55 protein-coding genes and 1 pseudogene (2 of these 56 cut by a window edge) are annotated in these 55,506 nt (G+C 69.7%); 25 read left to right on the top strand and 31 right to left on the bottom strand.

What is annotated here, in order from left to right; genetic code table 11:
• Nucleotides 1-674, top strand: partial view of an HAD family hydrolase gene (locus tag ASG71_RS05135; protein WP_056737623.1) — the 3' portion only. It extends 145 nt beyond the left edge of the window; only the last 674 of its 819 coding nucleotides appear in the window; the start codon falls outside the window, past its left edge; its stop codon occupies nucleotides 672-674.
• A 197-nt stretch (nucleotides 675-871) separates the two neighbouring features.
• On the opposite strand, the gene ASG71_RS16270 is transcribed toward ASG71_RS05135, so the two are convergent.
• The 3 genes from ASG71_RS16270 to ASG71_RS05125 form a co-directional block, all read right to left on the bottom strand.
• Nucleotides 872-970: a 30S ribosomal protein bS22 gene (locus ASG71_RS16270; protein WP_003792170.1), complete on the bottom strand. Its 99-nt coding sequence runs from the start codon at nucleotides 968-970 to the stop codon at nucleotides 872-874.
• A gap of 206 nt (nucleotides 971-1,176) precedes the next feature.
• Complete coding sequence (locus ASG71_RS05130; protein ID WP_056737622.1) at nucleotides 1,177-1,389, bottom strand: helix-turn-helix domain-containing protein; 213 nt, start codon at nucleotides 1,387-1,389, stop codon at nucleotides 1,177-1,179.
• 202 nt (nucleotides 1,390-1,591) lie between these two features.
• Nucleotides 1,592-2,695 carry a 3-deoxy-7-phosphoheptulonate synthase gene (locus ASG71_RS05125; RefSeq protein ID WP_056737621.1) on the bottom strand — a complete coding sequence of 368 codons (1,104 nt, stop codon included), beginning with the start codon at nucleotides 2,693-2,695 and terminating at the stop codon, nucleotides 1,592-1,594.
• A gap of 378 nt (nucleotides 2,696-3,073) precedes the next feature.
• Between ASG71_RS05125 and ASG71_RS05120 the strand changes: the two genes are divergently transcribed.
• Nucleotides 3,074-4,426, top strand: a complete 1,353-nt coding sequence (locus ASG71_RS05120) for an alpha-hydroxy-acid oxidizing protein (RefSeq protein ID WP_082574886.1) — start codon at nucleotides 3,074-3,076, stop codon at nucleotides 4,424-4,426.
• 100 nt (nucleotides 4,427-4,526) lie between these two features.
• Here the strand turns inward: ASG71_RS05120 and gdhA are convergent, their stop codons facing one another.
• The 3 genes from gdhA to ASG71_RS05105 form a co-directional block, all read right to left on the bottom strand.
• A complete protein-coding gene (gene gdhA / locus ASG71_RS05115; protein ID WP_056737620.1) occupies nucleotides 4,527-5,864 on the bottom strand; it encodes an NADP-specific glutamate dehydrogenase in 1,338 nt (445 codons plus the stop codon).
• Between the two features lie 146 nt (nucleotides 5,865-6,010).
• Nucleotides 6,011-6,556: an ArsR/SmtB family transcription factor gene (locus ASG71_RS05110; RefSeq protein WP_056737619.1), complete on the bottom strand. Its 546-nt coding sequence runs from the start codon at nucleotides 6,554-6,556 to the stop codon at nucleotides 6,011-6,013.
• A gap of 87 nt (nucleotides 6,557-6,643) precedes the next feature.
• Nucleotides 6,644-7,867 (bottom strand): acetoin utilization protein AcuC, encoded by a 1,224-nt coding sequence (locus ASG71_RS05105; RefSeq protein WP_056737618.1) that lies wholly within the window; start codon nucleotides 7,865-7,867, stop codon nucleotides 6,644-6,646.
• A gap of 102 nt (nucleotides 7,868-7,969) precedes the next feature.
• Between ASG71_RS05105 and ASG71_RS05100 the strand changes: the two genes are divergently transcribed.
• Entirely contained in the window at nucleotides 7,970-9,403 is a 1,434-nt protein-coding gene (locus tag ASG71_RS05100; RefSeq protein WP_056737617.1) for a TrkH family potassium uptake protein, read from the top strand.
• Complete coding sequence (locus tag ASG71_RS05095) at nucleotides 9,396-10,082, top strand: potassium channel family protein (RefSeq protein ID WP_056737616.1); 687 nt, start codon at nucleotides 9,396-9,398, stop codon at nucleotides 10,080-10,082. The genes ASG71_RS05100 and ASG71_RS05095 overlap by 8 nt, the downstream gene beginning before the upstream one ends.
• A gap of 25 nt (nucleotides 10,083-10,107) precedes the next feature.
• Here ASG71_RS05095 and ASG71_RS05090 read toward each other — a convergent pair whose 3' ends face one another.
• From ASG71_RS05090 to topA, 5 genes are all read right to left on the bottom strand, one after another.
• A complete protein-coding gene (locus tag ASG71_RS05090; RefSeq protein ID WP_056737615.1) occupies nucleotides 10,108-10,692 on the bottom strand; it encodes an HhH-GPD-type base excision DNA repair protein in 585 nt (194 codons plus the stop codon).
• Between the two features lie 30 nt (nucleotides 10,693-10,722).
• The gene (gene proC, locus ASG71_RS05085) at nucleotides 10,723-11,556 is read right to left on the bottom strand and encodes a pyrroline-5-carboxylate reductase (RefSeq protein WP_056737614.1); all 834 of its coding nucleotides are present in this window, start codon (nucleotides 11,554-11,556) and stop codon (nucleotides 10,723-10,725) included.
• A gap of 250 nt (nucleotides 11,557-11,806) precedes the next feature.
• Nucleotides 11,807-12,826, bottom strand: coding sequence for a Ppx/GppA phosphatase family protein (locus ASG71_RS05080; RefSeq protein WP_056737613.1), 1,020 nt, complete (start codon nucleotides 12,824-12,826; stop codon nucleotides 11,807-11,809).
• 63 nt (nucleotides 12,827-12,889) lie between these two features.
• A complete protein-coding gene (locus ASG71_RS05075; RefSeq protein WP_056737612.1) occupies nucleotides 12,890-13,339 on the bottom strand; it encodes an SseB family protein in 450 nt (149 codons plus the stop codon).
• Between the two features lie 61 nt (nucleotides 13,340-13,400).
• Complete coding sequence (gene topA, locus ASG71_RS05070) at nucleotides 13,401-16,139, bottom strand: type I DNA topoisomerase (RefSeq protein ID WP_056737611.1); 2,739 nt, start codon at nucleotides 16,137-16,139, stop codon at nucleotides 13,401-13,403.
• 225 nt (nucleotides 16,140-16,364) lie between these two features.
• On the opposite strand from topA, the gene ASG71_RS05065 reads away from it, so the two are divergent.
• From ASG71_RS05065 to ASG71_RS05045, 5 genes are all read left to right on the top strand, one after another.
• Nucleotides 16,365-16,589 carry a hypothetical protein gene (locus tag ASG71_RS05065; RefSeq protein ID WP_056737610.1) on the top strand — a complete coding sequence of 75 codons (225 nt, stop codon included), beginning with the start codon at nucleotides 16,365-16,367 and terminating at the stop codon, nucleotides 16,587-16,589.
• Nucleotides 16,590-16,832: 243 nt separating this feature from the next.
• On the top strand, nucleotides 16,833-17,201 hold the full coding sequence (locus tag ASG71_RS05060; protein WP_157366228.1) for a hypothetical protein: 369 nt from the start codon (nucleotides 16,833-16,835) through the stop codon (nucleotides 17,199-17,201).
• A complete protein-coding gene (locus tag ASG71_RS05055; protein ID WP_056737608.1) occupies nucleotides 17,179-17,748 on the top strand; it encodes a cysteine hydrolase family protein in 570 nt (189 codons plus the stop codon). The genes ASG71_RS05060 and ASG71_RS05055 overlap by 23 nt, the downstream gene beginning before the upstream one ends.
• Nucleotides 17,749-17,886: 138 nt before the next feature.
• Complete coding sequence (locus ASG71_RS05050; protein ID WP_082574884.1) at nucleotides 17,887-20,454, top strand: molybdopterin-dependent oxidoreductase; 2,568 nt, start codon at nucleotides 17,887-17,889, stop codon at nucleotides 20,452-20,454.
• Entirely contained in the window at nucleotides 20,451-20,912 is a 462-nt protein-coding gene (locus tag ASG71_RS05045) for a hypothetical protein (protein ID WP_056737607.1), read from the top strand. Before ASG71_RS05050 ends, ASG71_RS05045 begins: the two co-directional genes overlap by 4 nt.
• 42 nt (nucleotides 20,913-20,954) lie before the next feature.
• Here ASG71_RS05045 and ASG71_RS05040 read toward each other — a convergent pair whose 3' ends face one another.
• From ASG71_RS05040 to ASG71_RS05030, 3 genes are all read right to left on the bottom strand, one after another.
• Nucleotides 20,955-21,221 carry a hypothetical protein gene (locus tag ASG71_RS05040; protein WP_056737606.1) on the bottom strand — a complete coding sequence of 89 codons (267 nt, stop codon included), beginning with the start codon at nucleotides 21,219-21,221 and terminating at the stop codon, nucleotides 20,955-20,957.
• A 187-nt stretch (nucleotides 21,222-21,408) separates the two neighbouring features.
• Nucleotides 21,409-21,804: a low affinity iron permease family protein gene (locus ASG71_RS05035; protein ID WP_056737605.1), complete on the bottom strand. Its 396-nt coding sequence runs from the start codon at nucleotides 21,802-21,804 to the stop codon at nucleotides 21,409-21,411.
• A 108-nt stretch (nucleotides 21,805-21,912) separates the two neighbouring features.
• Nucleotides 21,913-23,271 (bottom strand): ABC transporter substrate-binding protein, encoded by a 1,359-nt coding sequence (locus ASG71_RS05030; RefSeq protein WP_056737604.1) that lies wholly within the window; start codon nucleotides 23,269-23,271, stop codon nucleotides 21,913-21,915.
• 281 nt (nucleotides 23,272-23,552) lie between these two features.
• On the opposite strand from ASG71_RS05030, the gene ASG71_RS05025 reads away from it, so the two are divergent.
• The 3 genes from ASG71_RS05025 to ASG71_RS05015 all read left to right on the top strand — a co-directional run bounded on the left by ASG71_RS05025 (nucleotide 23,553) and on the right by ASG71_RS05015 (nucleotide 26,425).
• A complete protein-coding gene (locus ASG71_RS05025; protein ID WP_235563970.1) occupies nucleotides 23,553-24,428 on the top strand; it encodes a carbohydrate ABC transporter permease in 876 nt (291 codons plus the stop codon).
• Nucleotides 24,428-25,366 (top strand): carbohydrate ABC transporter permease, encoded by a 939-nt coding sequence (locus ASG71_RS05020; RefSeq protein WP_056737602.1) that lies wholly within the window; start codon nucleotides 24,428-24,430, stop codon nucleotides 25,364-25,366. Before ASG71_RS05025 ends, ASG71_RS05020 begins: the two co-directional genes overlap by 1 nt.
• Before the next feature lie 120 nt (nucleotides 25,367-25,486).
• Nucleotides 25,487-26,425 carry an SRPBCC family protein gene (locus ASG71_RS05015; protein ID WP_056737601.1) on the top strand — a complete coding sequence of 313 codons (939 nt, stop codon included), beginning with the start codon at nucleotides 25,487-25,489 and terminating at the stop codon, nucleotides 26,423-26,425.
• Nucleotides 26,426-26,529: 104 nt separating this feature from the next.
• Here the strand turns inward: ASG71_RS05015 and ASG71_RS05010 are convergent, their stop codons facing one another.
• Complete coding sequence (locus tag ASG71_RS05010) at nucleotides 26,530-27,189, bottom strand: ArsR/SmtB family transcription factor (protein WP_056737600.1); 660 nt, start codon at nucleotides 27,187-27,189, stop codon at nucleotides 26,530-26,532.
• A 79-nt stretch (nucleotides 27,190-27,268) separates the two neighbouring features.
• Here ASG71_RS05010 and ASG71_RS16880 point away from each other — a divergent pair.
• Nucleotides 27,269-28,567 (top strand): annotated as a pseudogene (locus ASG71_RS16880) (MFS transporter); the annotation flags it as partial.
• Between the two features lie 30 nt (nucleotides 28,568-28,597).
• On the opposite strand, the gene ASG71_RS05005 reads toward ASG71_RS16880, so the two are convergent.
• Nucleotides 28,598-30,235: a methyltransferase gene (locus ASG71_RS05005; protein ID WP_056737599.1), complete on the bottom strand. Its 1,638-nt coding sequence runs from the start codon at nucleotides 30,233-30,235 to the stop codon at nucleotides 28,598-28,600.
• A gap of 84 nt (nucleotides 30,236-30,319) precedes the next feature.
• A complete protein-coding gene (locus tag ASG71_RS05000) occupies nucleotides 30,320-31,072 on the bottom strand; it encodes a MerR family transcriptional regulator (RefSeq protein ID WP_056737598.1) in 753 nt (250 codons plus the stop codon).
• A gap of 143 nt (nucleotides 31,073-31,215) precedes the next feature.
• Between ASG71_RS05000 and ASG71_RS04995 the strand changes: the two genes are divergently transcribed.
• The 3 genes from ASG71_RS04995 (at nucleotide 31,216) to ASG71_RS04985 (ending at nucleotide 32,885) form a co-directional block, all read left to right on the top strand.
• A complete protein-coding gene (locus tag ASG71_RS04995; RefSeq protein WP_056737597.1) occupies nucleotides 31,216-31,671 on the top strand; it encodes a hypothetical protein in 456 nt (151 codons plus the stop codon).
• Nucleotides 31,672-31,718: 47 nt separating this feature from the next.
• Nucleotides 31,719-32,267: a hypothetical protein gene (locus ASG71_RS04990; protein ID WP_056737596.1), complete on the top strand. Its 549-nt coding sequence runs from the start codon at nucleotides 31,719-31,721 to the stop codon at nucleotides 32,265-32,267.
• 84 nt (nucleotides 32,268-32,351) lie between these two features.
• Nucleotides 32,352-32,885, top strand: a complete 534-nt coding sequence (locus ASG71_RS04985; RefSeq protein ID WP_056737595.1) for a DUF6023 family protein — start codon at nucleotides 32,352-32,354, stop codon at nucleotides 32,883-32,885.
• 77 nt (nucleotides 32,886-32,962) lie between these two features.
• On the opposite strand, the gene ASG71_RS04980 is transcribed toward ASG71_RS04985, so the two are convergent.
• Nucleotides 32,963-33,856, bottom strand: a complete 894-nt coding sequence (locus ASG71_RS04980; protein WP_056737594.1) for a rhodanese-related sulfurtransferase — start codon at nucleotides 33,854-33,856, stop codon at nucleotides 32,963-32,965.
• Between the two features lie 139 nt (nucleotides 33,857-33,995).
• On the opposite strand from ASG71_RS04980, the gene ASG71_RS04975 reads away from it, so the two are divergent.
• Both ASG71_RS04975 and ASG71_RS04970 read left to right on the top strand, forming a co-directional pair.
• Nucleotides 33,996-34,688 carry a GNAT family N-acetyltransferase gene (locus ASG71_RS04975; RefSeq protein ID WP_056737593.1) on the top strand — a complete coding sequence of 231 codons (693 nt, stop codon included), beginning with the start codon at nucleotides 33,996-33,998 and terminating at the stop codon, nucleotides 34,686-34,688.
• Nucleotides 34,689-34,783: 95 nt separating this feature from the next.
• The gene (locus ASG71_RS04970) at nucleotides 34,784-37,195 is read left to right on the top strand and encodes a DEAD/DEAH box helicase (RefSeq protein WP_235563935.1); all 2,412 of its coding nucleotides are present in this window, start codon (nucleotides 34,784-34,786) and stop codon (nucleotides 37,193-37,195) included.
• 3 nt (nucleotides 37,196-37,198) lie between these two features.
• Here the strand turns inward: ASG71_RS04970 and ASG71_RS04965 are convergent, their stop codons facing one another.
• From ASG71_RS04965 to ssd, 7 genes are all read right to left on the bottom strand, one after another.
• The gene (locus tag ASG71_RS04965; protein ID WP_056737592.1) at nucleotides 37,199-37,582 is read right to left on the bottom strand and encodes an Rv3654c family TadE-like protein; all 384 of its coding nucleotides are present in this window, start codon (nucleotides 37,580-37,582) and stop codon (nucleotides 37,199-37,201) included.
• Complete coding sequence (locus tag ASG71_RS04960; RefSeq protein WP_235563934.1) at nucleotides 37,582-37,959, bottom strand: TadE family type IV pilus minor pilin; 378 nt, start codon at nucleotides 37,957-37,959, stop codon at nucleotides 37,582-37,584. The genes ASG71_RS04965 and ASG71_RS04960 overlap by 1 nt, the downstream gene beginning before the upstream one ends.
• Nucleotides 37,960-38,114: 155 nt before the next feature.
• Nucleotides 38,115-38,402: a DUF4244 domain-containing protein gene (locus tag ASG71_RS04955; protein ID WP_056737590.1), complete on the bottom strand. Its 288-nt coding sequence runs from the start codon at nucleotides 38,400-38,402 to the stop codon at nucleotides 38,115-38,117.
• A gap of 204 nt (nucleotides 38,403-38,606) precedes the next feature.
• A complete protein-coding gene (locus ASG71_RS04950) occupies nucleotides 38,607-39,266 on the bottom strand; it encodes a type II secretion system F family protein (RefSeq protein ID WP_056737589.1) in 660 nt (219 codons plus the stop codon).
• Nucleotides 39,263-39,913 (bottom strand): hypothetical protein, encoded by a 651-nt coding sequence (locus ASG71_RS04945; RefSeq protein WP_321164496.1) that lies wholly within the window; start codon nucleotides 39,911-39,913, stop codon nucleotides 39,263-39,265. The genes ASG71_RS04950 and ASG71_RS04945 overlap by 4 nt, the downstream gene beginning before the upstream one ends.
• Nucleotides 39,914-40,124: 211 nt before the next feature.
• Nucleotides 40,125-41,408, bottom strand: coding sequence for a TadA family conjugal transfer-associated ATPase (locus ASG71_RS04940; protein ID WP_200947940.1), 1,284 nt, complete (start codon nucleotides 41,406-41,408; stop codon nucleotides 40,125-40,127).
• Complete coding sequence (gene ssd, locus ASG71_RS04935; RefSeq protein ID WP_082574880.1) at nucleotides 41,405-42,604, bottom strand: septum site-determining protein Ssd; 1,200 nt, start codon at nucleotides 42,602-42,604, stop codon at nucleotides 41,405-41,407. Before ssd ends, ASG71_RS04940 begins: the two co-directional genes overlap by 4 nt.
• 108 nt (nucleotides 42,605-42,712) lie before the next feature.
• Here ssd and ASG71_RS04930 point away from each other — a divergent pair, with 108 nt between their 5' ends.
• Both ASG71_RS04930 and ASG71_RS04925 read left to right on the top strand, forming a co-directional pair.
• Complete coding sequence (locus ASG71_RS04930; RefSeq protein WP_056737586.1) at nucleotides 42,713-44,422, top strand: bifunctional 3'-5' exonuclease/DNA polymerase; 1,710 nt, start codon at nucleotides 42,713-42,715, stop codon at nucleotides 44,420-44,422.
• 166 nt (nucleotides 44,423-44,588) lie between these two features.
• Nucleotides 44,589-44,789, top strand: a complete 201-nt coding sequence (locus ASG71_RS04925; RefSeq protein WP_082574878.1) for a YegP family protein — start codon at nucleotides 44,589-44,591, stop codon at nucleotides 44,787-44,789.
• Here the strand turns inward: ASG71_RS04925 and ASG71_RS04920 are convergent.
• Genes ASG71_RS04920 through ASG71_RS04910 form a run of 3 tightly spaced genes read right to left on the bottom strand, consistent with a single transcriptional unit; the run spans nucleotide 44,786 to nucleotide 47,692 of the window.
• A complete protein-coding gene (locus ASG71_RS04920; protein WP_157366226.1) occupies nucleotides 44,786-45,466 on the bottom strand; it encodes an NUDIX hydrolase in 681 nt (226 codons plus the stop codon). The two genes, ASG71_RS04925 and ASG71_RS04920, sit on opposite strands and share 4 nt — an antisense overlap.
• A complete protein-coding gene (nth, locus tag ASG71_RS04915) occupies nucleotides 45,463-46,329 on the bottom strand; it encodes an endonuclease III (RefSeq protein WP_414826647.1) in 867 nt (288 codons plus the stop codon). Before nth ends, ASG71_RS04920 begins: the two co-directional genes overlap by 4 nt.
• 7 nt (nucleotides 46,330-46,336) lie before the next feature.
• Entirely contained in the window at nucleotides 46,337-47,692 is a 1,356-nt protein-coding gene (locus tag ASG71_RS04910) for a hypothetical protein (RefSeq protein ID WP_056737585.1), read from the bottom strand.
• Between the two features lie 467 nt (nucleotides 47,693-48,159).
• On the opposite strand from ASG71_RS04910, the gene acs reads away from it, so the two are divergent.
• The 4 genes from acs to ASG71_RS04890 all read left to right on the top strand — a co-directional run bounded on the left by acs (nucleotide 48,160) and on the right by ASG71_RS04890 (nucleotide 52,244).
• Entirely contained in the window at nucleotides 48,160-50,184 is a 2,025-nt protein-coding gene (gene acs, locus ASG71_RS04905) for an acetate--CoA ligase (protein WP_056737584.1), read from the top strand.
• Between the two features lie 66 nt (nucleotides 50,185-50,250).
• The gene (locus tag ASG71_RS04900; protein ID WP_056738524.1) at nucleotides 50,251-50,664 is read left to right on the top strand and encodes an SRPBCC family protein; all 414 of its coding nucleotides are present in this window, start codon (nucleotides 50,251-50,253) and stop codon (nucleotides 50,662-50,664) included.
• Between the two features lie 57 nt (nucleotides 50,665-50,721).
• On the top strand, nucleotides 50,722-51,195 hold the full coding sequence (gene aroQ / locus ASG71_RS04895) for a type II 3-dehydroquinate dehydratase (RefSeq protein WP_056738522.1): 474 nt from the start codon (nucleotides 50,722-50,724) through the stop codon (nucleotides 51,193-51,195).
• A 2-nt stretch (nucleotides 51,196-51,197) separates the two neighbouring features.
• Nucleotides 51,198-52,244: a DUF2332 domain-containing protein gene (locus tag ASG71_RS04890; protein WP_056737583.1), complete on the top strand. Its 1,047-nt coding sequence runs from the start codon at nucleotides 51,198-51,200 to the stop codon at nucleotides 52,242-52,244.
• A gap of 23 nt (nucleotides 52,245-52,267) precedes the next feature.
• Here ASG71_RS04890 and ASG71_RS04885 read toward each other — a convergent pair whose 3' ends face one another.
• Nucleotides 52,268-53,449, bottom strand: a complete 1,182-nt coding sequence (locus ASG71_RS04885; RefSeq protein ID WP_056737582.1) for a MarP family serine protease — start codon at nucleotides 53,447-53,449, stop codon at nucleotides 52,268-52,270.
• Between the two features lie 194 nt (nucleotides 53,450-53,643).
• On the opposite strand from ASG71_RS04885, the gene ASG71_RS04880 reads away from it, so the two are divergent.
• On the top strand, nucleotides 53,644-54,321 hold the full coding sequence (locus tag ASG71_RS04880; protein ID WP_011693220.1) for a Crp/Fnr family transcriptional regulator: 678 nt from the start codon (nucleotides 53,644-53,646) through the stop codon (nucleotides 54,319-54,321).
• A gap of 157 nt (nucleotides 54,322-54,478) precedes the next feature.
• Here the strand turns inward: ASG71_RS04880 and ASG71_RS04875 are convergent, their stop codons facing one another.
• Both ASG71_RS04875 and ASG71_RS04870 read right to left on the bottom strand, forming a co-directional pair.
• Entirely contained in the window at nucleotides 54,479-55,390 is a 912-nt protein-coding gene (locus tag ASG71_RS04875) for an NUDIX hydrolase (protein WP_056737581.1), read from the bottom strand.
• Nucleotides 55,391-55,407: 17 nt separating this feature from the next.
• Nucleotides 55,408-55,506 carry the 3' end of a RidA family protein gene (locus ASG71_RS04870; RefSeq protein ID WP_235563933.1) on the bottom strand. 471 nt of this gene lie beyond the right edge of the window, so 99 of the gene's 570 nt are visible here — the last part of the coding sequence; its start codon lies off the right edge, out of view; the stop codon is at nucleotides 55,408-55,410.

Raw genomic sequence — 55,506 nt, 5'->3', positions numbered from 1 at the left:
CCTTCACGATTCCCCAGGCGGCCGGTTTCGCCTGGAAGCAACTGATGTTCGTTTTCCGCGGGGAGAACATCGACGACGTCCACGCGGTCCGTGACACCGCCCTGAGCCTGGCCTCGGGTTTCACCGTCGAGGACATCGAAGCCCTGGGCGAGGAAGTCTACGACGAGATGATCGAGTCCCGGATCTGGCCCGGCGCCAAGGCCCTGGCCGAGCAGCATCTGCGGGTGGGCCGCCGGGTCTGGCTGGTCACCGCTACGCCCATCGAAGTGGCGACAGTCATCTCCTCCCGACTGGGCCTCACCGGCGCCCTCGGCACGGTCGGGGAAATCCATGACGGCTCCTACACCGGCCGGCTGGTGGGCGAGATCCTGCACGGCCCGGCCAAGGCGGTCGCCGTCGCGAAGGTGGCCGAGGACGAAGGCCTGGACCTGAACCGCTGCTGGGCCTACAGCGACTCGCACAACGACATCCCGCTGTTGAGCATGGTGGGGCACCCGGTGGCTATCAACCCGGATGCCCGGCTGCGCCGCCACGCCCGCGAGCACAACTGGCCGGTCTACGATTTCCGCTCCGGCCGCCGGGCGGCGACCCTGGGGCTCAAGGCCGCGACCGTGGGCGGCGCGGTCTACGGACTCTGGCGCGGTTTCGCGCGCTTCCGCGGCCCCTCGCTCTAGGTTTCCCGCCGCGTTCCGGATTTCCGCAGCGGTTTCGGGCTTGTGCCCCCGTTCCGGATTTCCGCGGCGGTTTCGGACGGCCGCAACCCGGGCCCGGGGCGCGCCGGTCCGAAACCCCCGCGCCCGTCCGGAACCCCCGCCCAAAAGAAAATGCCCGCCGCCGGAAGGCAACGGGCATTGACGTTTTCGAAGTATCTCTACTTCTTGTTGCGACGCTGGTGGCGCGTCTTGCGAAGCAGCTTGCGGTGCTTCTTCTTGGCCATACGCTTGCGACGCTTCTTAATAACTGAACCCACGAAAGTTCCTTACCGGCTAGATGCAGTACCTGCCCGTTGGGAAGGGTCCGCGGGCTAAAGCAGCAGACTGAACAACTGACAGGTTCTTACAATGACGTAAAACGTTCCTTAACAGGGTACCGCCTATCCGGGGCACACCACGACCGCGGGCCCGGATCTCGACCCGAACCCCGGACCAGCAGGAGTCCGGTGGACCCTGCGGAATCTCAGGCTGTGCCGGTCCGTCGGTCCACCACGGCACCCTTGAGGTACTGTTCGACGGCGCTTTCCGGCACCCGGTAGGAACGGCCAAAGCGCACCGCCGGCATTTCGCCGGAGTGCACGAGGCGGTACACGGTCATTTTGGATACCCGCATGACCTCCGCGACCTCGGCCACGGTGAGAAAGCGGGCATTGGAGAAGTTGGCCTCCGAAGACATTTCCCTTATTCCTTTTGCTCAAGCGAACGGCTGCCCCGTCTGAACGACATGGCGGTGTGCCGATGCTGAGCCATCAAACAACCATGTGCTAGATACTCTAGGGGTTCGTGGTGCCAATGTGAAAGGTTTCCGCCGGAATTCGCGAAGGATTTCCGCAGGTTTTCTCCATCAGGCATCTTCCCCGGAGTCTCACGCCGCGGCTTCAGTCCCGCAGCCTGCGGGCCCGCGCGGACGCCGCCAGCTGGCCCAGCACCGAGGCCGTAACCTCCCAGTCCATGCAGGCGTCGGTCACGCTCTGGCCGTACGCCAACCCCGTGGGGCCGGCGGCGACGTCCAGAGCCTGGGCACCGCCGACGAGGAAGCTCTCCAGCATGACGCCGGCGACCGCGGAGGCGGATGACCCGCCGTCTTCAAGCTGGGCGCCGATCTCAAGGGCCACCTCGGCCTGCCGGTGGTGGTTCTTGCCGCTGTTGGCGTGGCTCGCGTCGACGATCAGCCGCGGATTCAGCTGCCGGCCGGCCAGGCGCGCCGAAGCCGCCTCGACGTCGGCGGCGGAGAAGTTGGGGCCGCCGCTGCCGCCGCGCAGGATGATGTGGGTGTCGGGGTTGCCGGCCGTACTGACCAGGGCGGCGCGGCCGTCGGCGTCGATCCCCAGGAAGGCCTGCGCGGCCGCCGCGGCGCTGCAGGCGTCGAGCGCCACCTGGAGGCCGCCGTCGGTCCCGTTCTTGAACCCGATCGGCATCGAGAGCCCGGAGGCCAGCTGCCGGTGGATCTGGCTTTCCGTGGTCCGCGCCCCGATGGCGCCCCAGGCGACGAGATCCGCGAGGTACTGGGGGCTGATCGGTTCGAGGAATTCGGTGGCGGTGGGCAGTCCGAGGGCGGTCACCTGGCGCAGGAACTGCCGGGCGGCGCGCAGCCCCGCCGCGATGTCGTGGCTGCCGTCGAGCCGCGGATCGTTGATCAGGCCCTTCCAACCAACCGTGGTGCGCGGCTTTTCGAAGTAGGTCCGCATCACGATCAGCAGGTCCTCGCGGTGCTTCTCGGCCTGGCTGACCAGCCGGCGGGCGTATTCCAGGCCGGCCTTGGGGTCGTGGATGGAACAGGGGCCGACGATTACCAGGAGCCGGTCGTCGACGCCGTCCATGATCGCGCGGACCTCGTCCCGTCCGCGGCCGACGACCTCGGAACCGCGCGCGTCGAGCGGCAGCTCTGCGATGATTTCCTGCGGGGTGGGCAGCGCGGTGAACTCGCTGATCCGCAGGTTGGACGTGGCGTGCTGGTTGTCGGGGGCTGCTTCGATGCTCATGTTCGGGTCCTGTTCCGGGGTGCGGAGCGGGCCCTGATCAGAACCCGCCGGAGAAATGGCGAAGGGCAGAGAATGATCTCTGCCCTGTTGGCTCTGAAGGAAAGTTGGATGCGTGTCAGTTAGACGCGGGCCCCTCCAGAGCCAACGAAAAATACGCATACCAACGGTTAGTCATGATGTTGACGATAGACCCCCGAAGCCGGGAGGACAAAGCACCGGCGTAACATTCCGACGGCGGCCGTGCAGCCGGCCCGCGGGCCCGGGGCGCCGGCCGGACAGCCGGCCCGCGGTGGAAGGGATGCTTGATGCGGCCCGACCACCGCCCTTACAGTGTGGTTAGACCACACGAGTTGACGACGACCAGCCCCGGAGGCAGCAATGACGCAGACCATCGAGCCCGGCAATCCCGAGGCCCCGACGACGCCCGGGGATACCGCCGTGCAGGGACAGCCCGGCGGCAGCGGCGCCGGGTCGGCCGCGGCGGACCGCTCCGGCGCGCTGCCTGACGCCCTGCGGCGCCGGGTGCCGAAGATTGCAGATCTGGCTCCGTTGATGCAGTTCAAGAGGCCCGAACTTGGCCGCGAGGCACGGCTGCGCCGGGCCAGCACCATCTGGGACCTGCGGGACATCGCCAAGCGCCGGACGCCAAAGGCACCCTTCGACTACACGGACGGCGCGGCCGAGGCGGAGATCACCCTGCGCCGGGCGCGTACGGCGTTCCAGGACATCGAGTTCCGCCCCGGCGTGCTGCGGGATGTCTCCGGCGTGGACCTTGGCACCGAGGTCCTGGGCAAGCCTTCCCGGCTGCCGGTGGGCATCGCACCCACAGGGTTTACCCGCATGATGCAGTCCGAGGGCGAATACGCCGGTTCCCAGGCGGCGGCCGCCGCGGGGATCCCCTACACGCTGTCCACCATGGGCACGGCGTCCATCGAAGACGTCGCGGCCGCAGCGCCCGGCGGCCGGAACTGGTTCCAGCTCTACCTGTGGACCGACCGTGACCGCTCCCTCGAACTGATCGAGCGGGCAGCGAAAGCCGGCAACGACACCCTCATGGTCACGGTGGACACCGCCGTCGCCGGCGCCCGGCTGCGCGACGTGCGCAACGGCATGACGATTCCCCCGGCACTGACCCTGAAGACCGTGCTGGATGCCTCCTACCGGCCCGCGTGGTGGTTCAACTTCCTCACCCACGAGCCGCTGACCTTCGCCTCGCTCTCGCGTTACACCGGCACGGTGGCGGAGCTGATCAACTCCATGTTCGACCCCACGCTGACCTTCGATGACCTGGACTGGCTGCGCCAGACCTGGAAGGGCAAGCTCGTGGTCAAAGGCATCCAGACCGTCGACGACGCCCGCAAGGTCGTGGACCACGGCGCCGACGGCGTCGTGCTCTCGAATCACGGCGGCCGCCAGCTGGACCGCGCGCCCATCCCGCTCCACCTGCTCCCGGAGGTTTCGGCAGCCCTGAAGGCGGACAAGAGCGACGCCGCGGTCATCCTGGACACCGGCATCATGAGCGGCGCGGACATCATCGCCGCGCTGGCCCTGGGCGCGGATTTCACCCTGATCGGCCGCGCCTACCTCTACGGCCTGATGGCCGGCGGGCGCGCGGGCGTGGACCGCGCCCTGGAGATCCTGGAGTCCGACATGCGCCGTACCATGGCGCTGCTGGGCGCCAGCCGGATCTCGGAGCTGAACCCCGACCACGTCCGGCTCCTGGCCCGGTAACTACCTCCTGATCCGCGAGAGGGCAGTTCGCGGCAGTGTTCTTGCCGACCATTGCCGCGAACTGCCCTCTCACTGCGGGTGCCCTCCCGGTGCGGGTGCGCTAGATGAGGCCCTGGGCGAGCATGGCGTCGGCCACCTTCACGAAGCCGCCGATGTTCGCGCCGAGCACGTAGTTGCCCGGGTCGCCGTATTCCTCGGCGGTCGCGGCGCACCGGTCGTGGATCCCCACCATGATCTCCGTCAACCGGTCCTCGGTGTGCGCGAACGACCAGGAATCACGGCTGGCGTTCTGCTGCATTTCCAGCGCGGAGGTGGCCACCCCGCCGGCGTTGGCGGCCTTGCCGGGGCCGAACAGGGTCCCGGCCTGCTGGAAGACGGCGACGGCCTCCCGGGTCGAAGGCATGTTGGCGCCTTCCGCCACCGCGATCAGCCCGTTGCGGACGAGCCGTGCGGCGGCCTCCCCGTCGAGTTCGTTCTGCGTTGCGCACGGCAGGGCCACGGTGGCGTCCAGATCCCAGACCGAGCCGCCGTCGACGTAGTCGACGGCGGAGCGGCGCGCCGCGTACTCCTTGAGCCGCCCGCGTTCGACCTCCTTGATCTGGCGCAGCAGCTCGACGTCGATGCCCGCCTCGTCCACGACGTAGCCGGAGGAGTCGGAGCAGGCGACGACGGTGGCGCCGAGGGACTGGGCCTTGGCGATCGCGTTGATGGCCACGTTGCCGGAACCCGACACGACGACGCGCTGGCCGTCGAAGGACTGGCCGCGGGCCTTCAGCATTTCTGCGGCGAAGATGACGGTGCCGTAGCCGGTGGCCTCGGGCCGGACCAGGGAACCGCCCCAGGAGATGCCCTTCCCGGTAAGGACGCCGGATTCGTAGCGGTTGGTGATCCGTTTGTACTGGCCGAATAGGAACCCGATTTCACGGCCGCCGACGCCGATGTCCCCGGCCGGGACGTCCGTGTACTCGCCGATGTGGCGGTACAGCTCGGTCATGAAGGACTGGCAGAAGCGCATGATCTCGGCGTCGGAGCGCCCGCGGGGGTCGAAATCGGAGCCGCCCTTGCCGCCGCCGATCGGCATGCCGGTCAAGGCATTCTTGAAGATCTGCTCGAAGCCCAGGAACTTCACGATGCCGAGGTTGACCGAGGGGTGGAACCGCAGGCCTCCCTTGAAGGGCCCGAGCGCCGAGTTGAACTCGACCCGGAAGCCGCGGTTGATCTGGACGCGGCCGGCGTCGTCTACCCAGGGGACCCGGAAGATGATCTGGCGTTCGGGTTCGCAGAGCCGCTCCAGGACGGCACCTTCGAGGAACTCCGGGTGGCGGTCGTGTACGGGACCGAGGCTTTCAAAAACCTCGGTCACTGCTTGGTGGAACTCCCCCTCGCCGGGGTTCCGTGCCAGTACCGTGTCCCGGATGACCTCAAGCCGTGCGTCCATTGCAACTCCTTACCCGGCGCCCGCCGTCGGGCGCTCACTCAAAGCAGTTCCATGGTTGCACCGCGCCGGCGCCGTTCACTATTCCGGGCCGGCCGGGGTCCGGTATGTGACACCGCCGGCGGGACCCGGGCGGAAACGGGGGCGGCCTATTTCTTGCGGCCGAATTTAGGCAGGTTGGCCAGCAGGTCGGCGGCGCGGGTTGCGGCGCGGCCCACCGTGCGGCCGATCTGCTGCGGGCGTCTATCCTCCCCGGCGGTGCCCACCGGGATCGCGACGGCAGGGCTGAGTGTGCTGCCCGCGGCGGCCTCGGGCAGCAGCGGGGCGGCCGGTTCGGCCGCCGTGACGGCGGCAGCGAGGGTTTCCGGAGCGGGGGCAGCGGATGCGGCGGCGATTCCGGCGGGGGCAGACCCCGGGGCCCCTCCCGCGGGACGGCCGACGTCGAACGTTTCCAGCCAGCTGGCGACGCCGGCCAGCGGCTTGGGGTTGAGGGCGTAGTACCGCTTCTGGCCCTGCGCCCGCATGCTGACAAGGTCCGCTTCGCGTAGGACCTTGAGGTGCTTGGAGATGGTGGGCTGGCTGGCCTCGAGTTCCTGGACCAGCTCCCCCACCGCTTTGTCCCCGTGCCGCAGGGACACCAGAATGTCGCGCCGGGTCGCCTCAGCAATGACGGCAAATACGTCGTCTGTCACCATGCCCTCCACACTAGCGACATATACGCCGAATGGCATCCACTATTTGGCCCCCCGGCAAGCGGCCCCGTCCGGTGCGTGGCGGGCCGGCTAGTCGAACCACGGATCGAGGCCGTGGAGGGGGAAAACTTCCTTGCGGGTGGCCATGACGGTGCGGTCCACCTCGTCGTTGGGATCGAAGCCCACTTCCCAGGAGCGCCACCAGAGGTCGACGTCGTCGCCCATCACCGCCGGCGGCTCCACCCCGAACTTGGCGCCGTATTTGTCCCGCACGTATGTGCGCCAGTCTTCCGGGACCGGGGTCCGCAGCGGCACCGGCCGGCCCGCCGCGATGGCGATGAGATGGCTCCAGGCGCGCGGGACCACCGTGACCACGTTGTAGCCGCCGCCGCCGGTGGAGATCCACCGGTTTTCGCAGAAACGGGCCGCCAGGTTGCCGATCGCGGTGGCGGCTTCGCGTTGCCCGTCGACGCTGATGTTGAGGTGGGTGAGCGGATCCAGCCGGTGCGAGTCGCAGCCGTGCTGGCTGACGATCACCTCCGGTTCGAACGCCGCCACGAGCTGTGGCACCACCGCGTGGAAGGCCCGGAGCCACCCGGCGTCGCCGGTCCCGGCCGGAAGGGCCACGTTCACGGCGCTGCCCAGCGCGTTCGGTCCGCCGATCTCATTGGCGAAGCCGGTCCCCGGAAACAGGGTCAGCCCCGTCTCGTGCAGCGAGATCGTCAGGACCCGCGGGTCGTCCCAGAAGATCCCCTGCGTCCCGTCGCCGTGGTGTGCGTCGATGTCAACATACGCCACCCGCTGGACCCCGCCGTCGAGCAGCCGCTGTATCGCGAGGGCAGCGTCGTTGTAGATGCAGAAGCCACTGGCCCGCTCGCGCGCCGCGTGGTGCATTCCGCCGCCGAAGTTCACCGCACGGACGGCGCTGCCGTCCAGCACCGCCTCTGCCGCCAACAGCGAGCCGCCCGCCAGCCGGGCGCTGGCCTCATGCATCCCGGCGAAGGCGGGGTCGTCCTCTGTGCCGAGGCCGCGCTTCAGGTCCGGTGTGTCCGGGTCCGCGCTGACGCGGCGGACGGCGGCGACATAGTCGGCACTGTGGACGGTGCCGAGTTCGGCGTCGGTCGCCACCCGGGGCGCGGCCACGTTCACGTGCTCCAGCTCCAGCAGGCCCAGGCTGCCGGCCAGCCGGACGGTCAGTTCCATCCGTTCCGGGGCCATGGGGTGGCTGTGCCCAAAGTTGTACGCCGTCATGGCGGAGTCCCACACCACCGTCGTTGGCAGGGCGGGCTGGGCGAGTCCGGGCAGGAAGGTCATCACTGACAGGCTACCGGAGCACGTGGCGCCGATCCCCGTCGTTGCGCGGAATATAGTGGTTTACTACTGAAGGAAGCCGTTTCGACCGAGGACAAACCCCACATGACGCAACGCCAGTCGAGGTCTCCGGGCGCGGCCCACTGGCATCCCGGCCAGCCGGAGCGCGAGGGGCTGTGGGTTTTCACCCGGCTCCGCGACGTCGTCGACGACATCGCCAACACCTCTCCGGCGCGGCTGGCGATCTCCGCCTTCGCCGTCGTGGTCCTGGTTTTCACCACGCTGCTGTCCCTGCCGGTGTCCTCCGCTGCGGGGCAGGCGACGCCGCTGCACCAGGCCCTCTTCACGGCGGTGTCCGCGGTGTGCGTGACCGGCCTGACGGTGGTTTCGACGGCGGTGCACTGGTCCTTCTTCGGCCAGCTCGTGATCCTGGTCGGAATTTTCGTCGGCGGTCTCGGCACCCTGACCCTCGCCTCGCTGCTGGCCCTGATGGTCAGCAAGAAGCTCGGCGTCCGCGGCAAGCTGATCGCCCAGGAGGCCATGAACAACGCCGGCCGCCTCGGCGAGGTGGGCACGCTGCTGCGGATCGTCATCGTCACCTCCGTGGTGATTGAAGCGGCCCTGGCCGTGGCCATGATTCCGCGCTTCCTGGCGCTGGGCGAGAGCCCCGGACAGTCCATCTGGCACGGCGTCTTCTATGCCATCTCCGCGTTCAACAACGCCGGCTTCACGCCGCACTCGGACGGCATCGTGCCCTACGAGACAGACCTGTGGATCCTGGTGCCGCTGATGATCGGCGTCTTCCTGGGCAGCCTCGGCTTCCCGGTGGTCATGGTGCTGCAGCAGAACGGGCTGAACTGGAGGAAGTGGAACCTCCACACCAAACTGACCATCCAGGTCTCGCTCATCCTGCTCGCGGCGGGCACCGTGCTCTGGGGGGTGATGGAGTGGGAAAACCAACGCACGATCGGCGGCATGAACCTGGCCGACAAGATCACGCACTCGCTCTTCGCCTCGGTGATGACGCGCTCGGGCGGGTTTAACCTGGTGGACCAGAACCAGATGGACTCGACCACCATGCTGCTCACCGATGCGCTGATGTTCGCCGGCGGCGGGTCGGCCTCCACAGCGGGCGGCATCAAGGTCACGACGATCGCGGTGATGTTCCTCGCGATCGTCGCCGAGGCGCGGGGCGACGCCGACGTGAAAATCTACGGACGCACCATCCCCGAGGGAACCATGCGGGTGGCCATCTCGGTCATCGTCGCCGGCGCCACGCTGGTTGCGGTCTCCGCCCTGCTGCTCCTGCAGATCAGCGGCGCCTCCCTGGACCGGGTACTGTTCGAAACGATTTCGGCCTTCGCCACGGTGGGCCTGAGCACCAACCTCAGTGCCGAGCTGCCACCTGCCGGGGTCTACGTCCTGACCGCCCTGATGTTCGCCGGCCGCGTCGGCACCGTCACCCTCGCCGCTGGCCTGGCCCTCCGCCAGCGCAGCCAGCTGTATCACTACCCGGAAGAGAGACCGATCATTGGCTAGTTCCTCAGGCGCCGTCAACCGCCCCGCCCACAACGCGCCCGTCCTGGTGATCGGGCTGGGCCGCTTCGGCTCATCCACCGCCGAACAACTCGTCAAACAGGGCCGCGAGGTGCTGGCGATCGAGCGCGACCGGAACCTCGTCCAGAAGTGGGCCAGTGTGCTCACCCACGTGGTCGAGGCGGACGCGACGAACATCGATGCGCTGCGCCAGCTCGGCGCCCAGGAGTTCAGCTCCGCCGTCGTGGGTGTTGGCACCTCGATCGAGTCCTCCGTGCTGATCACGGTCAACCTGGTGGATCTCGGCATCGAGCACCTCTGGGTCAAGGCCATCACCCCCTCGCACGGAAAGATCCTGACCCGTATCGGCGCCAACCACGTGATCTACCCCGAGGCGGACGCGGGCGTCCGCGCGGCCCACCTCGTCTCGGGCCGGATGCTGGACTTCATCGAGTTCGACGACGACTTCGCGATCGTGAAAATGTACCCGCCGCGTGAAACCGTGGGCTTCACCCTGGACGAGTCGAAGGTGCGGTCCAAGTACGGCGTCACGATCGTGGGCGTGAAGTCCCCGGGCGAGGACTTCACCTACGCCCGGCCGGAAACCAAGGTCTCCGCGCGGGACATGCTCATTGTGTCCGGGCACGTGGACCTGCTGGAGCGATTCGCCGCCCGGCCCTAAATCAGTGGCCTGCGGTCAGTACCGCTCAGGCTCCCCCGGCCTTTGCCGCTTTCGCGGCGGCCTTGGCGGCCTGCTTGCTGGCCCGGACCTTCGCGAGTGATTCGGGATCCACGATGTCCGCCACGGACAGGAACGCGTCCGCCTGCCCGTAGTGGCCGGCGGCCTCACGCCAGCCGGCCGCCTCGAGTCCGCACTGCTTGCCCAGCAGGGCCAGGAAGATCTTGGCCTTCTGCTCTCCGAATCCCGGCAGCGCCTTGAGCCGGCGCAGCACCTCCGGCCCGTCGGGGTCCCCCTGCGTCCAGATCGCCGCGGCGTCGCCGTTCCACTCACTGTGCACGGTGGCCGCGAGGGCCTGGACGCGGGCGGCCATCGAGCCGGGGAACCGGTGCACGGCCGGGCGCTCCTTGAACAGCTCCTCGAAGGCCTGCGGATCGGCTGCGGCGATGGTCCCGGGATCCATCGAGCCGAGCCGCGTCCGGATTTTCTCCGGGCCGGCGAAGGCAGACTCCATGGTCACCTGCTGGTCAAGCAGCATGCCCGTCAGGAGGGCGAAGGCGTCGCCGCTGAGTAGTTTGTCCGCCGCGGGATCACCGGTGATATGCAGTTCCATGGGTCCTATCCTGCCATCCGGCCGGGGCCGCTAGCCAAGCTGTTTGGTGATCTCCGCGGCCCGTTCGGACGCCGCGCGGGCGCCGGCGGCGATGATCGCGGGCAGGCCGCGCTCGTCGAACGTGGCGATGGCCCGTTCCGTGGTGCCGTTCGGGCTGGTCACGGCTTTGCGGAGGGCGGCCGGATCGGCCCCGGGCTCGGCGAGCATGAGCCCGGCGCCGGCAACCGTCTCCCGCGCCAGCAGCAGGGAGAGGTCCGCGTCGAGCCCCAGTTCAACGCCCGCGGCGGCCATCGCTTCGGCCAGATAGAAGGCGTAGGCCGGGCCGGATCCGCTGATCGCGGACAGGGCGTCCACCTGCTCTTCGGGAATTTCGACAACGGTGCCGACGGCGGCGAAAATGTCCTTGGCCTGCTGCAGCTGCCCGGCGGAGCAGTGCTTGCCGGCGGAGACGGAGACGACGCCGCGGCCCAGTTTGGCTGGGGTGTTCGGCATGGAGCGGATCACCGGCTGCCCCTCCGGCAGCGCTGCCTCCAGCTGCTCCAGCGACACCGCCGCGGCGACGCTGACGACGATCGTGTCCGGGGCCAGGGCGCCGCTGATTTCCCGGGCCAGGTCCGCGATCCCTACCGGCTTCACGCCCAGGACCACGACGGCGGCGCCGGTGGCCGCCTGGGTATTGTTCTCGGGCTCTTCCTCCCCGGCGATGGCTGTGATGCCGTGATGCCGTTCGGCGAGCTCTGCCGCCCGCTCCGCCCTCCGGACCGTGGCCACGATGTCCGCGGGATCTGCCCCGCCGGCGATCATGCCGCCCATGATTGCCTCGTTCATTGATCCACAGCCCAGGAATGCGATTCGGTTGCTCATGTGCCCATCATTGCAGGGAGCCCCGATTCACAGCCAGCTCACATCCTCAGCGCAGCTTCCTCCCAAAGTCGGGGATTAGCGTAGGTACTACCTCATTGAGGGTGCGAGTGATGATAGGCAGTCATGCGGATGTCTGCCCGGCACCGGTGGTACGCAGCGGGTTTCCCCCATTTTCCCGCTCCGGGCCGCCGGTGCTTCGCTTTAAGCCGCCAGCCTTCGCGGGGAGGGCGCCCGACCACACTGGCCAGCGTCAGCCGGCGTCGGACGCCGTAGTTTCCTGGAGTTCGGGTGACTGGGGCCCAGCCGCGAGGCTGACGTGCGGGGCCGGCTGCAGGGGACCTTCGAAGACCAGCTGGTCGAGCCGGCGCAGGATCAGCCCCTCCCGCAGCGCCCACGGGCAGATCTCAAGGCTGGGGAATTCGAAGAGTTCCAGCGCCGCCTCCGCCACCAGCGCCCCGGCGAGCAGCTGCGGGGCCCGCGCTTCGGAGACGCCGGGCAGGTGCAGCCTGTCCTCTACTTCCATGGCGGAGATCCGCTGCGCCCAGAGGCCCAGGTCCGCCGCGAACAGCTCGCGCCTGACGTACGGGCCCGCGCCACTCGGCGCCGCCCCGGCGATGCGGGCCAGCGAGCGGAAGGTCTTGGAAGTACCGGCCACCAGGTTCGCCCGGCCCAGCTTGTCGAAGTTGCGGACCGCGGGCTTGAGCGTGGCGCGGATATAGCGGCGCAGTTCCTTCACGCTCTTGGCCGACGGCGGATCGTCCTGCAGCCAGTCCCGGGTGAGGCGGCTGGCCCCCAGCGGGACGGACATCGCGAGTTCGGGCAGTTCATCCCCGCCATAGGCCATCTCAAAGGATCCGCCGCCGATATCCAGGTCCAGGATCGGTCCGGCGCCCCAGCCGTACCAGCGGCGCACGGCGAAGAACGTCATCGAGGCCTCTTCGCTGCCGGTCAGTTCCCGCAGCGTCACGGTGGTCTCGTGCTCGACGCGCGCCAGGACGGCGGGCCCGTTGGTGGCCTCGCGGATTGCGGAGGTGCAAAACGCCAATAGGTCCTCGGCCTTGTGCCGGGCGGCGAATTCCCAGGCCTCCAGCACGAACTCGATCAGCTCGTGCTGGCCGGCGTCGTTGATGTTCCCGTCGGCGTCAAGGAACTGCACGAGCGACAGCGGCCGCTTGTGCGAGGCGAACGGGACCGGGCGCGCGCCGGGGTGGGCGTCCACCAGAAGCAGGTGGACAGTGTTGGACCCGATATCGAGGACGCCTAGCCGCATGGTGCCATTATTCTCCTCCGGCCCGCAGTGCCCTAACCGGGCACCCGGGCCGTGTCCGCCGGCTCAGGCCTGCTGGCCGTCCGCGCCCGCGGCGGGGTCCTCGTCGGAGGGCTTGAAGTCGCGGCGGATGTTCGCCACGCCCTCGGGGTCGATTTCGAACCCGTAGACCGCGCCCGGGTTGATCACCATGCCAAGTTCATCACCGAGGTTGCTGATGATGGCCGCGCCCTGGGTGCCCAGGACGTTCGGGGCGGCGTCGAGGTACTGCTCCGTGACCCGGCTCGGGTGGGAGAACACGGCCAGCACCGGCTTGCCGGCGGCGTTGGCCAGCACGAGCGGTTCGACCTGGGAGTCGGGCCCGTCGATCGTGTCGGAGCTGACGATGTAGACCTCGTTGTTGAGGAAGGACAGGATGACGTCCACCGGGTTCGCGTCCGGCTGCTCCCCCTTGGCGAGCTTCTCTTCGAGGTCGTTGAGCGGCTGGAGATCCATGGGTGCTGGCTGTTCAGTCATGGTCCCACTCGATCACGTTGCGCCCCGCTCCGCAATTCCTCACCGCCGCCGGACCGACCGCCTACTTCTTGGCCGCGGCCTTGCGGGCCGGTGCCTTACGGGCAGGGGCCTTGCGCTTGACCGGCCCCTTGGCACGTTTCTCGGCGAGCAGTTCCACCGCCTGTTCCCGGGTCAGCTCCTCGATCGCGGTGCTGCGCGGAACGGTGATGTTGGTGATTCCGTCGGTGATGTAGGGGCCGAACCGGCCTTCCTTGACCACGATGTTTTTCTCCGAGACCGGGTCCGGGCCGAACTCCGCCAGCGGCGGCACAGCGGCGCGGGCGCCACGCTGCTTGGGCTGGGAGTAGATCTCCAGCGCCTGTTCGAGCGTGATCGTGAAGATTTCCTCCTCCGAGCCGATCGAGCGCGAATCCGTGCCCTTCTTCAGGTACGGGCCGAAGCGGCCGTTCTGCACCGTGATCGGGTTGCCCTCGGCATCCTGGCCCAGCACCCGGGGCAGGCTCATCAGCTGCAGCGCCTCGTCCAGGGTGATGGTGTCCACGCTCATCGAAGCGAACAGCGACCCGGTGCGCGGCTTGGCCTTGACCGGTTTCTTCGGCGGCTTGGGCTTGCCGTTCTTGTAGTACTCGACCGGCAGGCTGGCCAGCTGCTCCTCGGTCATTTCCGGGATGATCTCGGTGACGTACGCGCCGTAGCGGCCGTTCTTCGCCACGACCGTGTGCCCGGTGTGCGGGTCGGTGCCGAGCACGCGTTCCTCCGGGGCGGCGGTCTCCATCAGCTCGAGCGCCTTGGCGGCGGTGAGCTCGTCCGGGGCGAGGTCCTCGGGCACATTCGCGCGCGCCGACTCGACCACTTCGCCGGTCTTCGGATCCACCGTGGGGACCGAGCTTTCCAGGTAGGGGCCGAACTTGCCCACCCGCAGGGTGATGCCGTCGGTGATCGGGATGGAGTTGATTTCGCGGGCGTCGATCTCGCCGAGGTTGTTGACGATGCTCAGCAGGCCGGGCTCGGAGTCGGCACCGAAGTAGAAGTGCTTCAGCCAGGCGGGCCCGGCTTCCTGGCCGTTGGCGATCTTGTCCAGATCCGCTTCCATGTCGGCCGTGAAGTCGTAGTCCACGTAGTCGTGGAAGTGCTGTTCGAGCAGGCGGATCACGGAGAAGGCGATCCAGCTTGGAACCAGCGCGGAACCCTGCTTCCGGACGTAGCCGCGGTCCTGGATGGTGGAGATCGTGGAGGCGTAGGTGGACGGACGGCCGATGCCGCGCTTTTCCAGTTCCGCGGTCAGCGACGCTTCGGTGTAGCGCGGCGGCGGGGAGGTTTCGTGCCCGACGGCGACGATCTCGGAGGCGGTCAGCGCGTCGTCCTTGGCCACGTTGGGCAGCCGGCGTGCTTCCTCGGACTCCTCGTCGCCGCGGCTCTCGTCCTTGCCCTCCTCGTAGGCTGCGAGGAAGCCGGGGAAAGTGATGACGGTGCCGGAGGCGGAGAACTCGGCGTCCCGGCCGGCGGCGGCGCCGCCGACGGTGACCGCGCCGAGGCGGATGGTGGCGGTGGAGCCCTTGGCGTCGGCCATCTGGGAGGCGACGGTGCGCTTCCAGATCAGCTCGTAGAGGCGGAACTCGTCACCGGAGAGCTGCTTGGCGACCTGAGCCGGGGTGCGGAAGGAGTCGCCGGCGGGACGGATGGCTTCGTGGGCCTCCTGCGCGTTGGCTGCCTTGCCGCTGTAGACGCGCGGCGACGCCGGAACGTACTCGGGCCCGTAGAGCTCGGAGGCCTGGCGCCGCGCGGCCGTGATGGCCTCGTTGCTCAACGCATTCGAGTCCGTACGCATATAGGTGATGTAGCCGTTTTCGTAGAGCCGCTGGGCCACCTGCATGGTGCTCTTGGAGGAGAAGCGCAGTTTGCGGCCGGCCTCCTGCTGCAGCGTGGAGGTGGTGAACGGCGCCGCGGGACGGCGGGTGTACGGCTTGGTGTCGACGGAGCGGACGCGGAACTCCGCGTCCTGCAGGCCGGCGGCAAGGGCCCCGGCGAGTTCTTCATCCAGGTGCACCACGCCGCGGGAGGTGAGTTCGCCGTCGTCGTTGAAGTCCCGGCCGCTGGCGACCTTGGAGCCGTCGACGGACGCCAGCTTCGCCTTGAAGGAACCGGATTCCGCGCCGAACTGCCCGGTCAGGTCCCAGTAGGAGGCGGCCTTGAAGGCCATGCGTTCGCGTTCCCGGTCCACCACCATGCGGGTCACGACGGACTGCACCCGGCCGGCGGAGAGGCCGCGCGCCACCTTGCGCCAGAGCACCGGGGAGATTTCGTAGCCGTAGAGCCGGTCCAGCACGCGCCGGGTTTCCTGGGCGTCCACCAGGTCCTGGTCCACGTCGCGCAGGTTGTCCATGGCGCGGTGGATGGCTTCCTTGGTGATTTCGCCGAAGGTCATCCGGTACACCGGAACCTTGGGCTTGAGGACCTCCAGCAGGTGCCACGCGATGGCTTCGCCCTCGCGGTCCCCATCGGTTGCGAGGTAGAGCGCGTCGGCGCCCTTGAGCTGGGCCTTGAGTTCGGCGACCTTTTTCTTCTTGTCCGGGGACACCACGTAGTAGGGCTTGAAGTCGTGCTCGACGTCGACGGCGAACTTGCCCAGCGGCGTTTTCTTCAGTTCCGCAGGGAGCTCCGAGGGCTGCGGAAGGTCGCGGATGTGACCGATGGAGGCCTCAACGATGAAGCCCTCGCCCAGGTACTTGGCGATGGTCTTGCTCTTGGCCGGAGACTCGACGATCACGAGTTTCTTGCCGGTGGGGGCCTTGCTTGGCACGGTGCTCCTACAGAAAATGGTGGCTCGGGCAGATGCGCCCATACCCGCCTAGTTCACCATATTTTGCCGATTCCTGCGCATCCGGACCCGTGCCCGCCCCTTTACGGCGGCCGCTCCGAAGGCCGCGGGCGAGGAACGGCAACGCCTCGGCTGGTTCCGGCGGGCCGTGGGGACAGCGGAGCCGAAACCGTTGCGGCGCGGGGGCCAGGGTGGTTGTCTGGGGGCATGAGCGATCAGGAAGCACCACAGCCAAGCGACGTTCCTGCCGACGAGCACCTGCGGGACGACGTCTCCTCCGCCGCTGACCCGGAACCGGACGCAGCCCGGCAGGGCAGTTTCACGCCCGGGCAGACCAACGCCGGACAACAGGTAGGCGGACTGGCATCGGCGGCCGACTACGGCAAGGACCAGGATCCGGATTCCCGGGGCGATACCAACAATCCTGTGTAAGCAGCGTCCCGACGGCGGGCAGGACCCCGGCGCCGCAGGTCCGCGGGCGTCCGCCCGCTTGGGCCTACCCTCGGCGAGACACCAGCGCATGGCTTCCGCATACCGGCCCGCGACGCTCCACTCTGGCCGGGATATCTCTTCGAAGATATAGTAAGCACGCTGACGATTATTCAAAAGGCCCGACGAAGCCCTCCCCGGGCGTCCCGAGCCCGTAGCCTCCAGTTGCTTGCCAAGGAGAAATCGATGCGACGCTTTCGAAGTTCCGTGCTCACAGCGCTGGCCCTCTGCGCAGCCCTCGTCCTGCCGGTCGGGGCCGCCACGGCGGGCGACCCTTCCCCGACGTACCTGAATTCCAGTACCACAGCCCCCAACCCGACCGGTTCGCCGTCCACCCCCGGCCCGGTGGACCCCGGAACCGGCGAAACTCCCGCAGCGAAGGAAACCCGCGTTGACTACGCGCCGTACTACATCGCCGCCGTCGTGATCCTTGCCCTGGCAGCGGCAGCCCTGACCTGGCGGCGCGCCAGGGGCGGCCCGTCGTCGAGGAACCTCCGCCGTGCGGACCAGGACTCCAGCGGAAAGGGCCCGGATGATCGCCGTTCTGATCATTGACATGCAGAACGCGTTCTTCGAGGACCCGGCGCTCCAAAGCCAGAGAGAGGCGGTTGCCGCCGCCTGCAACCGCCTGATCGCGGCGGCCAGGGACTCCGGGGCGAACGTCCTGCTGGTCAAGACCGAACACGAGAAGGATAAATCCACCTGGACCCTGAACATGCTGGATGACGACCAGGGCTTCATCTTCCGCGGGACACAGCAGGCGGAGTTTGTTCCCGGCCTGACGACGGAGTCACTGCCGCAACTGGTCAAAACCCGGGACAGTGCCTTCCTCGGCACGGACCTGGCTTGGCGGCTGCGGAACTGGGACGTCGAGACGCTCGTGCTCGCCGGCATCTCCACGCACAACTGCATCGTCCAGACCGCGGCGGACGCCTTCGCCCACAACATCCGGGTCGTCTATGCCGACGAGGCCACCGCCTCCGAAAATGCCGAAGCTTCGGCCGCAGCCCAGGAGATCCTTTGCCGCGAGTACCGCCAGCGGGTTCTGGAACTCCCTGCGATTGAACAGCTGCTGAAGGCACAGGCCAAGTCCCGGACGTGAGGCAGGGACGCTCCGCCGAGCCAGCGCGGACGCCGCCCTGCGACCCCTGTACGCACCGTCCGGATGCTGATAAAGCTTGACCCGGGCAACTGTTTGTTTTCCGCGGCCCCGCCCGCGGAAGGAAAGAGGAGGACAACCATGGTCGACCGCATCGCCCAGATCTGGGGCACCAGAACCCCGTACCCGAGGGACGGGCTGTGGCCGGTCCGGGTTGACCAGGCCCTCGGCGAAGGCGTCTCCGCGGACGACGTCGACCGCTGGGTGCAGTCCGCCTGCGTCCTCTGCAGCAACGGCTGCGCGTGCGACATCGCGGTCAAGGACGGCGCGATGGTCGGCATCCGGGGCCGGGCCGGGGACCTGGTGAACCACGGCCGGCTGGGTCCGAAGGGACTGTTCGCCAGCTGGCAGGGCGTTTCCCACAAGGACCGGCTGCAGCGTCCGATGATCCGGGAAAACGGCCGCCTGGTCGAATGCGACTGGGACACTGCGATGAACCGGATCACCGAGCGGAGCCGGCAGCTGCTGAGGGACCGCGGGCCGCTCAGCCACGGCTTCTACACCAGCGGCCAGCTCTTCCTGGAGGAGTACTACGCCCTGGCCGTGATCGGTAAAGCGGGCATCGGCACGCCGCACATGGACGGCAATACGCGCCTGTGCACCGCGACCGCGGCGGCGGCGCTCAAGGAGACTTTCGGCGCCGACGGCCAGCCGGGGTCCTACACGGACATCGACAGCTGTGACGCGATTTTCCTCTACGGCCACAACATGGCCGAGACCCAGACCGTGCTGTGGTCGCGGGTGCTGGACCGCATCGCCGGCCCCGACCGGCCCAAGGTGGTCTGCATCGACCCGCGCGACACTGAAGTGGCCCGCCACGCGGATGTGCACCTCGCCGTCCGTCCGGGCACCAACCTGGCGCTCATGAACGCCCTCGTCCACGAGATCCTGGCCCACGGCTGGGTGGACGAGGCCTACATCCAGGCCCACACGGTGGGCTTCGAACAGCTCAAGGCCACCGTAGAGCCCTGGAACGCGGAGGCCGCCGCAGCAATCTGCGACGTCCCCGCCGCGGATATCCGGAAAGCCGCCCGCATCTTCGGAACCTCCGGCCGGGTCCTCTCAACCGTGCTGCAGGGGTTCTACCAATCGGCGCAGGCCACCGCTTCCTCCTGCCAGGTCAACAACCTGCACCTGCTCCGCGGCCTGCTCGGACGGCCCGGGTGCGGAATCCTGCAGATGAACGGACAGCCGACCGCGCAAAACAACCGCGAATGCGGGGCGGACGGCGATCTTCCCGGCTTCCGGAACTGGGAAAACCCCGGCCACGTCCAGGAACTCGCCGACCTCTGGGACATCGACCCGCTGACCATCCCGCACTGGGCCCCGCCGACACACGCGATGCAGATCTTCCGCTACGCCGAACAGGGCTCCATCGAATTCCTCTGGATTTCCGCCACCAACCCTGCAGTGTCAATGCCCCAGCTGCCGAGGATCCGCGAGATCCTGGCCAAGCCCGAGCTCTTTGTGGTCGTGCAGGACCTGTACCTGACCGAGACCGCGCAGGCCGCCGACGTCGTCCTGCCCGCAGCCGGCTGGGGCGAGAAGACCGGCACCTTCACCAACGTCAACCGGACCGTCCACCTCTCGGACAAGGCCGTGGAGCCGCCCGGCGAAGCGCGCAGCGACCTGGACATCTTCCTCGACTACTCACGCAGGATGGGTTTCACCACCCGGCAGGGCGAGCCCCTGCTGGCCTGGGAGGGCCCCGAGGATGCCTTCAACGCGTGGCGTGAGTGCACCCGCGGACGGCCCTGCGACTACACCGGCATCAGCTACGAGCGGCTTCGGGGCGGCAGCGGCATCCCGTGGCCGTGCAACGAGGAGAACCCCGACGGACGCGACCGGCTGTACACGGACGGCATCTTTCCGACCGACCCGGACTACTGCGAGAGCTACGGGCACGATCTGTTGACCGGAGCGACGGTGGGCCCCGAGGCCTTCCGGGCCACGGTCCCGGCCGGCCGCGCCGTCCTGAAGACGGCGGACTATCATCCGCCGCACGAGGAACCCGACGGCGAGTACCCGCTGCGGTACACCACCGGCCGCACGGCCTACCACTTCCACACCCGGACCAAGACGGGCCGCTCCCGGCAGCTCACCCAGGCCGCACCGCGCGCCTGGGTGGAACTGGGCGCGGACGACGCCGGGCGGCTGGGCATCGGGGAGGGCGACCTGGTCCGGGTGGAGTCGCGGCGCGGCAGGATCGAAGTCCCCGCCCGCATCAGCGACATCCGCGCCGGGACCGTGTTCGCGCCCTTCCACTACGGCTACTGGGATTCCGACGGTACGCCGGGTGAGCATCCGACGGCCGCCAATGAACTCACGCTCACCGAATGGGACCCGGTCTCCAAGCAGCCCGTCTTCAAGAACGCGGCCGTCCGGGTGGAGAAAATCGGTGATGCGGAGGGGCCCGCGCCGGCACCGACAACGACGGCGTCGCGCCCGTCCGCTGCGGCCGAAAACCAGGGCACCCGGCGGCCGCGGCCGACGACCGGGGGCGGTGAAGCCGACGCCACCGAAGACGTCGCTGCCACCCCGCCGCCCCGCTTTCCGGACGCGGTCAGGCCCGGCCCGGGCAGCGACCGCCCCGGCGGCGTCAGCGCCGGCAGCAACAGCGCAGGCAGCGACCAGGAGGCACGGCCATGAACCTGAACATTTACCTGGGCATGCTGCACCAGGCCGAGAAGACGCTGGCCGAATCCTTCCGACAGGTCGCGGCCGGCCACGGCGACGAGCCCGACGTGCACTTCCTGTGCCACACCCTGGCCCAGCAGTGCGAGGAGCACAGCCGCCTTTTGCACCCGATCGTCGAGCGCTACGGGGAGGACCCTTCGGATGCCGAGCCGGAGCGCCTCCACGCCGAGGGGCTGTCCAGCACGAGGCAGGGTCCTGTGGGGCTATTGCGGGACCTGCAGGACCTGTACCTGCTGGCCAGCCTGGTGGACGTCACCTGGACCATGGTCAAGCAGGCCGGATCGGCGCTCCGGGACCGGGAGCTGCTGGAGGTCGTTGAGCGGTGCGACGGCGAGACGTCGGTGCAGCTGCGCTGGCTGCAGACCCGCATGAAGCAGGCGGCCCCGCAGGCCCTGATCGCGGCGCGCTAGGTTGCCCTCAGCGGACCCCGCCCGCCTGATGCGTTCCGGACGCTAGGGTCCCCACACCGAACCGGTGTAGGCGCAGACCAGATAATCCGCCGCGGCGGGTCCCTTGATGCGCAGCCGGGTCCGTCCGGGAACAATCTTCTTCTTCCGCATGGCGGCCCAGAAGACGCTTTCCGCTGCCGGTTGCCGGCGGGCCAGGAAGCACCAACTGGTGTAGACGCCGTAGAGGCAGTCTCGGTCGATGCTCGGGTCCAAAGCCGCCGTGGGCGAGGTGGCGTCGTGAAGGAATTGGGTGAACTGCGAAGTAGCCATGGTCGGCTCATTTCCGCTGGGTGCATGGGTACCGCCGAGGGCTACAGCGGTGGCCTGTGGTCGTTCTGCACGGGAGCGCCGGGCCGGTGAGGGTAGAGATTCCGCGGATTCTCTGTCATCGATCCGCGCACTGCCCTGCCTGTCCGACGCTACGCCCCGCCGTCCGGAGAAACAAGGCCGGCCGCTGTCAGACCCCCTCGGAGGGCCCGGCGTCCGCGGCGCGCGCAATCCGTGCCCGCTGCCGCTCGATTTCCTTCTCGCCTTCATTTTCGGCGTCGTAGAGCTTGGCGTTGCTGACCTTGAGCTCCAGCATCAGCGCATCCAGCTTCAGGTGAAGGGCTGCGGTATCCCTGTTTTGGGTGTTCTGGATGATGAAGACCATGAGGAAGGTCACGATGGTGGTGCCGGTATTGATAACCAGCTGCCAGGTGTCCGAGAACGCCAGCAACGGGCCGGTGAGCGCCCACGCCACCAGGACGGCGACGGCGGCACTGAAGACCCAGGCGTGGCCCAGGACGCGGGCGGTGGCTGTGGTGAATCGGGTGAACACGTCGGGCTGTTCGTTCCCCTGTGGTTGAGCCATGGTCGGTACGCTTTCCCTCAAGAATCCAGGGCCGTCTGGACGGACCACGGGAAGCAAGCCCCGCGGTCCGTCCAGTTTGGCACCGAATCAGGGATCCGGCTGCGGCCCCTAGGAACCGGCCTGATCGAAGGCGCGCTTAGCTGCGGCCTGGGCATCGGCCAGCGCCTTGTCCGGCGCCTTCGTGCCGAGCAGGGCCGAGGCAATGGCGTTGTTGAGTTCGGTCTTGATGGTCTGTCCGGCGGGCGAGGCACCGAGGGACTTGCCGGTCGGCAGAACGTCGTAGTAGGTGCTGATCGTCTCGTCGAACCCCGCGTTACCGCTGGGCTTGACGAACTTGTCCCGGATCAACTTGTCCGCAGACGGCGAGCCGGTAAAGAGGCCGGTGTTAATGCCGCCGGGCGTGGATGCGATTTTCTGCGAGCGGGCCTCGCCCGCAGCGGCCCACGCATCGTCGGTGACCAGTGAGGTCATCCAGGCGCAGGCAGCGTCGGGGTTCTTGGCGCCCGTGGGGATGACGAAGGAGGTACCGCCGGCTACGGTGAAGGGCTTCCCCTCCTTGTCCTTGAACGGCACGGCCGATATCTTCAGCGATTCCGAGTAGGGGGCGAGGACGTTGACGTACCACTGGGCGTCGACCTGGGCGCCGACCTGCTTCTTGACGAACTGGTTGTCCTTGCCAAAGGTGTCGAATGAATCGCTGAAGCTCTTGGCTTTCGCGTAACCGCCCTGCGCGTCGTAGAGCTGCTTGAGGAAGGACAACGCCCCGATGTTCGCCGGGTCGTCGAGCGCTGGCGCCCCCTTGTCATCCATCAGCCGCCCGCCCTGGCCAAGGATCCAGAGTTCGGCCTGGCCACCGGCGACCGGGTCGAAGCCGAGCGTCGCCGGGTTGCCGCCGCTGGCTTTGTAGGCCTTGCCGACGGCACCCAGCAGCTTGGTGTGGTCGGAGGTGTCGATGTCCTCGGCGGAAACGCCTGCGGGCTGCAGAACGCTTTGATTGAGGATGATGGCCGCGGGCTGGTAGAACTGCGGGACGGCCCAGACCTTGTCCTGGTAGGTGACCTGCTGCGTGACGGCCGGGTAGAACTGCTTGCCCGGGTCCATGCCGTGCGCCTTGAAGCATCCGTCCAGGGGCTTGATGAGGCCCTGGGCGGCATACGTGGCGACGAAGGTCCGGTCCATCTGGACCACGTCCGGCACCCCACCGCTGGCCGCCCGGGTGGTGAACTTCTGCGCGTCGAACGGCGTCTGGTCCATGGTGATCTTGACGCCGGAGAGCTGGGACTCCGCGTACTTCATCCGGGCCTTGCCGACGTCGTCCGCGTTATCGAAGGCCCAGGCGGTGAGCGCCCCGGATGCCTCCTTCTTGAAATCCGACGTCTCCGCGGCCGACTGGCCGCCGCCGCCACAGGCCGCAAGGCCCAGTGCTGCCGCGGCCAGAACCGCCAACCTCTTCGTTGGAACGCCCATCTGCATCCTCCTGCACTCGAACTTTATGTCGCCGCCAAGAAAGCCCTCGGCTAAACGATTCTTTACTGCCAGACTGTAAGTAAGCTTGCTAAATCGAAAACTAACGGAGTGGGACGAGGGGCGCAAGTGGCCAGCGGGGCGCGTCCTCCGCGACGGCGGCGGCCCCTGCAGCGATCGAAAGTGGGGGTGCCTTGAAAACAGAGCCGGCGGCCGATGCCGCACCGCGCAAGTCGGGCCGGAGCCAGCGCCGACCTAACAAGAAGTACAACCGCCGGGAAGCAGTGGCCGGCTACCTGTTCATTTCCCCGTGGATCGTCGGGTTTCTGGTCTTTATGCTCGGCGCGATGGTCTACAGCCTGGTGATCTCGTTCAGCCGCTACAACCTCGCCACCAACGTCGCCAAACCGGCCGGCACCACGAACTACGCATTGCTTTTCGACGACCCCAAGGTGGCCGCGTCACTGGCCAATACCCTGTTTTACGCCGTCATGGCCGTGCCACTGGAAATCTGCGTGGCGCTCGGTCTTGCCCTGCTGCTGAACCAAGTCGGCCGCGGGGCCGGGTTCTTCCGCACCGTCTACTACCTTCCCAAGATGACGCCCTCGGTCGCCACCGCCGCGGTATTCCTGCTGTTGTTGAACGGCAATACCGGCGCCATCAACCAGGCCCTCCGCTTCTTCGGAATCACCGGCCCGCAATGGCTCATCGACCCGGCCTGGGTGAAACCCTCCATCGTGCTGATGACACTCTGGGGGGTGAGCGGAACGATGGTCATCTTCCTTGCGGCCCTCAAGAGCGTTCCGAAGGATCTCTATGAGGTGGCTGCCCTCGACGGCGCAGGCCCCGTGCGGAAGTTCTTCTCCATCACGGTCCCGATGATCTCCGGCGCCATCTTCTTCAACGTCATCGTCCTGACCATCGCCGCCCTGCAGGTCTTCGACCAGGCCTATTTGTTGTTTTGGCGCGACCAGACCAGCACTTCGCCCGAGGCATCCCTGTTCTACGGTATCTACCTGTTCCAGCAGGCCTTCCGTGAATTCAATTTCGGCTTCGCCTCAGCCATGGCCTGGGTCCTTTTTGTCCTGATCCTGCTGATCAGCCTCCTTCAGGTCCGGATCGGCAACAAGTTCGTCTACTACGAGGGGGAAAAGCGCTGATGGCAACGACACGGACCCAGGCGGCCGGGGTTGAACCCCGGACCGATACCCGGCCGGCGGACGAACCGCCGCGCCCACGGCGCAAGCGGCTCTCCCCACGGAGCAAAGCGGGCCGGGTGCTGCTGTGGTCGCTTCTGACGCTGTTCAGCGCCGCATTCCTCTATCCGCTGGTCTGGCTCATCGCCGCCAGCCTCAAACCACGCGGGGAGGTCTTCGACAACTCGCTGATTCCCCGCACCTTTTCCCCGCAAAACTACATCCAGGTCTGGGAGCAGCTCCCGCTGGTCAGCTGGGTGACGAACAGTTTCCTGATCGCCGTCCTGGCCGCGACGCTGGTGACGATCTCCAGCGCCATGGTCGCCTTCGGGTTCGCCTATTTCCGCTTCCCGGGCCGAAACTTCCTCTTCGGCCTTGTCCTGGCCACCATGATGCTTCCCGGGGCTGTGACGATGGTGCCGCAGTACCTCATTTGGAAAAACTTGGGAGTCCTGGGAACGTGGATCCCGCTGTTCGGCATGAACCTCTTCGGATCAGCGTTCTACATCTTCCTGCAGCGTCAGTTCTTCCTCGGCCTGCCCCGCGAACTCTTCGAGGCAGCCAGGATCGACGGCGCCAGCTACTTCGGCCTCTTCCGCCGGATAGCCCTGCCGCTGTCGATCCCCTCCCTGGTGGTGATCTTCATCTTCGAATTCCAGGCCAGCTGGAACAACCTCCAGTCGGCCCTGATCTACCTCAACGCCGGATCGGTCGAGGGCTTCACCGCACCGCTTGGGATCGCCTACGCCATGACCAAATACAGTCCAACGAACGGCGGGCAGGGCGACTACCAGTTCGTCATGGTCGCGACCCTGCTCATCACCTTGCCCATGCTCATCCTCTTCGCCTTCGGGCAACGCCACTTCATCGAAGGCGTGGCCACGGAAGGCCGGAAGGGCTGAGCAGCGCCGAAAATTCCGAAACGTCGGCCCCCTAGCCGTGCCAGGGCCCGGCCGATACAGTAAGCATACTGATGAATAATCAGCCCCTTGTTGATCCCCGATCCAATCAGAGGAGAAATCGTGAGCACCAAGGTTGAGAAGCGCATTCTGGTCAACGTTCCCGTCAGCGTGGCCTATAACCAGTGGACCCAGTTCGAGGAGTTCCCCCACTTCATGGGCGGGGTCAAGAGCGTCAAGCAGCTCAGTGACGAGCAGCTCGAGTGGACGGCCGAAATCGCCGGGGTTCGCAGGCAGTGGCAGGCCCGGATCCTGGAACAGGTGCCCGACCAGAAGGTTGCTTGGGCGGCGACCGAGGGTGCTACCAACGCCGGGTCCGTGACGTTTGAAGACCTCGGCGGCGGCCAGACGTCGGTACAGCTTTCCCTCGACTACGAGCCCGAGGGCGTGGTGGAGAAGATCGGCGACAAGCTCAACGTCGTGGAGAAACAGGCGGAGGGTGACCTCGAGCGGTTCAAGGCCTTTATCGAAGACGAGGGCTACGCGACCGGCGCGTGGCGCGGCACGGTCGGCGGAGGCGTACCGGGCGGAACCCCCGGCGTCGAGGACGCCGCCGCCTCACGCGGCGACAGCGGCAAGGCCGGGGTCTCCGGCAAGGTGATTGCCGGCGTCGGCCTCGCGGCCGCCGCGGCCGCCGGCGTGGCTGCGGCCTCCGGCAGCAAGAACTCCGACGGCGACACGGTGCCCGCCGACGCCGCGGCTCCGCCCCGTCCGGGGGCGGCCACAGTAGTACCGCCCACCGGCACCACAGGCAGCGTGTTCCCCGACGAGGGCCTCGGGCACGACGCCGGCCCAGCCCAGGCTGCAGCCGGCACCACCGGAGCTCCGGACACCCGCCCGGTCGGCAAACCCTTCGACCAGACGAACGGCCTGGTCGATACAGAAGGCGACTCCGACGAGACCGCCCTCAGTGACACGGCGAGCGAGGCCGAACGCCGGGCGCGGACCGAGGGCGGCCCGGGCACCCTTCCGCCCGCCGGCGGCAGCCTCGGGCAGCACTAGGGACGACCAGCGGCGCGAAGGCCGGGGCGAGCGGGGCCACCGCCGTCCCGGCCTTTTTGCTGCCTGTGGCCGGCCGCTCGGCGACAACCGGGCTTCCCGGCGCGCTAGGGAGCCGCGGGCCCGCCCCGGTCATCCGGGATCATCGACCACATGGTGGCCATCCGCTCGGCGCCGTCGGGAACCTGGTCGGGGTCCTCGAGCTCATAGTCGCGGAGCAGGTCGAAGAGCCGCTGGTTCAGTTCCGCGCGCTGGGCCGGGGTGAGGTACAGCAGGTTGCTGGCCAGCACCACCGACGAGGTGCCGTCCGCCGCCTCGCCGCGCTGGCGCTGCTCATCGCGCGACCTGGCGTAGGCCTTAACGCGCCGGCGGTAGGCGTCGAGCTCGAGATCGAGCACGGCAAATTCCGGGCTGGCCAGTCCCCCGCCGGAATTGATGGTGAAGTCGGTGCCGGCGGCTTTCCAGCGACGCTCGCGCGCGTCGCCGGCCGTGGCGGCGGGCACCACGATGCCCCATTTCTGCAGGGCGCGCAGGTGGTAGCTCATGGCGCTGGGCGTCAGGCCGGTCTGGGCCGCCAACTCGGTGGCCGTGCGGCTGACCTGGGTGGAGTAGAGCTCGGAGATGACCTCAAGCCGGGCGGCGTGGGCCAGGGCCCGGATCGCCTTGGGGTCGGTAATCTCGACCTTCTTTTCCGGCCGGGGCCTGCGCTTGGCGGCCGGCGCGGCGGCGTCAGCCGGGGCAACTGACTTCGAGTTCTCTGCATTCACTCCTCCAGTCTACCGACGAACCCCAAACTCTGAAACAAATGCTTGACACCCGATCCGCGCCGGGGCTACCTTGCTGTTTATGAAACAGATACTTCACAAGTGGCGCGGCACCGGGCGCGGCCCCTCGCTGCTGCGCAACCGCGACTTCCTGCTCGCCAGCAGCGCCCGCTTCCTGGCGACGGCGGGAATGGGCGCCGTCGTCGTCAGCATCATGCTGCACCTGCAGAACATGGCCGCGGCTGGGCCGGACGCCGCGGCCGGCCCCTGGCTCGTTGCGGCGTACCTGGCCTGCTCGGCGCTGCCGCTGGTGCTGCTCGCGCCGTGGGCCGGCCGTCTCGCCGACACACGGGACTCCCGGACCCTGGCGGTGGGGTCCTCGGCCGTGAGCGCTGCCGCCGTTGGCGGGATGGGCGCCGCGCTGCACTACCTCGAGAACCCCGTCGCCGCGCTGTTCGCCCTGACCTTCCTGCTGGATGCGGCGCAGGCCGTCGCAGGACCGACCTGGCAGGCGCTGCTGCCCCGGATCGTCGGGGAGGAACGCACGCCCCGGGCGGTGGGCACCATGCAGGCCACCATCATGATCGCCGGCATGGCCGGTCCCGCCGCGGGCGGCCTGCTGAGCGGCTGGGGCGGCTCGGGCCTGGTCTTCACCGTCGCAAGCGGCTGCTACCTGGGCATGGGCGCCGGCGCTCTGCTGATCCGGACCCGCCGGGGCACCGCCGCGGAGCGGGCCGGCCGCGAGGCGCCGGCCCTCCTCGATGGCCTGCGGCTGATCCGGCGGGACAGCCTGGTCTGGGCCCTCGTCCTCGGCGCCCTGTTCTTCATCATCGTCGGCGAGGCCACCAACGTGCTGGAAGTCTTCCTGGCCCGCGGCGAACTGGGCGCCAGCGAAACCGAGTACGGCCTGCTGGCCGCCGCGTTCGGCCTGGGCATGGCCGCGGGCGCCGCCCTCGCCGGCCGGATCCGCACGCCGCAGGCGAGGTTGCGGGCGCTTTTGGCCTCCATGGTGCTGACTTCGGCGTTCCTGGGCGTGATGGCGCTGGTGCCGACCGTGGGCCTGCTCTTCGCGGCGTACACCGCGATGGGCGCGGCCTGCGGAGCCTTGAACGCCTGCTTCGGCGCGATTGCGATCCTGCGCGTTCCCGAGAGCGGGCGCGGGCAGGCGATGGCGATCATCGGGGGCATGACCCGCGCCGTCTCGATTGCCGCCCTGGCGATCGGCGGCCTGCTGGGCGCGCTGTTGCCGATCCGGCTGAGTTTCCTTGCCACCGGGGTGGGCGGGGTGCTCGTCGCTCTGGCCGTCAGCGCCTACGTCCTGCCGCGGTTCGGGCGCGCGGACTCGCCCGCAGCGGCTCCCATGCCGGCACCCGCACCCGCCGCAACCGCCCCGGTGTCGCCCGTCCCGGCGTCAGGCGGGAAGCAGGAAGCCGTCGCGCACCAGGTTGGCGACCTCCTCGAGGAGCCCGCGGCGGAACGCCCCGGCGTCGTACCCCTCGTAGCCGCCCAGCAGCGCGTCCAGGGCACCGATGATCTGCCCGACGGCGAGCTCGCCGTCGCACGCTGACACGAAGCCGGCCAGCTCGGTACTGAGCAGGTTGGTGCGGCGCAGGCCAGCACCCTGGCGCAGCAGGATGACGCCCGGATGTTCGGCGCCGGGCCGCTGGTGCCGTTCCTCGGTGACGTCGTCGGCCACGACCAGGTGCGCGGGCTCCAGCTCGTGGCCGGCCAGCCAGTCGACGCGTTCGACGGCGGCGCCCAGGTGCGGGCCGACGGGCTGCTCGATCGGGTAGGTGATCTCCTCGAACCGGCACAGTACCGGACGGGCGCCGGGCGCGGGCCGGCGGAGCCAGATCATGCCAAAGCCGATGGCCTCCACGTTCCGGGCGGCGAAGTCCGCCAGGTAGGCCGCGTACGAGTCCCGGTATAGCCGGCGGTCGCGGGCCTCGGAGGCGTCCTGCAACCAGGTCTCGGCGTACTGCCCGGGGCTGACCTGCTCGCGCTGGATGAACCAGGCGTCCGATTCCGGGGCCACCCAGGTCCGCGGCCGCTCGTCCCACGCGGTACCCGCCGGAATCTCCCAGTTGCCCAGCAGCTGGGCCGTCCCGCCCGGGGCCAGGATGCCGGGCAGCCCGCGGACCAGGGCGTCGACAATGTCATCGCCGGGCAGGCCTCCATCGCGGTAGGTGAACTGGTCGGCAGCCGCCTCGCCCGCGGTGCGCGGTGTGATTACGAACGGCGGGTTGGAGACGACTAGGTCAAATTCCTGGCCCGCCACCGGGTCCAGCAGGGAGCCCAGCCGCAGGCTCACCCGCTCCTCCAGGTGCGCGGGATCCAGGTGCAGCGCACCGGCGTTGAGGACCAGGTTGAAGCGGGTGAACGCGAGCGCACGCTCGGAGATATCGGTGGCCGTGACGTGTTCGGCGTGGTGCAGCAGGTGGAAGGCCTGGATGCCGCAGCCGGTGCCGAGGTCCAGCGCGCGGGCCACGTGCCGGCGTGCCGTGACCTGGACCAGGGTGGTGGACGCCTGCCCGATCCCCAGCACGTGGTCATGGCGCAGGACGCCCGGGCGCTGGTGGGCGGCGAGGTCGCTGGCGACCCAGAGCTCGGCGCCGCCGCTGGCTGTGCCGTCCTCATCGACGGACGGGTCCCAGCCGTAGGGCCGCAGGTCCACCTTCGCCTGGATCCGGCCGTCCCCGGACGCCTCCACGAGGCCCAGCTGCTGCAGGCCTTCGGTGCGGATGCCCGGCAGGGCGGCGTCGAGGGTGCCGGGGGTTTGCGGTTCGGCCAGCAGCCACAGGCGGACGACGGCGGCGAGCGCGGCCGTCGTCGTCCCAAGCTGCGCAGCCGCGTCCGTGGCGATCAGGGCCGGAACGAGCTGGTCCCGGGCCAGGGCCGCGTGGGCCTCCGGCCCAAGAAGTTCCGCGACACCGTCGACCGTGTAGCCGATGCGGCGCAGGTCCGCGGCGAGCGCCTGAAGCAGGTCCGGGAGATCGCTGCGGGGAGCGTCGGGGGTATTGCCGGCCGTGAATAGCGTAGAGGGAGTCACCGGACAAGTTTAGGCGCGGCGTCGTCGGCGTCCCGCTTTCCCGCCGTCCCCGTCCCCGCGCGCACTGCCGTGGCAGTGCCGCCGCTAGAGGTGCTTGGCCGCGTAGGCCTGCAGCGCGTCCCGCACGAACGTCGCTCCGGCGGTCCCGCCGTAATTCGCGGCGAAACGGGGGTCTGCCACGTACATCTCGCCCAGGCCGGACAGGTATTCCTTCACGTTCCCGCCGACTGCGGGGGTCCCGGGAATCCCGGCGAGCCATTCGACGTGGCGCCGTGCGAGGTCCTGCGCTTCCGGGCTGTCCGGGGCGATGCCGGATTCCGCGGCCGCAATCCAGTCCTGGCCCAGCCGTGCGGCCCGCTCCTTCCATCCGTCCTTTTCGGCCCCGTCCATGCCGCGCCACCAGGCATCACCCTGCGCGTACGCGTCCTTGCCCCAGCGCTGCTCCACTTCGTCCTTATACCGGTTGTGGTCGAACCCGTCGAACATTTTCTCGGCCATGAGATCCCTCCCTGCTGTGACTTCCTTGAGTGTGTGCTGGACCGAAGCGATCTGCCGCGCCAGCCTGTCATGTTCCTGTTGCAGCCATTTGAGGTGGGCGGCCAGCGCGCGCCCGGCCTCCTGGTCCTGGTCAAGGACCTCGCCGATCGCCGGCAGGCCCAACCCCAGATCGCGCAGCAGCAGGATGCGCTGCAGCCGCAGCAATGCTGTCTGGTCGTAGTACCGGTAACCGTTCTCCCCGATACGGCTGGGCTTGAGCAGCCCGACGGCATCGTAGTGGCGCAGCGTCCGGCTCGTGGTGCCTGCGAGCTTCGCGATCTGCTGCACGGACCAGTCCATGGTGCTCCTTTCCGCCGCCGGATTTCTCGGCCGCTGCCCCGAGCCTAAAGCTTGACGCTGCGTCAAGGTCAAGGCCTCCGGCTCAAGGGCCGGGTCCGGGTCCCGGGTCCGGAGGGCGCGGTCCCAGAGGGTAAGTTGGAGGCATGCTTTCCGCTCCAGCGCTGCCGCTCCGCGCCCGCGTCGTCCGTCGACTCCTCGCCGCCGCGGCCGGCGCCGCCGTCGTGATGGGCGCCGCCGCGTGCGCCCCCGGAGGCTCGATCGAATCCGCCGACGTGAACGCGTGGAAGGCCACCGCCTTGCCCTCGGCCGGCGGCGTCGTGCTGGCCGACGCCGGCAAGATCCTCAACCGCGACCCGGTCGCGAAAGACGCCAGCGTCCCGGCCGGCAGCTACACCCTGACGATGACCTGCGACGGCGGCGGCAAGGAGTTCTTCGAGGTAACCCTCGACGGAACCCACCTCACGGAGGCCGGGGCGGCCTGCAACGGCAGCCGGGAAACCGCCAGGATCACGGTCCCCTCCGCCGGCACGCTGAAGATCAGCGCCTCAAGCGTGGACGCCCCGCTGATCTTCGCCTACGAGCTGACGCCAGCGGGCTGAGCTGCGGTCCGCCGGCCGCCGGCCGCCGCTGCCACTAGGCTCGGGGCATGGTTGCTGCTGGGGGTAAGCACAGGGTTCGTGCCTGGGCAACGCTGATCGCACTGGTTTTCTCGGCGGGGCTGGCCGGCTGCGAGGTCGCGGACGACGTCGGCGTGCCGGGGCCCGACACAGCGCCCACGGCCCGGCCGCCCGCACCGCGGCCGACACTGCCGCCGCCAACCCAGGACGAAGCTGTTGCCGCCGAAGCGGCCAAGAACACGGCGGTAGTCCAGCGGCTCCTCGGCCCCCGGCCGAAGAACGAAGTGATGGCGGCCTTGACCGGGATCGGCTTCCGCCAGACCAAGCAGGGCACGGTCAAGGGCCTTTATGCCGTGTCAGTGGCCTGCGCCGGCACGCCCACCGCGCTCGTGACGGTTACCCAGCCGGACCGCCGGTACGGGACAAGGCTCACGCTCAAGGTTCCGTGCGGGCGCACCGTCGAGGCGTCCGTGAAGCTGGAGTCCGGGCCGACCACGGTGCAGGTTGATCCGCTGTCAACCGAGCCGGCTCCGGGCGCCGCCGTCGCGATCCGGCTTGAGCGGCTGCCCACCCCGTAGTGGCGCACGCGCCGCAGGTCGCCGGTCTCTGGCGCGGGTCGCCGGGCTCTGGCCCGCCGCCGCGGCCAGGCCTACAGTCGGAGTATGCCCTCCGCGCAAGCACCCCGGGTGCGGCGGTCGCGCGCCGCCGCCGCGCCGGCCGCGCTGCTGGCGTGCACCCTGGGGCTCGGCGCCTGCGAGTACCAGTACGACGACGGGTTCACCCCGGCGTCGTCGGCTCCGCCCACGGTCACGGCCACCGACGCGGCGCTGCCGCAGGACCCGGGACGGAACCGGCCCGTTTCGGGGGCGGAACTGCACCGGTGGCTGGCGGAGGTGCTGCCCGAGACCGCCGGCCAGGTCTTCCAGACGCGGTCCGGGCTGCTGGACGCCGGCGAGACCCGCCATGAGACCACCACGCAGCTGCCCTCCGGGACGTACTCGCTGACCCTGGTCTGCCGCAGCACCCGGCGGGTGTCCTTCACCGTCCGCGACAGCGAGAGCACCCTGGTGGACCTGAGTCTGCGCTGCGGCGCTCCCCGGGTGAATGTCGTCCAGCTCGCCGCGGATACGGTGCTGAGGCTCCGGGTGGAGTCGCGGGCGCCGGCGAACTATGCCTACCGGGTCAGCCGGATCTGAACCGGATCGGTGCGCGACGGGCGGCGGGGCGGAGCCGGACCGGTGCGGGGCCGCGCGGCGGGGCGGTCGGGCCGGCGTTACGCCGCGCAGCCGTCCGGGCAGCGGAGCGTTGACGGGTCCGACGCGCACTCGGCGCAGTACAGGGTCAGCGTCCGGCAGGCAGGGTTCGAGCAGTTCTCGAACTTGCTGGTCGGGGCGGAACACCGGACGCATTGGCCGATGGTCTTGGCGTCCTCGCTGAATTCAAGGTGCATGCGCCGGTCGAACACGTAGAGCGAGCCCTCCCAGAGGCCCTGGTCCTTGAACGCCTCGCCGTAGCGGACGATCCCGCCGTCGAGCTGGTAGACCTCTTTGAAGCCGCGGTTGATCATGAGGCTGGAGAGGACCTCGCAGCGGATCCCGCCGGTGCAATAGGTGACCACCGGCTTGTCCTTGAGGCCGTCATACTTGCCGGATTCGAGTTCCTTGATGAAATCGTGGGTCGTTGCCACATCGGGCACGACGGCGTCCTTGAACCGGCCGATCTCGGCTTCGAAGCCGTTGCGGCCGTCGAAGAACACCACCTCGTCCCCAGCCTGTTTCTTCGTCTCGACCAAGCGGTGCAATTCCTCCGGCGCCAGGTGCGTCCCGCCGCCGACAACACCGTGTTCGTCCACCTTGAGCTCCCCCGGTGCGCCGAAGGAGACAATCTCGTCGCGCACCTTCACGCTCAGCCGCGGGAAATCAGCGGCCCCGCCGTCGGACCATTTCACGTCGATGCCGCGGAATCCTTTGTACTCCCGGGTGGTCTTTACGTACTGCTTGACCGCACCGATCTCGCCGCCGACCGTGGCGTTGATGCCGTCCTTGGAGATGAGGATGCGGCCGGTCAGCCCCAGCTTCTCGCAGAGGGCGCGCTGCCACAGCCGGACCGCTTCCGGATCCGCGATCGGGGTGAAGCCGTAAAAGAGCACAATTCGATTTAAAGCCACGTGTTTAAGCGTACTTGGCCCGCGCAAAACACCGCCGGCCACCGGCGCGCTGCTGCCGCACAGTCACAATTGGATAAGTAAGCGCCCCCGGCCTGCTGCGGCTCTGTTACTTGTGGCGGGGCTGGAATACGCTCGTCTCATGAGTGTTGACGCCATGGTTAACGACACCACCCACCTCCTGGAGGTCTGGGTCGCCGGGTGGGCCGGTTGCCGCGGCTACGAGACGCGCAGAGAGGGCCGTTTTCCCGCCGTGCTGCGGGCGGACACGACCCGCGAATGGGAATACTTCGCCCACGATCCCGCGGAGGCCGAGTTCGGCGAACTTGCCGCGAAGACCGCCGAGGTCCCGGCGCGGATCCTGACGATCCTCACCAACGACGTTCCCCGCTACACGGCTCTTGCCGCGAAGAACGGACTAAACGTTACGTCGGCGTCGCAGACGATGATGATCGTGGACATGGAGACCCAGGACGCCGAAGATCCCTGGCTCCCGGACGACGACCTGCGCTGGGTGCCGTCGACGGCAGACGGGGTACACCACGCCGTCGTCTATGCCGGTGAGGAGGTCGCCGCCAGCGGCCGGGTCTTCGTCGCCGACCACACCGCCGTCTTCGACAAGATCGTCACCGAGCCCGGCTTCCAGCGGCGCGGACTGGGCAGTTTCATCATGCGGGCCCTGGCGGCGCAGGCCTTCGAACACGACGTCGAATCCGGCTTGCTGCTGGCCTCCCTCGACGGCCAGAAGCTGTACTCGCACCTCGGCTGGTCCACGGTGTGCCACGTGCTCATGCTGTCGGCCTCGGACGAAGGCGCCGACCTGTCCGTGGGCTGACCGCCGCACCTCCCGGCAGTCGTCCGGCATGTTGACCCGCAGCGCCCGGCTTAGCTACCGGGCGGCGATTTGAGCCCGGGTGAAAGAATGTTGGGGTGAACCCGCACGACTCCCTGATCCCGTTGCTGGGCCGTGGCCCGGACCCGGAGCAGCTGCGTCACGTGCGCACCGTCCCGGCCCGGAAAGCCGTCAACGAGCCCTGGCCGGAGTGGGTGCACCCCGATCTGGTGCGCGCGTACGGTTCCCTCGGAATCGACGAGCCTTACCGCCATCAGGTACAGGCCGCCGGGATCGCCCACGCCGGCGAACACGTAGTGATCGCCACCGGGACGGCGTCGGGGAAGTCGCTGGCCTACCAACTGCCGGCACTGGACGCGGTCCACCGCTCCGAGCTGCGCGTCCTCGCGGACCCCGGAAAGATTCACGACGACGGCGCGGTCACCCTCTATCTCTCCCCCACCAAGGCGCTCGCGGCCGACCAGCTGGCGGCCATCCGCTCGCTGAATCTGCCCACGGTCCGCGCGGAAACCTACGACGGGGACACCGACCCGGCGTCGCGGCGCTGGATCCGGGACCACGCGAATGTCATCCTGGCCAACCCGGACATGCTGCACTTCGGGATTCTGCCCAACCATGCCTGGTGGGCGCGGTTCTTCCGCCGGCTGCGGTACGTGATCGTGGACGAGGCGCACAGCTACCGCGGCGTCTTCGGCTCCCATGTGGCTAATCTGATGCGCCGGCTGCGGCGGATCTGCGCCTATTACAGTCCCGGCGCTTCCCACCCGGGCCCCGTGTTCATCGCCGCCTCCGCCACCGCATCCGACCCGGGCACCTCCTTCGGCCGGCTCATCGGCGCGCCCGTCCGGGCTGTGTCCGAGGACTGCTCCCCGCACGGTGCCACGACCGTGGCTTTCTGGGAGCCTGCGCTGACCGAGCTGCGGGGCGAGAACGGCGCCAAGGAGCGCCGCACCGCCGTCGCGGAGACGTCGGACCTGCTCGCGAACCTTGTGTCCGCCAGGATCCGGACCATCGCCTTCATCAAGTCCCGCCGCGGGGCAGAGACCATCGCTTCGATCACCAAGCGGCTGCTGGATGAGGTGGACCCCAGCCTGCCGCAGCGGGTGGCGGCCTACCGCTCCGGGTACCTCCCGGAGGAACGGCGCGCCCTGGAACGGGCCCTGCGCTCGGGTGAGCTGCTGGGCGTCTCCAGCACCTCGGCGCTGGAACTCGGCATCGACATCTCCGGGCTCGACGCTGTCCTGGTCGCCGGCTGGCCGGGCACCCGGGCGTCGCTGTTCCAGCAGATCGGCCGCGCGGGACGGGCCGGGCAGGACGCCATCGCCGCGTTCGTCGCGAGCGATGATCCGCTCGACACCTACCTGGTGAACCACCCCGAGGCGATCTTCGACGTTTCGGTGGAGGCCACGGTCTTCGACCCCTCCAATCCCTATGTCCTCGGACCCCATCTCTGCGCCGCCGCGGCCGAGCTGCCGCTGGCGGCCGGGGACCTTCCGCTCTTCGGGCCGACGGCAGAGAAGCTGCTCGGCCAGCTGGTTGCCCGGGGCTACCTGCGCAGGCGTCCCGCCGGCTGGTTCTGGACGCACCCGCAAAGCGCGGCCGCGATGGTGAACCTGCGCGCCGACGGCGGCGGTCCGGTGAGCATCGTGGACGCCGACACCGGTTCCCTGCTTGGCACCATGGACTCCCCGCAGACCCACTACCAGGCGCACACCGGGGCGGTCTACGTCCATCAGGGCGACAGCTACGTGGTCGAGGAACTGAACGAGGCGGAGCACTGCGTGGTGGTCCGCCGAGCCAACCCCGACTACTACACGACCGCCCGCGACGTGACGCAGATCGAAGTCCTGGAGACGCTTCGCACGACCCGATGGGGTGACGTGGCGGTGCATTTCGGCGATGTGAAAGTGACAACACAGGTAGTCTCCTTCCAGCGCAAAGCCTTGATTTCCAACGAGGTCCTGGGGGAGGAACCGCTCCAGCTGGGCGCCAGGGACCTGTTCACCAAGGCGGTCTGGTTCGTGATGGATAACCGGTCCCTGACCGGCGCCGGGCTGATCGAGGCCCAGTTCCCGGGCGCCCTGCACGCCGCCGAGCACGCCGCCATCGGGCTACTGCCGCTGGTTGCCTCCAGCGACCGCTGGGACATCGGCGGCGTGTCCACGGCCATCCACGCCGACACCGGCGTGCCCACCATCTTTGTCTATGACGGCCACCCCGGCGGGGCAGGATTCGCTGAACGCGGCTATGACAAAGCCAAGGTCTGGCTTTCCGCGACCCGGGAGGCTATCCGAGCCTGCGAATGCGAGGCCGGATGCCCCTCCTGTGTGCAGTCGCCCAAGTGCGGGAACAAGAACAACCCGCTGGACAAAGATGCCGCCGTCAAGCTGATCGAGATGCTGCTCGAAGATGCGAGCGAGGTCATGGGCGGCCCGGCGGCGGATCCGGGCGGTCAGCCCGCCGGCCTCACCGCTAACCCGACGGGCTAGCACTCAACCGGACTGGCCAGCGTCACCTGCCGGCGGCGGTCCCGCCCGTGCAAGGCCGGTGGCCGGACCAAAAGCGGCACGGTCGCGCAGTTCGGTCCAGACCTGGACTGTTTCCCCTGGTTCCAGGACGCAGTCCACAAGCCTGGCCCGGTACCGGTCTGCGACCTCGGCCGCGACGGCACAGGGTTCTCCGGCCGCGAGTCCGCGGGTGGCGTCGGCGGCGGCAAGGGCAGCGAGATCCGCTGCGGCCGCTGCCCGGGCGGCCATCACCGCGGCCTGGCCCAGCAGCAGGGCAGCGGCCAGGGCCAGGAGCAGCACCATGCCGAGTCCCAGGGCGAGCCCGGTCCCCGCGCCCTGTTCCGAGGCCGTCCCCGCTGCCTGCCGCATCAGGCGCTCCGGCCAGGGGCAGGCCGGGACGCAGGAGCCCCTGGAAGGGCCACCGCGTCTGCGGTCTCGGTTCGCGCCCATGCCCGGGCTGTGAGGGTCCAGGGGACCAGCGGGCCCAGTGCGCCGGTGACGGCGGCGGATACAGTGACGCTCCGCCAGGCGCCGTCGGATGCGATAGCTGCCCGCGCCGACTCCCCGGCCAGCTGCCGCACGGTCACGCCCACGGCGGCCGCATCGTCGCCGCGGGCCAGCGCCCTGGCACCCGCCCGTGCTGCTTCCTCAAGCCGGAGCTGCGTCAGCCCGGCCGCGGAGCCGGCCAACACGAGCGCCAACAGCAGGACGACCGCCGGCAAGGTTACGGCGAACTCGGCAGTCACCGCGCCCCGGCATTCCGGTGCCCTGGCGCCGGAGCGTGGAAGGGGCCCCGGCGCAGACTGCCGTCCTGCGGAGGAGCGCGGCTGCGGGGACCGGTCTGGCCCGGCCGGAAGGGCCCGCCCCGGAGCGAAGGGCTCCGGCCGCGACAGCCGGCGGATCATGGCAGTGCCAGCGCCGTGCGGATGAGATTGAGCAGGAAGCCGCGGACCTCGTCGCTGCGCATGATCAGGACAAGCAGGCCCGCGAAACTCACCGCGGCAAGGGTGGCGATGGCATATTCGGCGGTTGCCATCCCCGCCTCGGTGCTCTGTGTGTTGCGCCGTCGGGGTCCCTGGTGAACGGGCGCGGCTTCCATCGCACCAGGGTAGATTTCGCTGACCACGGGTGCGTCTTCGCCGGTTTGGCTGCTGCCCGGCCCGGCCGGGTCGATGCGGTGGAGTGTCATGGGATGCCTTTCTGGGTGGTGGGGGTTTTGCCGGGACAGTCGCCCGGAGTCGTTTGTCGTATTTTTGGGATTCCGTCGTGATGACCGGCTTGTTCCAATCTCGCGCCCCGCCCTGTAGCCGGGTAAGGGCCCGCTGCGGCCAAGTGGAAAAGTCCGGCTGTGGAGGAGGAGTCGCAGTGCGAAAAGCGCCATGCTGCAGAGCGGTCAGAGGCCTGCCGGCAGCATCGCGAGCACGACGGGAACAATCCCGAGGCACACGAAGGCCGGCAGTGAACACAGCCCGAGCGGGAGGACCAGCCTCACGCCCAGAGCGGCGGCCCGGCGTTCGGCGGCCCGAAAATGCTCCCGGCGCAGCCTTGCCGCCTGGGCGTAGAGAATGGCCGCTGAGGGTGCCCCTGTCAGCGCTGCGAACCCCAGTCCGTCCCGGATGGCGAGCAGCCGGGCGGGGATCTTGCCGGAAGTCCGCCAGGCCGTCTCCCAATCGGCGCCGATGGCCAGGGAGGACACGACCGGGCCCAGTGGCCGCCCGAGCGAGGGCTCGGCCTGGGCCGCCAGCAATTCCAGGGCCCGGCCCAGCCCGGCCCCGGAATCCAGCATGGAGCCGAGCAGGTCCAGCATCAGGGCCGGGTCGCTGATGCCAAGCCCTCCGGCCGGATCCTCCGGGGCTCGGCGGCCGGCGCCGGCCCGGCTACCCTGCCGGGCGCTTCCGCCGCCGGGCGGCCGCCGGGGTGCACCAGGGCGGCTGTCCGGATGATCCATGGCACGCTTCCATCGGCGCCGCGGCCGGACGCCGGGCACGAGCATCAGGACCACAGCAGCGGCCAGCAGCGCAGCCACGGCCACGCCGCCCTGCTCCGGAGTCACGGTTCTCCCCCGGCCGCTGCCCGGACCAGGCGGGAGGACCACATCCGGCCGGCTGCGGCAAGAACGAACCCGGCGACGAGCGCGGCCGTACCCAATGGGGTGCCAAGCAGGACCGCCAGCGGATCCACTCCGAGCAGCACCCCCAGAGCAAGTCCGAGGAACGGCAGCCAGGTCAGGATGCGCACGGTCGCGCGGGGACCGGCCAGGGCGGTTTGCCGGGCGGCGCCTGCGTCGTCGCCGGCCTCCAGATGGGCGGCGAACCGGGCCAGGACATCGGCGAGCGGGCACCCGCTTGCCTCGGCGACGTCGAAGCAGGCTGCCAGTTCGCCCCAGACGGCCAGTTCGCGCGGCGGCGGCTGCATGCGGCGTCTCCGGCCCGGGGCAACGGTACCGGCCGCGGCGCTGCGGATCGCGGCGGCGACCGGCGACCCCGTTGCCGCCGCTGCCCGGGCCGCGGCCAGGATTCCGCGCGAGGTTTCGCCCAAGGCTCCCGCCGGACCGCGGACCGCTTGGAACTGCCCGCTGCCGGGGCGCCCGGCGGCCGGCGGGCCCTGGTTTCCGTAGAGCAGCCAGAGTTCCTCCCAGAGGCGCGCCGGAGCGCGGCCGCCCCGGAGCAGCGCAGCCAGTTGCAGGACCAGGACGGTCATGGGAACCTCCACCGGCGGGTTCCTCCTCCCGCGCCGCAGCACGGCATCCCGGGGCCATCGCCGCATACTGGACCACGCCCCGTCCGGGTCCGGCGCCCGCCCGGTCATGGTTTGACGGAGGCGGCGGTCGGGGCCGCCCGGCGGCGCAAACACAAGCCATAACGCCAGAACGAGGAACCCCGCCAGAGCGGCTGTCACGGCGATCCGGCCCTCATACCGGCTCCCCCGGGCCGGGTGCGCCGCCCGCCCGGTGTCCGGTCGCCGGGCAGGTGGCGGGGTCTACGCCCAGCCGGGTGGCTAAGGCCGGCCATGCCGGGCCCGGGCGGACGGTGCCGGCGGCGTCGACGTCGAGCGCCGCGGCGACGGCGAGACCGGCGGGCCGGTCCTCAAGGAGTCCGATCGAGGCGAGCTGCCGGCCGTGGGGCCGACGCTCGAGGTGGACCACGGCGTCGAGGGCGCTGATGGTCTGGAGGCGGACGGCGTCCTGCGACATTCCCGCGAGCGCCCCGAGGGCCGTCAGCCGGGCGGGGACGGCGGCGGCGGTGTTGGCGTGGATCGTGCCGCCGGCGCCGGTGTGTCCGGTGTTCATGGCGGCCAGCAGTTCCCGCACCTCGGCGCCACGGCATTCCCCCACCACGAGCCTGTCCGGTCGCATCCGCAGGGCTTGGCGGACGAGTTCCCCGAGGTCGACGGCGCCGCCGCCCTCCAGGTTCTGGTGCCGCGCCTCCAAGGAGACGACGTGCGGGTGCACGGGGTTCAGTTCGGCGGCGTCCTCGATCAGCACCAGCCGCTCCCCCGGCTCGCAGAGTCCGAGCAGCGTCGCCAGCAGTGTCGTCTTTCCGGCACCGGTCGCCCCGCTCACCAGGAAACTCAGGCGGCGTGCCACCATCCGTGTGAGGATCCCGCGGATCAACGGGCCGAACATGCCGGCAGCGGAGAGCTCCGCGAGGGTGAACACCGAGTCCCGCCGGATCCGGACGCTCACCAGCGTGCCGGCCGAGGAGATCGGCGGCAGGACGGCGTGGACGCGGTAGCCGCCGGCGAGCCGGACATCCGCGCAGGGCGAGCCGTCATCAAGACGGCGCCCTCCGGCTGCCACCAGCCGCACGGCGAGTGCCCTCACCTGCGCCTCCCCGGGAAACCTGATCGGCGCCCGTTCCGGCCCGCGGCCGCGGTCGAACCAGACCGAATCGGGCGCGTTGACGAAAATGTCGGTGACTCGCGGGTCTCGCGTGAGCGGCTGCAGCAATCCCAGCCCGTTCAGTTCCGCGCTGATGCTCTCGACGGCGGCGAGCGCCCCGGCCGCGCCCAGGACCCGACCGCTTGCCTGCACGGCGGCCGCCACCCGGGTCGGCGTGACCGGACCCGGCTCCGCCATGACGGATTCGCGCACCACGTCCAGCAGCAGCGGGTCCACCCCGCCGGGTGCGGCCAGCCGGTGCCGGGACCGCGGCCGGCCGGCGTCCAGCGGTCCAGACGAGGCGTGCGTGCTCACGGCGGGCCGGCCGCGTCAACGTCGAAGAGAGCCGTCGCGAAACGGTGCACGCTGCGCCGGGCGCCGGTGTCCAGCAGCCGGCCAAGTTCCGTGGCGGCCGCTGTCCCCCGGATCTCCGGCACGATCCCCTGCACCGGCAACCGCACCGCCTGCGCAACGAGTTCGTGGCCGACCGTGGCGCCGGGCTTGGCCCGGAGGACCAGCACGGTGTCCGCCGGAGGCAGCTCCGCCACCAGCCGGGCCGCGGCTACGGCGGCCCGCAACTGTGCCGGCACGACCACGACGAGGCGGTCACATTCCCAGGCGAAGCTGCGCACGGCGTCGAGCCCGCGCCCAATGTCCACAACGACCAGCTCGTAGGACCGCCGCGCGGCGTCCAGGACACCGGCTGTGGTGGCGTCGTCGATCGCCGGGGCCGGCTCGCGGCTGCCCGGCCAGGACAGGAAGGAGAAGCCCCCCGCCTCCGGCAACGCCTGCTGGAGCTGGTCCGGGTCGATGCTGCCGCTGGCCCCGGCCAGGTCCGGCCAGCGGAGCCCGGGCTCTTCCTCCGCCGCGAGGGCCAGTTCCAGGCCGCCGCCCCAGGGGTCGCCGTCGACCAGCAGGACCCGCGCGCCCAGGCCGGCCGCGGCCTGGGCCAGCCAGACAGCGGCCGTCGTCGCCCCGGCGCCGCCGCAGCCACCGATGACGCCGAGCACGTGTCCGCCGGGGTCCGGGGCCTGCGATCGGGTGAGGTACTCGGCCAGCCACGCACCGGCGTCGGGAAGCACGGCCACGCGGTCGGCGCCCATCGCGGCCGCCAGCGGCCAGAGGCCGTCGTCGTCCAGCCCGACGAGAACAGCCGGAGCGCTCCGCCGGGGCGGCAGTTCGGCCACGTCACTGCCCACCAGGACGGTGCCGGCCGAGTCCCAGTGCGGCGCGGCCGCAGCGGCATCGGGCACGACCAGGAGCTGGCGTCCGGCCGCGGCCGCAATCCGCTCCACCTCGCTGCGAAGGACCGCTGACCGGGTGACCAGCAACGTCCCGGCAGCGTCCGCGGGCAGCCACGGCCCCGCCCGGACCGGCGCGCCGGGCTGTGGGCCACCGTACCGCGGTTCCGTGTCCGGCCGGTCACGCTCAGCGGCCCGGCGGCGGGGCGGGGCGGACTGCGTGTTTTCCGTCCGGGAAGGGTCGGGCTGGGGAAGCTGATGCCGGCTCATTCCCCCACTGTGGAGGCCGCGGCGGCGGCAGATAAGCGGCGTCCCCCGCTATGTGGACAACCCGTGCCGATGACGGCCAGGGCCGGCCGGCAGGGCAGAATTGGGAGCATGCATTTGCTGCTTGCCGCCCACGCCGACGGCGCAGCCCTCCAACGGCTCACGCACCTGGGCGCCCCGGACCCTGACGCCCCCGGCCCGCGGATTCTCAGCGCCGCCGAACTTCCCGCCGTCGTGAGCGCGCTGGAACGGCAGCGGCCGCGGTGGATCTGGCACCGCACCCAGGACTGGTACCCGGCCCTGCTGGCCGCCGGCGTCGAGCTGGAACGCTGCTACGACCTGTCCCTGTGCGGGGCGATCCTGGCCCACTCGGAGTTCACGGCGCACACCGCCTACGCCCGTGCCACGGAGAAGCTGACGGCCGACGACGACGTCCAGCAACCGCCCCGGGCGCTGCAGCCGCCGCCTCCCCCGGCGGACCAGGGCGCACTCTTCGACGCCCCCGGCCCGCGCGCCACCGCCCGGCACTCCCCGGAAGAGCTCCGGGCCGAATACGCCGCGCAGCAGGAAGCCCTGGCCGGCGTCGCCCCGGACGGGGACCGGCGCAGGCAGCGGCTTCAGCTGCTGCTCGCCGCCGAGTCCGCGGCCGCCATGATCGCCGCCGAGATGCAGCACACGGGCGTGCCCTGGCGCGAGGAACTGCACGAGCGGATCCTTGCCGACTACCTCGGCCCGCGCCCGGCCGCCGGCCACCGCCCCGCCAAACTGGAGGCCCTCACCGGCGAACTCCGCCGGCTGCTGCATTCCCCGGCGCTTAACCCCGACTCCCCGCAGGAACTGATGCGGGCCCTGCACCGCAACGGGATCGAGGTGAAAAGCACCCGCCAGTGGGAACTGAAGGAATCCACCCACCCGGCCATCGAGCCGCTCCTGGCCCACAAGAAGCTTGCCAGGCTCCACGCCGCGAACGGCTGGGCGTGGCTGGACGCCTGGGTCAAGGGGGGCCGCTTCCGGCCCGAGTACGTCGTGGGCGGCGTGGTGTCCGGCCGGTGGGCCTCCCGCGGCGGCGGTGCCCTGCAGATTCCCCGCCAGATCCGCGGCGCAGTGCATGCCGACCCGGGACACAAGCTGATCGTCGCCGACGCCTCCCAGCTGGAGCCGCGGGTGCTGGTGGCCCTGGCCCAGGACTCGAAGATGGCGGCGGCCGCCCGGGACAAGGACCTCTACGCCGGCATCGCCGCGCAGGGATTCGGCGGCGACCGGGCCAAGGCCAAAGTTGCCCTGCTCGGCGCCATCTACGGCGCGACAACGGGCGAATCGGGGCGGCTGATGCCCCAGCTGGCGCGCACCTACCCGCGGGCCGTCGGCTACGTGGAGCACGCGGCGCGGGAAGGCGAGGCAGGCCGGACGGTCACGACCCGGCTGGGCCGCAGCAGCCCGCCGCCCTCGGAACGGTGGCGGCAGAGCCAGCAGTCGGCCACCGCGGAGGAACAGCGCCGGGCCGACGCGCTGGCCCGTTCGCGCGGCAGGTTCACCCGGAACTTCGTGGTGCAGGGCTCGGCGGCGGACTGGGCCGCCTGCTGGCTGGCGGAGCTGCGACGGCGGCTGCGGACGCTGCGTGCCGGCGGCGGCCCCTCCGGCGAGCTGGTCTTCTTCCTGCACGACGAGGTCATGGTCCACTGCCCCGTGGACGCCGTGGACGCGTGCGTCCGGGCGATCGAGGAGTCGGCCGCGGCAGCCCGCGAGTTGCTGTTCGGCCGGATTCCGGTCGAATTTCCGGTCAGTATCGCCGTCGTCGACTCCTACGACCACGCGAAGTAGCTGCCGCCATGCCGCCCGTCCCGGCGGGTGTGACGCCGGGGGTAACGTACCCGCCGGTAGCGTTGCAGGCGCTCCGGCGGCCTGCCTACGCTCGAAAAGCCGGCGGACGCCCCTGGGGGTGGACGCCGGCGCGAAGGCAATAAGGCAAGGAACCGGAGGCAGCGAAGTGGCTGGCATATTCGAGATCGCAGCGGCGGGAGACAACTCCTACTTCTTTAGGCTGACGGCGCCGGACGGGACGGTCGTCGCTGTCTCACCGCTGTTCAGCACCCTCCAGGGCGCAGCCGCCGGAATCACCGCCGTGCGCGAACATGCTGCCACCGGGCACGTCGTGGACCGGTCCGCGGGGAAGCCGGTCCGCATCTAGCCGTCGATGCCGTGCAGCCGGGTGCGGTCCCACGGGACCGCCCAGCCCAGCTGGTCGAACAGCTGGTTCAGGATCATCCCGGTGAATCCCCAGACCACGACGCCGTTGACGGTGAACGCCGGGCTCTGGAAGGTCTGGCCGGCGCGGCTGACGGTGGCCATGACCCGGTTGTCGGGATCCAGCAGGTCCCGGACCGGCACCCGGAAGACCTGGGCGGATTCGCCGTAGTCCACCACCCGCACCGGGGAGGGCGCGGCCCACCAGCCGAGCACCGGGGTGACCAGGAAATTTCCGCGCGGCAGGGCAAGCTCGGGCATCACGCCGAGCACCTCCACCCCGCCGGGATCGAGTCCGGTTTCCTCCTCGGCCTCACGCAGCGCGGCTTCGATGACGGTTTCCCCCGGGTCAATGCCGCCGCCGGGGAACGCGACCTGTCCGGGGTGGTCATCAAGGGTCTGCGCGCGCTGCAGCAGGAGCACATCAAGGTCCGCCGGGGCAAGCAGCTTCACCGACTTCGCCGGGACGTCGTCCAGGGCGCCGAAGAGCATCAGCACGGCGGCCCGGCGGACCCGCTCACCGGGCTCGACCTTCAGTTCACGCCAGCGCGGGTCCGGCGGCGGCGCCGTTCCGGCGCGCACGGCCCCGACCAGCCCGACCAGGTCCTGGCGGGCCGTCACCGCGGCCTTCTCTGCGATTCCATCCGGATTTCCGCGGCCCGGTGCGTCTCGGCCAGGAGCTTCTCCAGCAGCTCCTCCTGCCCGGGGGCAAGCTCATACTTCAGCAGCTGCCGGGCCTTGTCCGAGTCGGTCTCGCCGGTACCGTAGCTGGGGCACCAGTTCGCGACGGCGCAGGCGCCGCAGGCCGGCTTGCGGGAATGGCAGACGCGACGGCCGTGGAACACGACCCGGTGCGAGAGCATGGTCCAGTCCTTCGGTTCGAACAGTTCGGCGACGTCGGACTCGATCCGCACGGGGTCGTCCGACTCGGTCCAGCCGAACCGGCGGGCCAGCCGGCCGAAGTGCGTGTCCACCGTGATGCCGGGGACGCCGAACGCGTTGCCGAGGACAACGTTCGCGGTCTTGCGTCCCACGCCGGGAAGTTTCACGAGCTCTTCGAGCCGGCCGGGCACCTCGCCGTCATAGTCGTCGACGAGTTTGGTGCCCAGGGCCATCAGGTTCCGTGCCTTGGCCCGGAAGAAGCCCGTCGGCTTGATGATGGCCTCCAGCTCGGCCGGCTCCGCCTCCGCCATGCTGCGCGCATCCGGGTACCGGGCGAACAGCAGCGGCGTGATCTGGTTTACCAGCACATCCGTGGTCTGCGCCGACAGGACGGTGGCGACCACCAGCTCGAACGGGCTGCGGAAATCCAGTTCCGCGTGGGCGTACGGGTACTGCTCCGCGAGTGCCCTGTTGATCCGGCGGGCCCGCCGCTTGAGCCCCAGCAGCGTCTCTCCCCCGGCGGCGCGGGGACGGGACTTTGCGCCGGGCGGCACGGTGGCCGGAACGACGGCGGCGTCCGCGCCGGCCGGTTCGGTGGACACGGTGCCGCTAACCGCGTTCGATGTTGCTGAGATCGCGGAGGACACCGACCCTGCCGTCCGTGTGCTGCACCAGGAACTCATGGCCCCGGTCCTCGAGGGCAAGGACCCAGCCGCCGGGTTCAATGACGAAGGCGGGGGCGCCGGTGCGCTCGTCCATCGCCGTTCGGGGCTGGGCGACGGCGAACCAGAAGGCCTCGTAGGCGGGCTGGGGCGCCGCGGCGCCGTGCCCGGCCGGGTCGACGGTGGCGCCGATCGGCTCCTGCGGGCGGACCTGCGGGTTGAGGGCGGTGGGCGCCTCGTAGGGCGAGGCGGCGGGAACGGCCGCGGTCTGGGTCTCCTGCGCGGGATTCGGTGCTGCGGGGGCCGCGGGCGCGGCCTGGGTCTGTTCGGCGGCAGAGGGTACCGCTTCGCCGGCCACTGCGGACGGGGAGCCCGCCTGCGCAGGCGCCTCGAAGGGAACCACGCCGTGGGCCTGGGTGGCCGGTTCGGCCGCCGCCGGGCGGGACGGGTTCGCGCCGGAGGCAGCCGCCGCGCCAACTCCCGCGGCTGCTGCCGCACCGGACGGGAACCCGGCACCGTGGCCTGCCGCGGGGACTCCGGGGCTCTGGGGTGCGGTCTGCGCCTGCGGCGTGGTCCGGTCCTGGGGGCTGTGCTGGTCCTGTGGGCTGTGCTGGCCGTCGTCGGCCTTTTTGCCCGGAGCCATTTTTTTCGCCCACCCCGCCAGCGCACCGCTGCCGGCGTTGGCGCCGCCGGCGGGTTTGGCAGCCTTCGGGGCGCGCGGCTTGCGGACCGGCTGCGCAGCCTCCCGCGCCACCACGTGGGCGGGGCTCTCGACGCGGTGCAGGAAGTCGCCGGCGAGGACTGGGATAAGCCGTGCGAGCACCGTGGAGGTGAAGAGCCCCAGCGCACCGATCAGACCCAGCAACAGGGACGGGACGAATGCTCCCGCGACCGCCAGGAAGAAGAACGCCAGGCTGAAGGACGCCACGACGGAGGCAAACTGGTCGACCGAGAGGGACCCGATCCGGATCCTGGTCCCCGGGCTGACCCGGCGCGCAACGAACAGCGCGGCAACGATCAGCGGCAGCAGGATTCCCAGGCCGAGGAAGAAGAGGCTGCCGAGATTCCACAGGTTGTACCGGACGGCGAACATCGGGATCAGCGAGGCGATGAACAGCACCAGTGTGGAGCCAAGAACCGTGAGATCGCGGACCGTGAAGGGCCCCAGGACCGCTTCGTTGTTCTTCGCGTTCGGCTTATCCACGGTGAAGCGGGGCTGCTCCCCCCGGCCGTCCGGCGTCTGCCCGGCGGGATCCTCGGTCCGGGAGGGCGCGCGCAGCTGCCCGTTGCTTTGCTCGTTCATTCTGTTCTCCTTAGCGTGGCCGCACCCTGGACGGTGCCGCCTAACGGCAGCCAAGAAAGGGCCGCTCTGCGGCCCAATCGCTCCCATCGGATGTCACAACTCGGTATCAGCCTAGCCAAGTGGCTGAACGTTCACTAGCCGGGGCGCGGCCAGCCCGCCCGGGCCCTGCGGGCTTTCGCCGAACGCGTAAACGAGCGGCCGCATGGGAGCGGATCCCGCCGCCACGGCGGCTTCCCGCGGCCCCTCACCGCGGCCCGGCCCAGCCATTCGGCGCTTAATAAGCACCGCTCGCGGCTCCCAATGTGACGGGGCGCACGTTCTGTCGGGGGCGGGCGTTAGTGTGTAGTTCGGAACAGCTCTTTCCGGCACGTCCGTGACCGGCAGATGCCCGGCGCCGCGCAAGCGCCCCGGGTGCCGGCCGGGCGGACGCGCCGGATGGCACGGCTCGATGAATGATGAGGTTCACCATGTCCCAGCAGACCCCCGGCTCCACGACGGCAACCCAGGCGCCCCGGCAGGGCGACGCCTTTGAAAACCTGTCGCAGGAGAACCGCAAGTTCGCCCCGTCCGCGGAGTTCGCAGCGAATGCCGTGGTGACCGCCGCCGAATACGCCGAGGCCGACGCCGACCGGCCGGCGTTCTGGGCCAAGCAGGCCCGCGGACTGCTGAGCTGGAGCAAAGATTTCACCGAGACGCTGGACTGGTCCACCCCGCCGTTCGCCAAGTGGTTCGTCGGCGGAGAGGTCAACGCGGCCTACAACGCCCTGGACCGTCACGTCGAAGCCGGCAACGGCGACCGGGTCGCGATCTACTTCGAGGGCGAACCCGGCGACACCCGCACCTACACGTACGCCCAGCTGACCCGGGAAGTGAAGAAGGCCGCCAACGCCTTCGAGTCCCTCGGTGTGGCCAAGGGCGACCGCGTCGCCGTGTACCTGCCGATGATCCCCGAGGCCGTCATCACGCTCCTGGCCTGCGCCCGGATCGGGGCCATCCACTCCGTGGTCTTTGGCGGCTTCTCCGCCGAGGCACTCCGCTCGCGGATCGACGACGCCGAGGCGAAGCTGGTCATCACCGCCGACGGCACCTACCGCCGCGGCAAGCCCAGCCCGCTGAAGCCGGCTGTCGACGAGGCTCTCGCCCACGACGGGCACACCGTCCAGAACGTCGTCGTGGTCAAGCGCAACGGGGAGGACGTGGACTGGCACGAGGGCCGGGACCACTGGTGGGCCGACACGGTCGATGCTGCCTCCGACGAGCACACCGCCGTCGGCCACGACTCCGAGCATCCGCTGTTCATCCTCTACACCTCCGGCACCACGGGAAAGCCCAAGGGCATCTTGCACACCACCGGCGGCTACCTCACCCAGGTCGCCTACACGCACAAGGCCGTCTTTGATCTGCACCCGGAGACGGACGTGTACTGGTGCACCGCCGACGTCGGGTGGATCACCGGGCACTCCTACGTCGCCTACGCGCCGCTCATCAACGGCGCCACCCAGGTGATGTACGAGGGCACCCCCGACTCCCCGCACCAAGGCCGCTGGTGGGAGATCGTGGAGAAGTACAAGGTCTCCATCCTCTACACCGCCCCCACGGCCATCCGCACCTTCATGAAGTGGGGCAAGGAAATCCCGGCCAAGTCCGACCTTTCCTCGATCCGCGTCCTGGGCTCGGTGGGAGAACCCATCAACCCCGAGGCCTGGATGTGGTACCGGGACGTCATCGGCGCCAACGCCGGGAAGAACGGGGAGAAGAAGGAGAACCCGGCCCCGATCGTGGACACCTGGTGGCAGACCGAAACCGGGGCGCAGATGATCGCGCCGCTGCCCGGCGTGACCGCCACCAAGCCCGGCTCCGCCCAGGTCCCGCTGCCCGGCATCGCCGTCGACGTTGTCGATGAGACCGGGGAATCCGTGCCCAACGGCACCGGCGGCTACCTCGTGATCCGGGAGCCGTGGCCCGCCATGCTGCGCGGCATCTGGGGCGATCCGGAACGGTTCAAGGACACCTACTGGTCCCGCTTCGAGACCATGTACTTCGCCGGCGACGGCGCCAAGAGGGACGAGGACGGGGACATCTGGCTGCTCGGGCGGGTGGACGACGTCATGAACATCTCCGGCCACCGGCTCTCCACCGCGGAAATCGAATCCGCCCTGGTGTCCCACCCGGCCGTCGCCGAGGCCGCCGTGGTCGGCGCGAGCGACGAGACCACCGGACAGGCCGTCGTGGCGTTTGTCATCCTGCGCGGCGACGCCGTGGACTCCGGAGATGCCATGGTCCAGGAACTCCGCAACCACGTCGGCAAGGAGATCGGCCCGATCGCCAAGCCCAAGACCATCCTGATCGTGCCCGAGCTGCCCAAGACCCGGTCCGGCAAGATCATGCGCCGGCTGCTCAAGGACGTCGCCGAAGGCCGCGAAGTCGGGGACGCCACCACGCTGGCCGACAACACCGTGATGGCACAGATCGCCCAGTCCCTCAGGAAGTGACCGGCCCGGTCCGGGCATGACGGAACGCGGCAACGCACCGGTGACGTGGTCCAGCGGCGGGCCCCGGTGACCTTCTCGGTTTCGCGCCGGATTGCCGCGCCGGCCGACGTGGTCTGGAGGCTGCTCACGGACACCGGCCAGTGGCCGGCGTGGGGGTCGTCCATCGCCGGCGTCCAACCCGCAGCCGGTTCCGCGCGCCTTGCCTTGGGCAGCCGCGGCCGGGTGCGCACCGCCGTGGGAGTCACGCTGCCGTACACCGTGACGGGGTTCGACCCCGGCACTTACTGGTCGTGGTCGGTCGCCGGCATCCCGGCCACGGGCCACCGGGTCACCCCGCAACCGGACGGCTGCCTTGTCACCTTCACCGTGCCGTGGTGGGCACCTGCCTACCTGCCGGTCTGCGCCGTGGCGCTGCGGCGGATCGAGCGGCTCGTGGCCGGACCGGAGAGCTCCGCCGGTCCCGGCCCGGTCCGTGAATGATGAACTCCGCAGGAAACATCGGCCTGCGGACCGGGACAACGCGATACATTGGCAGGCATGAGCGAAGCCACTCCCGCCGGCGCCGGCCGCGGCACCATCCTGGTCCTTAACGGGCCCAACCTGAACCTGCTGGGCACCCGGGAGCCGGAAAAGTACGGGACGGCAACCCTGGCCGACGTCGAGCAGCTCGCCAAGGATGCCGGCAACGCCCACGGCCTGGACGTCGAGTGCTTCCAGTCCAACCATGAGGGCGCCCTGGTGGACGCGATCCATGCCGCCAGGGGTAAAGCCGTCGGCATCGTCCTGAACGCCGGCGCCTACACCCACACCTCGGTGGCCATCCGGGACGCCCTCTCCGCGGTGCAGCTTCCCGCCGTCGAGGTTCACATCACCAACGTCCACGCGCGCGAACCGTTCCGGCACCACTCCTACCTCTCCGACATCAGCAAAGCGGTGATCGCCGGCGCGGGAATCCTGGGCTACCGCTTCGCCGTCGAATACCTCGCCGACCTCCACGCGGGCCGGGACTGAGCATGTCCTCCGGGGCGGAACCGGCGGGGACCGCGGACTGGTACCGGCACTTCGGCACCGTCGATGCCCCGGGCAACTCCGCCTGCTACGCCGCGTGGTCGCTCGGCATCGCCGACGACCCCGAGATCGTCCGCCGCATCGAGGAATGGCCGCACACCAAACGCCAGCCGCTGCTCATGCTGGCTGCCGCCCGCTTCCTCGGCGCCCCGGTCAGCCCCTATCCCGAATTCCGGAGCTTCCTGGACGCCCACTGGGACGAGATTTCCCGGCTGGTCCAGACCCGGTCCACGCAGACCAACGAGGCCGGACGCTGCGCCACACTGCTTCCCTCGCTGGCCCGGATCGCCGCCGCTGAGGGCCGCCCGCTTGCCCTGCTCGAGGTCGGCGCCTCCGCGGGGCTGGGGCTGTTCCCGGACCGCTATGGCTACGAATTCGAGGGCCCCGGCGGCGCCGTCACCCGGCTGGCGCCCTCCGGGGCGGGTCCCGCCAGCTACCCGGTGCTGCACTGCGCCACCTCCGGGGACGTTCCGTTGCCGGCCGCACTGCCCGCGGTCGCCTGGCGGGCCGGGATCGACCTGAACCCGCTGGATATCCGCGACCCCGACGACGTCGCCTGGCTGGAGGCGCTCATCTGGCCGGAACAGGACTTCCGCCGGGAGCGGCTCCGCCGGGCGATCGCCGTCGCGCTGGAGGACCCGCCGCAACTGGTGGCCGGCGACCTCAACGAGAAGCTGGTCGCCCTGGCCGGGCAGGCACCGCCGGAGGCTGCCCTGGTGGTCTTTCACAGCGCGGTCATGGCGTATCTCGACGCCGGCGGCCGGGAGCGTTTCCGTGACACCGTCGCCCAGCTGGCCGCTGACCGCGGCTGCCATTGGATCTCCAATGAGGGCCACACGGTCATCCTGCAGCAGGACGGCTCCAGCGTGGTCCCGGAACTGGACGACGCCCGCCTCCGCGGACGGTTCCTGGTGGTGGAGGACGGGTCCCCGGTGGGAATCGCCGGGCCGCACGGGCAGAGCCTGGAGTGGATCGAGGCCGCCGGCGCCTGAGGCGGGAGGTCAGTCTCCCGTTCCTACTTCTTGATGCACTGCCCGGGCGAGACGGGGCTGCCCAGGCCCGGGGCCTTCGACGCGACCGGAGCCAGGTCAGTCATGGTGATGGCAAAGCCCAGCGACGCCTCGGACGTGGACTTGGCGAAGATGATACCCGCCACCTGCCCGGAGGTGCTCAGCAGCGGGCCGCCGGAGTTGCCCGGCTGCACGTCACCGGCGAGCCGGTACACGTCCTCGGGGGCGGCATTGTTGCCGTAGATGTCAGGCACCAGGACGGTGGTGATGTCCCGGACGGTGGCCGGCTTGGACTGGAACGGCCCGCCGTGCGGGTAGCCCGCGAAAGCCGCCGCGCTGCCGGCGGGGAGGTTGCGGCCCAGCGGCAACGGCGCGGCCCGCAGACCGTCCACGGCCAGCACCGCAAGGTCATGCTGGCTGTCGAAGTACACGACCCGGCCCGGGAGGGCGCCTCCGCCGGGGACTTCGACCACGGGCTCGGGAACGCCGGCGACCACGTGGGCGTTGGTCACGACCCGGCCCGGGGAAACGACGAAGCCCGTGCCGGTCTGGTTCTGGCCGCATTGGTACGCCGTGCCGGCGATCTTGAGGACGGACTGCGCTGCCTTGTTCAGGGCCGGGGTGTCCGTGCTGGCATCCGGGACCGCTACGGGCTGGCCGCCGACGCCTTCCAGGAGGGTGGGGATTCCGTCGCCGATCACGGCCGAGCGGAGCTGGGCCATGGAGGCCTTCAGCGGCGTGGGCGTGACGCCGTCGATAAACCCGATCACCTTGGAGTCGGCAAGCTGCTGGGAAATGAGCGGTACACCGAGGGCACTGATGCTGAACGCCAGCATAGACATCACGAGCGCGGACACGGCCACGTTCACGCCGCCGCCCACCACCCGGTCCGCAAGCTTCAGCGGGCTGATCTTGACCACGCTGCGGATGCGGCGGCCGATCATGGTCCCGATGCCGTGCCCCAGCATCATCAGCAGGACAGCGGCGGCGATGATTGCGGTCAGGCGCCAGCCGGAGTCGTCGACCAGGTCACTTACGACCGGCACGGACACGAAGGCTGCCACGGCGCCGGCCGCGAACCCCGCGATGCCGCCCAGGGTCACCAGGAAACCGTTCCGCAGCCCGTAGATCAGGTAGGACAGCAGCGTCAGAACCAACGCCAGGTCCAGAATGGTCAAGCCGAACACCGGGGCTCCTTAGGGACTGGTTGGAACCTTATTCTACCGGCGCCGGCTGACAGTTTGCCCGGCGGCTTTTGCCGCGCGCGGACCCCTCATGCCCGCCGTTTCGGGCGATTCTGTGCCAAGTACGTCACAGAAGCCGCAAAGTTCTGAAAGAATGACTGGAGCGCCCCAGCCGACACAGTTAGTCAGGAGATTTCATGGACATCGAGGTATTGCGCCGCGCACCCCTTTTCGCCACGCTCGACGACGAGGCGTTCCGTCTGTTGACGGACGAACTCACCGAAGTGGACCTTTCCCGCGGAGCCTCGGTGTTCCGGGAAGGCGACCAGGGTGACCAGCTCTACTTCATCGTCTCCGGCAAGGTGAAGCTCGGCCGCACCTCCCCCGACGGCCGCGAGTCCCTGCTCGCCATCCTCGGCCCGGGCGAACTCTTCGGCGAGATGGCCCTGTTCGACCCCAGCCCCCGCACCGCCACGGCCACCGCCGTGTCCGAGACCCGCCTGGCCGGGTTGAAGAACGAGAGTCTCAACGCCCTCCTGCGCACCCGCCCCGAGGTCTCGGCCCAGCTGCTGCAGGCCCTCGCCCGCCGTCTGCGCCGGACCAACGATTCGCTCTCCGACTTGGTCTTCTCCGACGTGCCGGGCCGCGTCGCCAAGGCCCTGCTGGACCTGGCCGACCGCTTCGGCCGCCCGGCGACCGACGGCGTCCTCGTCGCCCACGAGCTCACCCAGGAGGAACTGGCCCAGCTGGTCGGCGCCTCCCGCGAAACGGTCAACAAGGCCCTCGCCGAGTTCGTGCAGCGCGGCTGGCTGCGCCTGGAAGCCCGCGCCGTCGTGATCCTGGACATGCAGCGCCTCCGCCAGCGTTCCCGCTAGGTCGTTCTTCAGTAACTGCCGCTAACGCCGAAGGGCCGGTTCCGAACACTCGGAGCCGGCCCTTCGCCTGTCGGGCCCGGAAAGCGCCATCCTCCGCGTGCTCGCTCGTGCCTCGCTTAGACGCACGCTTCCGGATGCCACTTTTCGGGCCGGCACCCTACCGTTCGCGCTGCGGTTCCCCGGCGACAGTCTTGGCCGCCTCGACTTCGAGCACGAGCTTGCCTTCCTCTTCGACGAGGACCGGCTGGTACGCATGGGCCTTGCGCTTGTAACTGAGGTACGCGATGCAGCCGTTGGCCGCGGCCATCTTCTCCAGCATGATCTCCGAACCCGGCACCAGCAGCTGGCCCAGGGTCAGGCCCACCGTGTTCGGCTGGCCCACTTCGTCGCCAAGGGTGGTGGTTTCGCGCTCGTCGACGACCTTGCGAACACACACCCACCGGCCCCAGACCCCCTTGCTGGCCAGCAGCGAGGGCTGCTGGTTCACGGGGACGGTCGCGGCGAAGTACCGGGTGTTGAAACGGCGGTGGGCGAAGTCGGGGCTAAGCCAGTTCACGAGCGGCTTGAGCAGGTCCGTGCGGACGGACAGGCCGCGTTTGCCGAGGACGTCGGTGAACGATTTTTCCTGTTCTGCCACGGCTTCGCGGGCGCGCATCCATTCGGCGGTGGAGGTTGCCTCCACCGTGGTGGACAGGTCAGGCCCGGCCAGCAGGATCCCGGTCTCTTCAAACAGTTCGCGGATGGCGCCCACCACGTGGCGGCGCGCCAGCCCGATGTCGGTCGTCCCCATCTGCTCGGCCCACCACTGCGGCGGGGGGCCAAGCCAACCGACGGCGTCGTCGTCGGTGGCTTCGAGCGAACCGCCCGGGAAAGCGAGCACGCCCAGCGGCGAGGAGCCTGGCCGGTAGCCCAGCCAGGTCTCCAACCCGGTGGGCGAGTCCCGCAGCAGGACGACCGAGGAGGCGTAGCGCGGAGCCCGTGGGGTCCGTTCGCCGTGTTCCAGCCAGCTACGGGCTGCCCCCTCAAGCTCCGGGGGGAGGACAAACAGGCGTCGAGCTAAGTGTGGCAAGGGAAACGACCGGGCCTTTAGGCGAATTCAGCGATCAGTTCGACCTCGACCGGCGAGTCGAGCGGCAGCACCGCAACCCCGACGGCGGACCGCGCGTGCTGGCCGGCGTCGCCCAA

The sequence above is a fragment of the Arthrobacter sp. Soil763 genome, assembly GCF_001428365.1.
GTDB lineage: Bacteria > Actinomycetota > Actinomycetes > Actinomycetales > Micrococcaceae > Arthrobacter.
This window is presented reverse-complemented; position numbering and strand designations above follow the sequence as displayed.

Bases quoted from the DNA above. Each gene is read 5' to 3' on its own strand.
- aroQ (WP_056738522.1), top strand. From the start codon at position 50,722: ATGAGCGAAGCCACTCCCGCCGGCGCCGGCCGCGGCACCATCCTGGTC.
- ASG71_RS05125 (WP_056737621.1), bottom strand. From the start codon at position 2,695: ATGAGCATCGAAGCAGCCCCCGACAACCAGCACGCCACGTCCAACCTG.
- ASG71_RS05060 (WP_157366228.1), top strand. From the start codon at position 16,833: ATGCGACGCTTTCGAAGTTCCGTGCTCACAGCGCTGGCCCTCTGCGCA.
- ASG71_RS05090 (WP_056737615.1), bottom strand. From the start codon at position 10,692: ATGGAACTGCATATCACCGGTGATCCCGCGGCGGACAAACTACTCAGC.
- ASG71_RS04995 (WP_056737597.1), top strand. From the start codon at position 31,216: ATGCTTTCCGCTCCAGCGCTGCCGCTCCGCGCCCGCGTCGTCCGTCGA.
- ASG71_RS04880 (WP_011693220.1), top strand. From the start codon at position 53,644: ATGGACATCGAGGTATTGCGCCGCGCACCCCTTTTCGCCACGCTCGAC.
- ASG71_RS05065 (WP_056737610.1), top strand. From the start codon at position 16,365: ATGAGCGATCAGGAAGCACCACAGCCAAGCGACGTTCCTGCCGACGAG.
- ASG71_RS05045 (WP_056737607.1), top strand. From the start codon at position 20,451: ATGAACCTGAACATTTACCTGGGCATGCTGCACCAGGCCGAGAAGACG.
- ASG71_RS05030 (WP_056737604.1), bottom strand. From the start codon at position 23,271: ATGGGCGTTCCAACGAAGAGGTTGGCGGTTCTGGCCGCGGCAGCACTG.
- ASG71_RS05130 (WP_056737622.1), bottom strand. From the start codon at position 1,389: ATGTCTTCGGAGGCCAACTTCTCCAATGCCCGCTTTCTCACCGTGGCC.
- ASG71_RS04975 (WP_056737593.1), top strand. From the start codon at position 33,996: ATGAGTGTTGACGCCATGGTTAACGACACCACCCACCTCCTGGAGGTC.
- ASG71_RS05050 (WP_082574884.1), top strand. From the start codon at position 17,887: ATGGTCGACCGCATCGCCCAGATCTGGGGCACCAGAACCCCGTACCCG.
- ASG71_RS04955 (WP_056737590.1), bottom strand. From the start codon at position 38,402: ATGACACTCCACCGCATCGACCCGGCCGGGCCGGGCAGCAGCCAAACC.
- ASG71_RS04965 (WP_056737592.1), bottom strand. From the start codon at position 37,582: ATGCGGCAGGCAGCGGGGACGGCCTCGGAACAGGGCGCGGGGACCGGG.
- ASG71_RS04990 (WP_056737596.1), top strand. From the start codon at position 31,719: ATGGTTGCTGCTGGGGGTAAGCACAGGGTTCGTGCCTGGGCAACGCTG.
- ASG71_RS04910 (WP_056737585.1), bottom strand. From the start codon at position 47,692: ATGAACGAGCAAAGCAACGGGCAGCTGCGCGCGCCCTCCCGGACCGAG.
- ASG71_RS05105 (WP_056737618.1), bottom strand. From the start codon at position 7,867: ATGACCTTCCTGCCCGGACTCGCCCAGCCCGCCCTGCCAACGACGGTG.
- ASG71_RS05120 (WP_082574886.1), top strand. From the start codon at position 3,074: ATGACGCAGACCATCGAGCCCGGCAATCCCGAGGCCCCGACGACGCCC.
- ASG71_RS05020 (WP_056737602.1), top strand. From the start codon at position 24,428: ATGGCAACGACACGGACCCAGGCGGCCGGGGTTGAACCCCGGACCGAT.
- gdhA (WP_056737620.1), bottom strand. From the start codon at position 5,864: ATGGACGCACGGCTTGAGGTCATCCGGGACACGGTACTGGCACGGAAC.
- ASG71_RS05080 (WP_056737613.1), bottom strand. From the start codon at position 12,826: ATGCGGCTAGGCGTCCTCGATATCGGGTCCAACACTGTCCACCTGCTT.
- acs (WP_056737584.1), top strand. From the start codon at position 48,160: ATGTCCCAGCAGACCCCCGGCTCCACGACGGCAACCCAGGCGCCCCGG.
- ASG71_RS05000 (WP_056737598.1), bottom strand. From the start codon at position 31,072: ATGGACTGGTCCGTGCAGCAGATCGCGAAGCTCGCAGGCACCACGAGC.
- ASG71_RS04890 (WP_056737583.1), top strand. From the start codon at position 51,198: ATGTCCTCCGGGGCGGAACCGGCGGGGACCGCGGACTGGTACCGGCAC.
- ASG71_RS04930 (WP_056737586.1), top strand. From the start codon at position 42,713: ATGCATTTGCTGCTTGCCGCCCACGCCGACGGCGCAGCCCTCCAACGG.
- ASG71_RS05075 (WP_056737612.1), bottom strand. From the start codon at position 13,339: ATGACTGAACAGCCAGCACCCATGGATCTCCAGCCGCTCAACGACCTC.
- ssd (WP_082574880.1), bottom strand. From the start codon at position 42,604: ATGAGCCGGCATCAGCTTCCCCAGCCCGACCCTTCCCGGACGGAAAAC.
- proC (WP_056737614.1), bottom strand. From the start codon at position 11,556: ATGAGCAACCGAATCGCATTCCTGGGCTGTGGATCAATGAACGAGGCA.
- ASG71_RS04945 (WP_321164496.1), bottom strand. From the start codon at position 39,913: ATGACCGTCCTGGTCCTGCAACTGGCTGCGCTGCTCCGGGGCGGCCGC.
- ASG71_RS05035 (WP_056737605.1), bottom strand. From the start codon at position 21,804: ATGGCTCAACCACAGGGGAACGAACAGCCCGACGTGTTCACCCGATTC.
- ASG71_RS05040 (WP_056737606.1), bottom strand. From the start codon at position 21,221: ATGGCTACTTCGCAGTTCACCCAATTCCTTCACGACGCCACCTCGCCC.
- ASG71_RS04985 (WP_056737595.1), top strand. From the start codon at position 32,352: ATGCCCTCCGCGCAAGCACCCCGGGTGCGGCGGTCGCGCGCCGCCGCC.
- ASG71_RS05055 (WP_056737608.1), top strand. From the start codon at position 17,179: ATGATCGCCGTTCTGATCATTGACATGCAGAACGCGTTCTTCGAGGAC.
- ASG71_RS05110 (WP_056737619.1), bottom strand. From the start codon at position 6,556: ATGGTGACAGACGACGTATTTGCCGTCATTGCTGAGGCGACCCGGCGC.
- ASG71_RS05100 (WP_056737617.1), top strand. From the start codon at position 7,970: ATGACGCAACGCCAGTCGAGGTCTCCGGGCGCGGCCCACTGGCATCCC.